The sequence below is a fragment of the Aeromonas taiwanensis genome (assembly GCF_000820165.1).
GTDB classification, from domain to species: Bacteria; Pseudomonadota; Gammaproteobacteria; order Enterobacterales; family Aeromonadaceae; genus Aeromonas; species Aeromonas taiwanensis.
Map to the genome: position 1 here is coordinate 1 of NZ_CDDD01000047.1, position 57,671 is coordinate 57,671.

Here is a 57,671-nt window from a genome sequence, read left to right on the forward strand (position 1 = left end):
ACCCCGGGTGGCGCCTCGCCCGTTCGCCGCTTGGCGCCACTCCCATCCTTTACTGGCGGCCTCGCCCCTTCCCTTCCCCGACCCCCTCGCAAGAGTTCCCCCGTCCGCCTCCGAGTGGCCGGCAGAAAAGGGCATGCCGGTTGTCTGGGAGTGGAGGTGAGAGAAATGGTGGTAAACACCCATTGTCTGATGGCATATGAGATGTTTTTTTGTACCAAACTCTGCTTGCATCCAAGTCCCGCAGCGCCCGTTCGCTGCCTACGGGGTCATTGCCTCATTCGTTACCCAGTTTCATTTCCGACACCAAAAACACAAAAATGCAACGAAGAAAACGTTATTCCTTCACGTGTTGCCTACCGTAATCCCACGAATGGTTGGCTGCGTAAAACTTTGTGTCATTTTTTTACCGTTTCAGCCCCTTACCCCCTTGCCCGGGGCCAAGAGGCTGCCTAAAATCGCGCGTCTTTTATCAACCCCACCTCTATTGTTGGAGAACACCACGTGAGCGAAAAATTGGCCAACCCTGCCCCTCTGGGTCTGATGGGTTTCGGTATGACCACCATTCTGCTGAACATCCATAACGCAGGTTTCTTCCCCATCAGCGCCATGATCCTGGCCATGGGTCTGTGCTATGGCGGTCTGGCCCAGATCATCGCCGGCATCATGGAGTACAAGCGTGGCAACACCTTCGGTGTCACCGCCTTCATCTCCTACGGCACCTTCTGGTGGAGCCTGGTGTTCCTGCTGGTAATGCCGACCATGGGTCTGGCCGAAGCCACTCCCCACGCCTACATGGGCTGGTATCTGCTGATGTGGGGCGTCTTCACCCTGTTCATGCTGGTCGGTACCGTCAACTTCCCGCGCGTGAAGCAGTTCGTGTTCGCCTCCCTGACCGTGCTGTTCTTCCTGCTGGCCGCCCGTGACTTCACCGGCAGCACCCTGATCGGCACCATCGCCGGCTTCGAAGGCATCATCTGCGGTGCCAGCGCCATCTACCTGGCCATGGCCACCGTGATCAACGAGCAGTTCGGTCGCACCGTGATGCCCATCGGCGAGCAGAAGAAAGCCGCTCCCGCCCAGCTGAAAGCCGCTGCCTGACAGGCATGCGACATCGCTTGTGAAAAAGGCACCCTCGGGTGCCTTTTGTCTATCTGTCGTCGGTGGCTAAAGCGGCTCCTGCTCCGCTGTGCCCCCCGCCAGCAGCCGGGTAGCAGGGAAGCGATCGGCGGGCTGCTGCCCATAAAAGTGGGCGAGCTGCTCGTAGACGGCGGGATAGACGGCGCGCAGGCGCAGCGGATCGGTGAAGAAGCTCTCGCTGCACACCGCGAAGAACTCGGCGGGGTGCGAGGCGGCATAGGGATCGATCTCGGTCACCTCCCCCCTGGCCAGCTGCTCGTTCATCTCGTCGAATGCCTGCTGCAACACCCGGGTCCATTGCCGTGGATCCATGCCGGCCGGCAGCGGCGGCGCCCCGTCCGCATCCCCTCCCAGCATGTCGAGCTTGTGGGCGAGCTCATGGATCACCAGATTGAAGCCATCCCAGTCCCCATCCTGCTGCAGCTCGCTCCAGGCCAGCACTAGCGGCCCCTGGGGCCAGGACTCGCCGGCGTTCTCCTCTTCAAACTCGCTCACCAGCCCGAACTCGTCCTGCACCTCCTGACGGCGGGTGACGGGCTCGGGGATGATGATCACCTCGTGGAAACCGCGATACCAATCCATCCCCAGATGCAGGATGGGCAACACCGCCTGCAGAGCCAGCACGCCTTGCTGTCGGGGACTCAGTTCGACACCAATCTGGGTGATCGTCTTACGCGAGAGGAAATGGTGCGCCAATGCGATCAGCTTTTCCTCCTCCCCGGCGGGAAGCCCCTGCAGGATGGGGACGGCCGCCAGGGCCTGCCGCCACTCCTGTTCCCCCGGGAGCGCACGCTCCATGGGGGATGCACCACCAAATACCGCTTTCAACCTGGACCAGAACACTGGGACTCCTCTTGCCAATCAGACCGCTTTCACAAAGCGTTTCGGGCGCTCGCTATAGCCTTGCGCCAGATAAAAACGGTGCGCCCCTTCGCGCTTGAGGCTGCTGGAGAGCTCCAGCTGGCAGCACCCCAGGGCCGCAGCCCGCTGCTCTGCCACCGCCAGCAGCAGGGCGCCGATCCCCTCACCCCTTGCACCCTCATCGACAACCAGCGCCGAGATCAGGCCCCAGGCTGGTGCAAGGTGCATGGGTTGCAGCCGATGCCACACCAGCACACCCTGGATGCGGCCATGAAGGCTCGCGACCAGCACCTCCCGGGCCGGCTCGGGCTCGGCCAGGCGCACGGCCACCTCGCCGTCAGGGTTCGGGTAGCCCAACTGGGCAAACAACACCGACAACGCGGCCCCATCCTCCCCCTCGGCGGGGCGAATGGTGCAGTCATTTTCCTTCGTTGTCACTCCTGGCCTCCTATTTGCATTATGCCCCCTGGGCCCCTGGACCTGAAAAAGATGCAGATGATGGGTAAGTACCGAACCTTGTCCAGTTCCATTCATCGTTTGTTAATGTCAATTCACAAATTAACAAAGAAACAACACTTTTCACTAGGAAGGGCCTGTACAAACCGATATGTTGAATCCCGCGGACCATCCAGTCGAAAGTCCTGCACTATGTGTTGAGTGACGTGTTGAGTGACCCCCTTGGTCACCACCTATTTCAATGTTAAGGGAGCGAGGCACAGACCTCGCCAAGACAGCGCAACAAAGGAGTTGTTGTACATGAATGAGATCGTCAATGCCATCAATGGCGTGATTTGGAGCCCAGCGCTCATTTACCTGTGCCTGGGGGTAGGCCTCTACTTCTCCCTGCGCAGCCGTTTCCTGCAACTGCGCCACATCAAGGAGATGGTGCGCCTGATGTTTGATGGCAAGAGCACGGATGCAGGTGTCTCCTCCTTCCAGGCCCTGGCCATGACCCTGGCCGGTCGCGTCGGTACCGGCAACATCGCCGGTGTGGCCACCGCCATCACCTTCGGCGGCCCGGGCGCCCTGTTCTGGATGTGGATGGTGGCCTTCCTCGGCGCCAGCTCCGCCTTCGTGGAGTCCACCCTGGGTCAGGTCTACAAGGAGAAGATCAACGGTGAATACCGCGGCGGCCCGGCCTTCTACATCGAGAAAGGGCTCGGCATGAAGTGGTACGCCTGGACCTTCGCCATCGCCACCATCTTCGCCTGCGGCGTGCTGCTGCCGGGCGTACAGGCGAACTCCATCGGCTCCAGCCTGCAGACCGCCTTCGAAATCGACCCGAACGTGACGGCCGCCGGTCTCGCCCTGCTGCTTGGCTTCATCATCTTTGGCGGCGTCAAGCGCATCGCCAACTTCGCCAGTACCGTCGTCCCCTTCATGGCGCTGGGTTACATCATCGTCGCCTGTGTCATCATCGCCCTGAACATCGGCCAGCTGCCGGGCGTGATCCTGCTGATCTGGAAGAGCGCCTTCGGGATGGAAGCCGGCTTCGGTGCCATTCTGGGCCTGGCCATCATGTGGGGCGTCAAGCGTGGCGTCTACTCCAACGAAGCCGCCCAGGGCACAGGCCCGCACGCCTCCTCCGCCGCCGCGGTGAGCCACCCGGCCAAGCAGGGCCTGGTGCAGGCGTTCTCCGTCTACATCGACACCCTGTTCGTCTGCTCCGCCACCGGCTTCATGCTGCTCATCACCGGCCTGTACAACGTGCAGGGTCCGGATGGTGCCGCACTCTACACCGGCATCGCCGGCGTGGCCGCAGGCCCGGGCTATGTGCAGACCGCCATGGAGAGCATGATGCCGGGCTTTGGCAACTCCTTCGTCGCCATCGCGCTGTTCTTCTTCGCGTTCACCACCATAGTGGCCTACTACTACATCGCCGAGACCAACATTGCCTACATCAACCGCAAGATCAACCGTCCCTGGCTCACCTTCCTGCTGAAACTGGCACTGATGGCTTCCACCGTTTACGGCACCGTCAAGACCGCCGATCTCGCCTGGGGTCTGGGTGACATCGGGGTCGGCCTGATGGCCTGGCTGAACATCGGCGCCATCCTGCTGCTGCAAAAGCCCGCCTTCGCCTGCCTGAAGGACTATGAAGCCCAGAAGGCCATGGGGCTGGATCCCGTGTTCCATCCGGAGAAGCTTGGCATCAAGAACGCCGACTACTGGACCGGCCGCCGCTCCGAGCAGAACCTGCAGCAGGAGCAATCCGGCCACCCGTTCGAGCCGGATCGCGAACCCACCTGATCCCCTGACAAACAAGCAGATAAAAAATGGCAGCCTCGGCTGCCATTTTTATTGCTGTTGCAGATGAGTCACCCGCTCACAGGGCGTTGCGCCTCGGCCCGAACGGCAGACGCCAGTGCAGCAGGCTGTTGAGGGTAGCCCGCCACTGATTGGGGCGCCCCAGGATCTGCTTCTGCAACCGGGTCTCCTCCTTCAGCATGGCCTCGTCACTGCGGGCCCAGGCCTGGGTGTAGAGCTGTTTGATGCCCGCCAGCGCATCCGGCGACTTGGTGATGAGGGTTCGGGCGAATGCCCGCGCCTCCTCCAGGGGATCTGCACACACCCGGCTCACCAGCCCGAGCGACTTGGCCTCGGCGGCCTCCAGCTCGCGCCCGCTCATGGCAAGCTCCATGGCGGTGTCCATCCCCATCAGGTTGCGCAGGGTGACGCTGCCGCTCATGTCAGGGATGATGCCCCACTTGATCTCCATCACCGAGAAGCGGCAATCCGGGGTGCTGAAACGAAAATCGGCACCAAGGGCGATCTGCAGCCCGCCCCCGAAGCAGACCCCCTGGGTCACGGCGATCACCGGCACCGGCAACTGGTGCCAGCCATAAGCCACCCGCTGGGCCAGATTGGTCGCCTCGTCCGCCTCGCGCTTGAGGATCTCGAGCGCCGCCACCGGCTGCCTCAGCATGGATTTCACATCCAGTCCGGCGCAGAAGGCCCGCCCCTCCCCGTGCAGGATCACGGCTCTGAGCCCCTTTTGTCGGGATACCTCATCGAGCGTCTCGTCGATGGCGCTGAACATGGCGCGATCCAGCGCATTGAGCTTGTCGCCCCGGTTCAGCATCACCTCGGCGATACCGTCCTGAAACACCCATTTGACCCTTGGTCTTTCCATCTCCTTCTCCGTCTCTTCCCTTAAACTGGTCATACCACAACGTTACCAGAGTGTTACCGGCAGGTACAGGAAGGCCTCTGGCGCTCTGCGACTAAAGTCGGCTGGCCCGGCTCCGGCGCCTTTGCCAGACTGGCCCCATGGTCACGACGGAGCCTGTCATGTCACTGTTGTTCAATTTTGCCCGCCCGCCGTTCGACTGCCTGGACGACGAGGCCCGCCAGCGTCTCGGCCGGCACCTCAGCATCTGCTACTTTCGCGCCGGCCAGACGGTGCAGAGCCCGGGGGACGAGCCCGCCGGCCTCTACCTCATCATCAAGGGGGCCGTGGAAGAGTCGGCCCCCCACCAGTCGTTTGGCGACTATGGCGAGGGGGACATGTTCGACGTCCGTGCTCAGTTCGACGGACGCTGCCGCCACCGCTTCGCCGCGCTGGAAGACACCCTCTGCCAGCTCATTCCCCGCTCCGTCTTTCTGACCCTGTGTGACGAGCACCCCGACGTCGCCCGCTACTTCACCGCCACCCTGGCCGATCGCCAGCGGGAGCAGGAGCGTCGCAGCCAGCTCGGGCAACAGAACCTGGCGGAGTTCATCCTGACGCGCATAGCGCCAGGCCACCTGCAGGCGCCCCTCATCGTCGACGGCCGCCTGTCCCTGCTGGCCGCCACCGAAGCCATGGTGGCCAAGGGCACCGACTGCCTGCTCTACCCCGCTGCCGACGGCAGCCTGAGCCTGGCGACCCGCAAGACCCTGCTCCACGCCCTCACCCTCAAGGGATTGCCGATCACCGCACCGCTGGCGGTGCTGACCCCCACTCCGCTGATAGGTCTGCCACTGGAGAGCTATCTGTTCGATGCCCTCCTGCTGATGACGCGCCACCGCATCAAGCGCCTCGTCATCTGGCAGGGACAGGAGGTGGCGGGCATCCTGCACCTGACCCAGGTACTCGGGCTCTTCTCCGCCCACTCCCACGTGCTCACCCTGCGCATCGCCCGGGCCGACTCGCCGGCGGCTCTCGAGGCGGTGGCCCGGGAGCAGCAGCAACTCGTGCGCTCCCTGTTCGCCCAGGGGATCCACACCCTCTTCCTGATGAAACTCATCGCCACCATCAACGAACAGCTGATCGCCAGGGCCTTCGCCCTGGTGATCCCCCCAGAGCAGCAGGAGCAGGTCTGCCTGTTGATGCTGGGTTCGGAGGGGCGGGGCGAGCAGATCCAGAAGACCGATCAGGACAATGCCATGATCCTGCCGGACAGCTCGGACTGGCCCACCCGGGAGGCGGATCTGGCCGCCTTCAGCGCCCTGCTGGCGCGCCTCGGCTATCCCCCCTGTCCGGGGCATGTCATGGTGAGCAACCCGGACTGGGTGAAGGAAGGGAAGCAGTGGCAGGGGCAGATCGAACTGGCCTGCGTGCGGGCCAGCGAGGAGGATCTGCTCTGGCTCGCCACCCTTGCCGATGCCCAAGCCATCGCCGGGGAGAGATCCCGGCTCGCCCCCGTCGCCCGCGCCCTGCGGGCACACCTGGCCGATAGGCCGGATCTGCTGGCGGAGATGGCACGGGCCGCCGTCGCCTTCCACGCCCCCCTCACCCTCTTTGGCCGGCTGGAGCAGGATCCCGAGGGGCTGGATCTCAAGCGGGGCGGCCTCTTCCCCCTGGTGCACGGGGTACGGGTGCTCTCCCTGGAGGCGGGGATCCTGGAGACTTCGACCACGGGGCGCATCGATGCCCTGGTCGCCCAGGGGCGCCTTAGCAACGACTATGGCGCCGATCTGGCGGAGGTCTTCCGGCTCTTCATCCGGCTGCGGCTGCGGGCTCAGCTGCAGGAGGGGGATGGACGGGTGCGCGTGGCCGGGCTCGGCCACGGTGAGCGTGATCTGCTGCGCCACGCCCTGCATCGGGTGAAGAAGTTCCAGCAATGGCTCACCTTGCACTTTCGTCTTAGGCAGTGAGGCCTCCATGGGCATCGTGAGCCGCTGGCGCCGCTACTGGTACGGGCGCGCCTTCCTGCAGGGGGAGTTCGCCCCCCTCTTCGGGCCCCCTCCCGCCGACGAGTGGGTGGCCCTGGATCTGGAGACCACCAGCCTGGATCCCGAGCGGGCCGACATCGTGGCCATCGGGGCGGTGCGCATCCAGGGGAATCGCCTGCTGACCGGGGAGGCGCTCTCATTACGGGTGCAACCGCCCCCCAGCCTGAACGCACAGTCGGTGACCATCCACGGCCTGCGCCATCAGGACCTGCAGCAGGGCATGGCGCTGGAGGCCGCGCTGCGCGAGCTCCTCGCCTTCATCGGCCCCCGCGAACTGGTGGGCTATCACATCCCCTATGATCTGCGCATCCTCAACCTCGCCTGCCAGCGAATGTGGGGGCTGAGGCTCCCCCAGGAGGGGGTGGAGGTGAGCCGGCTCTATCACGACCGGCTCTACCGGCGCTATCCCGACGCCGTCATCGACCTGCACCTGGCCGCCATCTGCCACCACCTCGGGCTGCCCCCCCTGCCCCCCCACGACGCACTGGCCGATGCCATCGCGGCCGCCCTCATCTTTGTCCGCCTGCACCAGGGCGGCCCCCTGGCTTATCCCAAAGTCTAATTGTCCGAAAATAACATTTAATTCACATTTTGCTTACATGAGCAGCCTACTGCTCGGTAGGGACACCCTTCATTCACAGCGGACACAACCGTCACGGAGAACTGCAATGGAACAGCAACACTATCTGAGGATCCAGCAAGATCCCAATTTCCAGGCGCTGGTCGCCAAGCGCCAGCGCTTTGCCTGGACCCTCTCCATCCTGATGCTGGGGCTCTACCTGGCGTTCATCCTGCTCATTGCCTTCGCCCCCGGCTGGCTCGGTACCCCCCTGAGCGAAGGCTCCAGCATTACCCGCGGCATCCCGGTCGGGATAGGTCTCATCCTGTCGGCCTTCGTGCTGACCGGTGTCTATGTGTTTCGGGCCAACGGCGAGTTTGACGAGCTGAACAACAAGATCCTCAAGGGAGTGCAATCATGAAAGGCAAGTCTCTGCTGCTGTTGACCGGTCTGGTCTCCACCCCGCTGCTGGCGGCCGATGCCATCAGTGGCGAGGTGCAACGCCAGCCCCTGAACATCTCGGCCATCGTGATGTTCGTGGCCTTCGTGGCCGCCACCCTCTTCATCACCTATTGGGCCTCCAAGCGCAACCGCTCCGCCTCCGACTACTACGCCGCCGGCGGGCGCATCACCGGCTTCCAGAATGGCCTGGCCATTGCCGGTGACTACATGTCCGCCGCCTCCTTCCTCGGCATCTCCGCCCTGGTCTACACCTCGGGTTACGATGGCCTCATCTACTCCATCGGCTTCCTGGTGGGCTGGCCCATCATCCTGTTCCTGATCGCGGAGCGGCTGCGCAACCTCGGCAAGTACACCTTCGCCGACGTGGCCTCCTACCGCCTCAAGCAGACCTCGGTGCGCAGCCTCTCCGCCAGCGGTTCCCTGGTGGTGGTGGCGCTCTACCTCATCGCCCAGATGGTGGGGGCCGGCAAGCTCATCGAGCTGCTGTTCGGCCTGCAATACCATGTTGCCGTGGTGCTGGTCGGCATCCTGATGGTGCTCTACGTGCTGTTCGGCGGCATGCTGGCCACCACCTGGGTACAGATCATCAAGGCGGTGATGCTGCTCTCCGGCGCCTCCTTCATGGCCATCATGGTGATGAAGTCAGTCAACTTCGACGTCGGTGCCCTGTTCAGCGAAGCGGTCAAGGTCCATGCCAACGGCGCGGCCATCATGAGCCCGGGTGGCCTGGTCGCCGACCCCATCTCCGCCATCTCCCTGGGTCTGGCGCTGATGTTCGGCACCGCCGGCCTGCCCCACATCCTGATGCGCTTCTTCACCGTGAGCGACGCCAAGGAAGCCCGCAAGTCTGTGTTCTATGCCACCGGCTTCATCGGCTACTTCTACATCCTGACTTTCATCATCGGCTTTGGCGCCATCCTGCTGGTCAGCACCAACCCTGACTTCAAGGACGCCACCGGCGCCCTCCTGGGCGGCACCAACATGGCGGCGGTTCACCTGGCCGATGCGGTGGGTGGCAGCCTGTTCCTGGGCTTCATCAGCGCCGTGGCCTTCGCCACCATACTGGCGGTCGTGGCAGGTCTGACCCTGGCAGGTGCCTCCGCGGTCTCTCACGACCTCTATGCCTGTGTGCTCAAGCAGGGCAAGGCCAACGAAGCCGACGAGCTGCGCGTCTCCAAGATGACTACCCTGGTCCTGGGTGTGGTGGCCATCGGCCTTGGCATCCTGTTCGAGAAGCAGAACATCGCCTTCATGGTGGGCCTGGCCTTCTCCATCGCCGCGAGCTGCAACTTCCCGGTGCTCTTCCTCTCCATGTTCTGGTCCCGCCTGACCACCCGTGGCGCCGTCTATGGCGGCTGGCTCGGCCTCATCAGCGCCGTGACCCTGATGGTGCTGGGCCCGACCGTGTGGGTGAAGGTACTGGGTCACGCCCAGGCCATCTTCCCCTACGAATACCCGGCCCTATTCTCCATGGCGCTGGCATTCATCGGGATCTGGTTCTTCTCGGTGACCGACAAGTCCCAGGCAGCCTCCGACGAGCACGCGAAGTTCTTCCCGCAGTTCGTTCGCTCCCAGACCGGGCTCGGTGCCTCCGGCGCCTCCGCTCACTAAGATCCACTCCATGCCTCCAAGCCGGCCCTGTGCCGGCTTTTTTCATGGCCGCCCCCTCGGCTCACCTCGCGAAAGGCGCCGCAGCCCAGAGGGGGCCTTGTCGTGAAACCTTCGCCCCTGCAATGGGGCCAGATCACAGTTCCTGCTAAAACTTTTGGGGGATCTGTGCCATAATGCGCGCCATTTGACAGACCAACCGGGACATTCCAGTGCTTTCAAGCAACAACATCACCATGCAGTTCGGCGCCAAGCCGCTGTTTGAGAACATCAGCGTCAAGTTTGGCGGTGGCAACCGCTACGGCCTCATCGGCGCCAACGGCTGTGGCAAGTCCACCTTCATGAAGATCCTCGGCGGCGATCTCGAACCCACCGGCGGCAATGTGAGCCTGGATGTCAACGAGCGCATCGGTAAGCTGCGCCAGGATCAGTTCGCCTACGAAGAGATGCGCGTGCTGGACGTGGTCATGATGGGCCACGTCGAGCTGTGGGCCGCCATCGCCGAACGCGACGCCATCTACGCCAACCTGGAAGCGACCGACGACGACTACATGAAGGCCGCCGAGCTGGAAGGTCTGGTCGCCGAGTACGACGGCTACACCGCCGAGTCCCGCGCAGGCGAACTGCTGCTGGGTGCCGGCATCCCCATCGAGCAGCACAACGGCCCCATGAGCGAAGTGGCGCCGGGCTGGAAACTGCGGGTGCTGCTGGCCCAGGCGCTGTTCTCCAACCCCGACATCCTGCTGCTGGACGAACCGACCAACAACCTGGACATCAACACCATTCGCTGGCTGGAGCAGGTGCTCAACGATCGCGAGAGCACCATGATCATCATCTCTCACGACCGTCACTTCCTGAACTCCGTCTGCACCCACATGGCGGATCTGGACTACGGCGAGCTGCGCGTCTACCCGGGCAACTACGACGAGTACATGACGGCCGCCACCCAGGCCCGTGAACGCCTGCTGGCCGACAACGCCAAGAAGAAGGCCCAGATCGCCGATCTGCAGTCCTTCGTCTCCCGTTTCAGCGCCAACGCCTCCAAGTCCAGCCAGGCCACATCCCGCCTCAAGCAGATCGACAAGATCAAGATTGAGGAAGTGAAGGTCTCCAGCCGGCAGAACCCCTTCATCCGCTTCGAGCAGGACAAGAAGCTCTATCGCAACATTCTGGAGATCGAAGGCGTCTCCAAGGGTTATGGCGAGGGCCCCCTGTTCAAGGGCCTCAACATGATGCTGGAAGTGGGCGAGAAGGTCGCCATTCTGGGTACCAACGGGATCGGTAAATCCACCCTGATCAAGACGCTGGTGGGTGCACTGGCACCGGATACCGGCACCATCAAGTGGTCCGAGAACGCCCAGATCGGTTACTACGCCCAGGATCACGCCGAGGACTTCGACACCGACCTCAACGTGTTCGACTGGATGGCCCAGTGGAAGCAGGAGAACGAAGACGAGCAGGCTGTACGCTCCGTGCTGGGCCGTCTGCTCTTCTCCCAGGACGACATCAAGAAGCCGGTCAAGGTGCTCTCCGGTGGTGAACAGGGCCGCATGCTGTTCGGCAAGCTGATGATGCAACGCCCCAACATCCTGATCATGGATGAGCCGACCAACCACCTGGACATGGAATCCATCGAATCCTTGAACCTGGCGCTGGAGATGTACAAGGGCACCCTGATCTTCGTCTCCCACGACCGTGAGTTCGTCTCCTCCCTGGCGACCCGCATCCTGGAGCTGACTGAAGATGGCATCCGCGACTTCGGCGGCACCTACGAGGATTACCTGCGTACCCAGGGCGTCGTCTAACCCACCCCCGCTTTCCCAGTGACAACCGGCGCCCAGGCGCCGGTTTTTTTATGTCTGTTGGCAAGCCAACCTGCCTTGGGATGCCGACCAGTAAGCCCCCTTGGTGTTACTCATCCTCGACCAGGGCTGGCAGCACGCCCCTCCTGCCGCGTGCAGATAAAAAAACGGCTCCATATAGGAGCCGTTTTCAAGGTGGACGGGCCGGTCTGACTTATTCGACTGCGGCTTCCACATCGGTGAAGTACTCAATCTTGGCTGCCTTGCGCAGCTCGTCGATGAGCGACTTGTAGTCCGCCTGTGCCTTGCCCTGGCCCAGCTGCCCTTGTAGCAGGCTCACCATCTGGGATGGCTCCTTGGTCACGTTGACCTTGTCCAGGGCCACCACCACGCGGTCTCCATTGGCTTCAGTCACCAGCTCGACGCTCGGCTTGCCATCCTTCGGATGAGGCATGCGGAAGGCCTGGGCCACCAGGTTCTGATCCATCTCCTGGGCGAAGCGGGCCACACCGTTGTGGGTCTCCACCTTCAGCCCCAGGGCGGTCAGATCGGCCTGGATGTCCTCGCCGGCATGTAGCTTGTCCAGCAGGCCCTGGGCCTTGCCCCGCGCCACTTCACTCGCCTTGTCGTGCTTGATGGCCGCGATCACCTGCTCTTTCACCTCGGCCAGTGGTTTGGCCGCTCTGGGCTGGTGACCCATGATGTGCAGCACCAGGGCCTTGCCATCGGAGAGTTCGATGACGTCGGAGTTGGTGTTGTCATCGCGCAGCTGCTCGGAGAAGGCCACGGAGAGCACCTTGGGATCATTGAGCGGCGCCGGGGCATCGGCCTGGCTGAAGTAACCGGTGGACTGCACCTTGAGGCCCATGGTCTCTGCGGTCAGATCCAGGGAGTCCGGGTTCTCGAAGCTGCTGTCGGCCATCTTCTGCTGCTCGGCAAAGAACTGCTCCTTCGCCTTGTCAGACTGCAGGCGGGCGATGGTATCGCTCATCACGTCCACGAAGGGTTTGGTCTTGGCGGGCTCGACGCCCAGCAGCTTGATGACGTGGAAGCCGAACGGGCTTTTCACCACGGTGGAGAGATCCCCGACCTTGGCCAGTGCAAAGGCTTCTTTCTCGAAAGCCGGATCCATCACCCCTTTCTCGAACCAGTCCAGCTCGCCGCCCTTCTTGGCGGAGAAGGTGTCGGAGGAGTTGGCCTTGGCCAGCGCGGCAAAGTCTTCGCCGCCCTTGGCCTTGGCCAGGAGCTCGTCAGCCTGCTTCTCGGCGGCTTTCTCATCCTTGCCGAACGGGATCAGGATGTGGGCCACCTGGCGGCGCTCGGCACGCTGGAACAGGTCCTGATGCTGGTCATAATAATCCTGGGCATCCTGCTCGGTGACCTTGATGTTCTTGCCAAGGGCAGCAGCGTCCAGCAGCAGGTAATCGACCTTGACCGTCTCGTCGTTCATGAAGCGGTTGCTGTTGGCCTTGTAGAACTGCTCAATCTCCGCATCGCTCACCTCGATCCCGTCCACATAGGCAGACGCGGCCAGGCGCACCAGACGCAGATCCCGGGTCTGGTTGTAGAGCCGGTCGAGTTGCTCGGCTTCACCCTTGAGGGCGAACTCGGAGCCCAGCACGGCGCCCATCAGTTGCTGACGCACCATGTCCTGGCGCAGGGAGTCGCGGAACATCTCCGGCGTCATACCGGCACGACGGATGAGCTGCAGGTAGCGCTCGTTGCTGAACTTGCCGTTTTCGGCGAATTCCGGCATGGCGACGATGGCCTGCTTGATCTGCTCGTCACTGACGCGCAGGCCGAGTGTGCGAGCCTTGTCATCGATCAGTGCCTGATCGATCAACCTATCCAGCACGCCACGACGGAACTGTTTCATGTAGTCGGGGTTCGCAGCCAGCTGGTTGAAGGCCTCACCCATTTGGGATTCCATGCGGGCCCGCTCGTTGCGGTAGGCATTCTCCAGTGCGGGGGCACTGATGTCATTGCCATTGACGGTGGCGGGGGCGGTACGTGCCGGGCCATTGAGGTAGCTGCCTACGCCGGCCAAGGCAAAGGAGAGGATGATCAGGCCCAAGATAACCTTGGCTACCTTGCCCTGCGCCCCTTCGCGTAGTTTATCCAACATCATGTTTGTACTTATGCTCCCGAACTCGATGGGCGTAAATAATGAAAAGGCGCACCGATTGCGATGCGCCTTGGTCAATCAGTATGAGGGAGAGCCCTCTCACTTGTCTGGTCAAAGACCAAGGACGGTGCCGATGTGATATCAGCGACCGGCTTAGTTGACCGCGTCTTTCAGGGCCTTGCCGGCTTTGAAGGCAGGAACTTTACCGGCGGCGATTTCGATGGTCGCACCAGTTTGCGGGTTACGGCCAGAACGGGCAGCACGCTCGCGCACGGCGAAAGTACCGAAGCCAACCAGAGCAACCTGGTCACCCTCTTTCAGAGCTTCGCCCACGGCGTCAATGAAAGCATCCAGCGCACGACCAGCGGCAGCTTTGGAGATATCAGCACCGTCTGCAATCTTGTCAATCAGTTGAGATTTATTCACTCTTATATTCCCCTTTTATCGAACATCGCTGCGGCGCTGATTTCCCTGGCCACAACAAGTGGAGGTTTTATAACAAGCCTCCTGATCAGTTGCAAGTGACAATCTGGCGCAAACCCGCGCCACATCACGCCTTGCGACTCATCATGAGTACCCGATCGGTGGTCAAGGCTACTTCCGTTGTCCGGCGCATGCAAGCCTTAACCACCCCCCGAATGCACCAAATTTGCGGCGCATCAACATTTACACGACAGAAACGCGTTCGAAACCCTGCGGATTCTCTTGCAACGCCAGTGCAAGCACCTCGTCAATCCAGCGAACCGGATAAATTTCAAGGTCTTGTTTGACGTTTGCCGGGATCTCTTCCAGGTCCCGCTCGTTCTCTTTCGGGATAAGCACCCGCTTGATGCCACCGCGGTGAGCCGCCAGCAGCTTCTCCTTGAGACCCCCGATGGGCAGCACTTCGCCGCGCAGGGTGATCTCGCCGGTCATGGCCACATCGGCGCGCACCGGGTTGCCGGTCAGGCTGGAGACCAGGGCGGTACACATGGCGATGCCGGCGCTCGGACCGTCTTTCGGGGTCGCCCCTTCCGGTACGTGCACGTGGATGTCGCGCTTCTCGTAGAAGTCGGCATTGATGCGCAGTTTCTCAGCACGGGCCCGCACGACCGTCATGGCCGCCTGGATGGACTCCTGCATCACGTCCCCAAGGGAACCGGTGTAGGTGAGCTTGCCCTTGCCCGGCATGTTAGTGGTCTCGATGGTGAGCAGATCGCCCCCCACCTCGGTCCACGCCAGCCCGCACACCTGACCAATCTGGTTCTGATCGGTCGCCTTGCCGTAGTCAAAGCGCTGCACCCCGAGGAACTCCTTGAGGTTCTCCTGGTTGACCTGAACATGCTTGATGCTCTTGTCCAGCAGGATGCGTTTGACTGCCTTGCGACAAATCTTGGAGATCTCGCGCTCCAAGCTGCGTACCCCCGCCTCGCGGGTGTAGTAGCGGATCACCCCGATCAGCGCCGAATCCTCGATGGTGATCTCGGAAGGCTTCAGGCCGTTGCGCTGGATCTGCTTGGCCACCAGATGCTGCTTGGCGATGTTGAGCTTCTCGTCTTCGGTGTAACCGGACAGGCGGATCACTTCCATCCGGTCCAGCAGCGGACCCGGGATGTTCATGGAGTTGGAAGTGGCCACGAACATCACGTCCGAGAGGTCATAATCCACTTCCAGATAGTGATCGTTGAAACTGCTGTTCTGCTCGGGATCCAGCACCTCCAGCAGGGCGGAGGCGGGATCGCCACGCATGTCCGAGCTCATCTTGTCGATTTCGTCGAGCAGGAACAGCGGGTTCTTCACGCCGACCTTGGCCATCTTCTGGATGAGCTTGCCGGGCATGGAACCGATGTAGGTACGGCGGTGACCGCGGATCTCCGCCTCGTCGCGCACACCACCCAACGCCATGCGCACGTACTTGCGGCCGGTCGCCTTGGCGATGGACTGACCGAGGGAGGTCTTGCCCACACCGGGAGGCCCGACCAGGCAGAGGATGGGGCCCTTGAGCTTGTTCACCCGCGCCTGCACCGCCAGATATTCGAGGATGCGATCTTTGACCTTGTCCAGGCCATAGTGATCCGCGTCCAGCACCTCTTGCGCCTTGCCCAGGTCCTTCTTGACCTTGGAGCGGGCCTTCCAGGGCACCTGCACCATCCAGTCCACGTAGCTGCGCACGACGGTCGCCTCGGCGGACATGGGGGACATCATCTTCAGCTTGGCGAGCTCGGCCTGGGCCTTCTCGCGCGCATCCTCCGGCATCCCCGCCTCTTCAATCTTGCGATTGAGGGCTTCGAATTCGTCCGGGCTGTCTTCCAGCTCACCCAGCTCTTTCTGGATGGCTTTCATCTGCTCGTTGAGGTAGTACTCCCGCTGGCTCTTCTCCATCTGTTTCTTGACCCGGGAGCGGATGCGCTTCTCGACCTGCAGCAGGTCGATCTCCGACTCCATCATGGCCATCAGAAACTCAATGCGCTCGGACACGGAGGCGATTTCCAGCACCTTCTGCTTGTCTTCGAGCTTGAGCGGCATGTGGGCAGCCATGGTATCGGCCAGGCGCGCCGCGTCATCGATCGCCGAAATCGAGGTGAGCACCTCGGGCGGGATCTTCTTGTTGAGCTTGATGTAGCCTTCGAACTGGCCGATCGCGGAGCGCACCAGCACATCCTGATCCTTCTCCTCGATGGGGGCGGATGAGATGTACTGCGCCTCGCCGACGAAGAAGTCGCGATCGTCGATCATCCGCTCAAGGCGGGCACGCTGGCCCCCTTCCACCAGCACCTTGACGGTGCCGTCCGGCAGCTTGAGCATCTGCAGAATGTTGGCCACTGTCCCGACGGAGAAGATCTCCTCCACCGTTGGCTCGTCAGTCGACGCATCCTTCTGGGCCACCAGCAGGACTTTCTTGTCCTGCTCCATGGCCGCTTCCAGACAGCGAATGGATTTTTCCCGCCCCACAAAGAGTGGAATGACCATGTGGGGGTAAACCACCACGTCACGAAGAGGCAGGACGGGAATCTCGATGCGTTCTGAACGCTCTAGGTTCATATATGTCCTCTCGGCTTGTTATACCGTTGGCAAAGCGCTTGGCTGAGTATATGGGGGCGCAAAGATGAGATTCAATCGCCTTGGCCGTAAAAAGCATGAAAGGGGCAAAAAGCCCCTTTATATGATTAAAAATCAGACAGTTACTCTGAGGCTGCAGCCTGAGTCTCGGGATTGTCGTAGATCATCAGAGGTTCGGAGTCCCCCTTGATCACCGTCTCGTCGATCACCACCTTGCTGACCCCTTTCAGGGACGGCAGATCATACATGGTGTCGAGCAGCACGGCCTCGACGATGGATCTCAGACCCCGAGCACCGGTCTTGCGCTCCATTGCCTTGCGCGCGATAGCGTTCAGGGCGTCATCACGGAACTCCAGCTCGACCTCTTCCAGGGCGAACAGTGCGGCATACTGCTTGGTCAGCGCATTCTTCGGCTCTTTCAGGATCTGGATGAGGGCAGCTTCGTCCAGCTCGGTCAGGGTCGCCACCACCGGCAGACGGCCGATGAACTCGGGGATGAGACCGTACTTGATGAGATCTTCCGGCTCCACCTTGGCAAAGTTCTCGCTTAAGGTCGCCTTGGCATTCTTGGATTTGACATCTGCGCCAAAACCGATACCAGTGCCCTTGACGGAACGCTGCTCGATCACCTTGTCCAGCCCGGCAAAGGCACCGCCACAGATGAAGAGGATCTTGGAGGTATCGACCTGCAGGAACTCCTGCTGCGGATGCTTGCGACCACCCTGGGGCGGCACGGAGGCGATGGTGCCTTCGATCAGCTTCAGCAGTGCCTGCTGCACCCCTTCCCCGGACACGTCACGGGTGATGGAGGGGTTGTCCGACTTGCGGGAGATCTTGTCGATTTCGTCGATGTAGACGATGCCGCGCTGGGCCTTCTCCACGTCGTAATCGCACTTTTGCAGCAGCTTCTGGATGATGTTCTCCACGTCCTCGCCCACGTAACCGGCTTCGGTCAGGGTGGTGGCATCGGCCATGGTGAAGGGGACATCCAGCAGACGAGCCAGGGTTTCGGCCAGCAGTGTCTTGCCGCTACCGGTCGGGCCAATCAGCAGGATGTTGGACTTGCCCAGCTCCACACCACCGGACTCGCTGCCGCTGCGCAGACGCTTGTAGTGGTTGTAGACGGCCACCGCCAGCACCTTCTTGGCGTACTCCTGCCCGATCACGTAGTCGTCCAGATGGGCACGGATTTCATGAGGGGTCGGCAGCTCGCTACCATCGCGCTTGGGAGAGATCTCGCGGATCTCCTCGCGGATGATGTCGTTGCACAGCTCGACACACTCATCACATACGTAGACGGAAGGGCCAGCGATCAGCTTGCGCACTTCATGCTGGCTTTTGCCGCAGAAAGAGCAATAAAGCAGCTTGTCGCCCTCACCCTTGCGTTTCTCTGTCATTCAGCGACCTCGTTTTATCAATAGAGGATGGATCGTCCTGTTGAGTTTACAACAGGACGGGATACCCTGCTCAGCCGCGCTGGCTCAGGATGCCGTCAACCAGACCATAGGCCACGGCCTGCTCCGCCGACATGAAGTTGTCACGGTCGGTGTCGCGCTCGATGGTGGCCATGTCCTGACCGGTATGGAATGCCAGACGGTCGTTCAGGGTATTCTTGATCTTCAGGATCTCCTGGGCATGGATCTGGATGTCAGATGCCTGCCCCTGGAAGCCGCCCAGCGGCTGGTGGATCATCACCCGGGCGTTGGGCAGGCAGAAACGCTTGCCCTTGGCGCCACCGGCCAGCAGGAAGGCCCCCATGGAGCAGGCCTGCCCCATGCAGACGGTGCTGACGTCCGGCTTGATGAACTGCATGGTGTCATAGATGGACATGCCCGCCGTCACGGCGCCACCCGGGGAGTTGATGTAGATGCTGATGTCCTGATCCGGGTTTTCGGACTCCAGGAACAGCAGTTGGGCCACCACCAGGTTCGCCATGTGATCTTCCACCTGACCGGTCAGGAAGATCACCCGCTCTTTGAGCAGACGGGAATAGATGTCGTAGGAACGCTCCCCTTTCGCGGTTTGCTCTACCACCATAGGGATGAGCGCATTGCGTGGGGATTCAGTCACATCGTTATAGTTCTTGTACATAAGGCATTGTCCCTAAAATAAAATGGCCCGAGTGGAGATCACACGAGCCATTATACTTAACAGTTTTGACCTTAAGTCAAATGATCTTAGGCAGCGGCACCGGACTTGTTGATCACTTCGTCAAAGGCAACTTCTTTCTCGGTCACTTGCGCTTTGGACAGGATCAGGTCGATGGCTTGATCTTCGATGGCCAGGTTACGAACGCCGTTCAGCATCTGTTCGTTCTGCTGGTAGTACTCGATCACTTCCTTCGGATCTTCGTAGGCCGTGGCCATGGACTCGATGATGCTGGTCACACGGGCGTCGTCAGCCTTGATCTCGTTGGTACGGATGACGTCACCCAGCAGCAGACCTACGCGAACGCGACGCTCGGCCTGAGCCTGGAACAGCTCGGCAGGCAGTTCCGGCGCGTTGCCGCCCTGGAAGCCACCGAAACGCTGCAGAGCCTGCTGACGCAGGGTGTCGATTTCCTGGGCAACGGCAGCCTTCGGCAGGTCGATCAGGTTGGCTTCAACCAGACCGTTCAGTACCTGTTCTTTCACGCTGTTTTTCAGGGCTTGAGCCAGTTCGCGCTCCATGTTCTTGCGCACTTCGGCCTTCAGCTCTTCAACGCTGCCGCTCTCGATGCCAAAACGCTTGACGAACTCTTCGGTCAGCTCGGGCAGGATCTGCTCTTCAACCTTGTGCAGCTTGGAGGCAAACTTGGCAGCCTTGCCCTTCAAGGCTTCGGCGTGGTAGTCGGCCGGGAAGGTCACGTCGATGGTGAACTCGTCGCCCGCTTTCTTGCCCAGGATGGCGTCTTCGAAGCCCGGGATCATGCGGCCAGCTCCCAGTTCCAGGGAGAAACCTTCAGCCTTGCCACCGTCGAACTCTTCACCGTCGATGGAACCGACGAAGTCCAGAGTCACGCGCATGCCATTGGCGGCAGCAGCGTCGGTTTCAGACCAGGTAGCGTGCTGCTTGCGCAGGGTGTCGATCATGTTGGCCAGATCGGCATCTTTGACGGAGGCAACCGGCTTCTCGACCTTGATGCTCTCCAGACCGGCAACTTCAAACTCCGGGTACACTTCGAACGTGGCGGTGAATTCGAAATCCTGACCTTCTTTGATCTCTTTCGGATCCATGGTCGGGGCACCGGCCGGGCTCAGTTTGTTCTCGATGATGGCCTTGATGAAGTTGTTCTGCATCATTTCATCGGCAACGCGGGCATGTGCCATGGCGCCGAACATCTTCTTGATGATGGCAACCGGAGCCTTGCCAGGACGGAAGCCGTCGATGCGACGAGTCTTGGCCAGGCCATTCAATTCTTTGCGCACGGCGGCGTCAACGGTAGCAGCCGGTACAGTGATGGTAAGACGGCGTTCCAGACCCTGGGTTGTCTCTACAGAAACTTGCATTCTTTTACCTCGTTCAACTCAGCACTGTGTGCTGACCCTTTATTGCCCCCGGGCAAGCCCGGAGTCTTCCTGTTTATAAAGACAACGACTGTCTTTGTGATGAGAAAATATGACGCGACATTATAGCGGCGTGCAGTGGTCGCGTCGAGCCGCACATCCCCCATCCGGGGCACAGACGGCACAATTTGCGCAAGACTCTCTCCTATATGGGGAAGCCTTGCACCGAGTTCAAGCATTGCATCCGCAATAATTTGCACTGGCTCACTTTTTTGTACGCCAAACCGGGCTTTTTCATTGCCATTGCCCGCCAGGCCGTCCATTCGCTGGTCTCCTGCGACCCAAATTGTCCACCAATTCGCCTGTGCCATTGCGTCCCCCGGCCCGGCTCGCTATGGTGACAGCCAATTTACGGTTCTGGAGTCCGCAACATGTCCTTTTTCCGCTTCTTGTTCAATCTGCTCTGGTTCGTCCTGGGAGGCGTCTTCATGGGACTCGCCTGGTGGCTGGCCGGTCTGCTCTGCTTCGTGTCGCTTATCGGGATCCCCTGGGGACGCGCCTGCTTCGTCATCGGCACCTTCACCTTCTTCCCGTTTGGCAAGCAGGCGGTGAGCCGCAAGGCCATGACGGGCCAGAGCGACATCGGCACCGGTACCCTGGGGCTGATTGGCAACATTCTCTGGTTTGTGCTGATCGGCGTCTGGCTCGCCATCGGCCACATCGCCTCGGCGCTGGCCTGTTTCGTCACCATCGTCGGCATCCCGTTCGGCATCCAGCACCTCAAGCTGGCCCTCATCAGCCTGGCCCCCATCGGCCAGATGATAGTGACCAACCAGGAGGCCGAATCGGGCCGCTATATCCGCTGAACAAGAATGCGCAACCGGGCGATGCCAGGGATGTGAAAAAAGGGCAGACTAGGGTCTGCCCTTTTCATTGTCACCCGTTGAGGTCTTTCATGCTGCCCAGCCACTTCTTCGCCAACCTCGCCCGCATGCGGCTCATCTACCGCTGGCCACTGATGCGCAACATCCAGCCCGAGAACATCGCCGAACACAGTTTGCAGGTGGCCATGGTGGCCCATGCTCTGGGGCTCATCAGCAACCGGCTGTTCGGTGGCCAGGTGGACGCCAACCAGGCCGCCGTCATGGCCCTCTACCACGACAGCAGCGAGGTGCTGACCGGCGATCTGCCCACCCCGGTCAAGTACTTCAATCCCGAGATTGCCCGCGAATACAAGAAGATTGAGCTGGCCGCCGAGCAGCGCCTGCTGGGCATGCTGCCGGCGGAGCTGGTGGAGGACTTTCGCCCCCTGCTCGACTCCGGCGCCCAGGACGAGGCGCTGGCCCGCCTGGTGAAGGATGCGGACACCCTCTGCGCCTACACCAAGTGTCTGGAGGAGCTGAGCGTCGGCAACCGGGAGTTCGAACCGGCACGCAAGCGTCTCGAACAGATGCTGGCATCCCGGATGAACCCCGCCATGCGCTACTTCATCGATGTCTTCGTGGCCAGCTTCTCCCTGCCCCTGGACGAGCTGAACGCCCACTGACCCCCATCAATGCGAAGGGCCCGCCGGCATTGCCGACGGGCCCTTCTTTATTTGTCACCGTGAAGGTATCCGGATCAGTGTCCCAGCTCCCGGGAAGGCACCAGACCACTCGCCCGCCACGCGGGATAGAGGGTCGCTACCAGGCTCATCAGAATGGCCGCACTGGTGACGATGACCAGATCCTGCATGTGCAGCTCGGTCGGCAGGAAGTCGATGAAATAGATGTCCGGGTTCAGGAAACGATGGCCGATCACTCCTTCGATGGCGCTCAGGATCTGGGTCAGCTTGCTGGAGAGCAGGCCGCCGAGCAGGGCGCCGAGCAGCGCCCCCGCCACCCCGTTCACCATCCCCTGAATGACGAAGGTGAGCCGGATCTGGCCCGGGCTCGCCCCCATGGTCTTGAGGATGGCGATTTCGCTGCGCTTCTCGTTCACCGCCATCACCAGGGTGGAGACGATGTTGAAGCAGGCCACCGCCACCACCATCAGCATCACCACGTACATGACGGTACGCACCATCTGGATATCCTGATACAGGTAGCCCTGACGGCTCATCCAGCTGCTGATGTAGACGTAGTGCGGGAACTGCTGGGCGGCCGCCACCGTGATGGACTGGGCCTTGAGCACGTCGTTCACCTTGAGGCTGAAGCCCTCCACGGCGCTGCCCATGCCGGTCATGGCCTGGGCGTCCGCCAGGTGCATGAAGCCCAGTACGCCATCCAGCTGACCGCCGATCTCCAGCAGCCCCACCACGGTGAGCGTCTCCCGCTTCGGATTCTTGATACCGGTGGCATCGCCGCCCTGGGGCAACAACAACGCCACCGAGTCACCAATCTTGACTCCCAGCTTGTCGGCGATGGTCTTGCCGAGAATGAGGCCATGCTCGCCTGCCTGCAACTCGCGCAGGCCGCGGCCCGTCATGTAGTTGCCCGCATCGGACAGGTTGGCTTCCAGCTCAGGCAATACGGCGCGCACCTGCGCCCCCTTGAGGGCAGAGCCGTGCTCCAGCAGGCCGTCCAGACGAATGACCGGAGCCGCGGCCACGACACCCGGCTGGGCCAGCAGGTAGTCGCGCAGCCTCGGCCAGTCAGGCAGAGGGGCCTCCATGCCGATAAGCTCCCCGTGGGGCACCACGGAGAGCACCCGGTTCTTGAGTTCCCGCTCGAACCCGTTCATGGCGGAAAGCCCCAGGATCAGCGCCATCACCCCGAGGGCGATGCCGATCAGGGAGGAGGCCGAGATAAAGGCGATGAAACCGTTGCGACGGCGGGAGCGACTGTAACGCAGGCCCAGGAACAGGGGCAGCGGCTTGAACATCAGGCGACCTCCGCCATGATGCCGCTCACCAGGGTTACCCGGCGGTGCAGCTTGGCAGCCAGGCTCAAGTCATGGGTCACCACCACGAATGCGGTGCCGAGCTCGCGATTGAGCTCGCACAGGAGTTCGTACACGGCGGTGGCGCTGGCGTGGTCCAGGTTGCCGGTGGGTTCGTCCGCCAGCACCAAGCTGGGTTCGTTGACCAGGGCACGGGCGATGGCCACCCGCTGGCGCTCACCACCGGAGAGCTCGGAAGGGCGATGATGGAGTCGGTGAGAGAGCCCCACCCGTCCCAGCATCCGGCTCGCCTTCTCGGTGGCGACGACCACCGACTCACCGGCGATCAGCAGCGGCATGGCGGCGTTCTCCAGCGCGCTGAACTCGGAGAGCAGGTGGTGGAACTGGTAGACGAACCCCAGCTCCCGGTTGCGGAACCTGGCCTGGGTGCGACTGTCCCAGCCATGGATATCCTGCCCCTTGAACAGCACGGTGCCGCTGGAGGGGTTGTCGAGCGCCCCCATCAGGTGCAGCAGGGTGGTCTTGCCCGATCCCGAGCTACCCACCACCGCCAGCATCTCCCCCGGGGCGACGGACAGGTCGATCCCCTTGAGCACCTGGGTCTCCAGATTGCCTTCCTTGTAGACATGGTTGAGGGCCTGGCAGCGCAGCAGCGCCTCACAGGACTGGGGTTGATTCATACAGGAGGCTCCACTTGCACCAGAAACTACGCCGGTAATCGCACCGGATGTCACAACAGAAGATGAATGATTCACAGCACTACTCATACCGTAATGCCTCGGCCGGTTTGACCCGGGCAGCACGGGCCGCCGGATAGAGGGTGGCACTGAAGCTCAGCAGCACGGCCCCCAGCAAGATGGTCACCACCTGGGCAGGCTCGACGGTGACCGGCAGGCCTGCGCCACCGGCCGCCATATAGAGGTTGAGCCCCACCGCGTCGAGCAGGGGGTTGAGGCCGAAGCAGAGCGCCAGCCCCGCCATAGCGCCAAACAGGGCGCCGATGACGCCACTCGACGCCCCCAGCACCATGAAGATCTTGACGATGCCGGATTCACTCATGCCCATGGTGCGCAGGATGGCCACCTCCCCCTCTTTATCGGTAACCACCATCACCAGGGCAGAGAGGATGTTGAAGGTGGCGACCGCGATGATCAGCACCAGCATCAACCCCATCATCCGCTTCTCCATGGCCACCGCCTGGAACAGCTCGCCGCGCTCGCGGCGCCAGTCCTGCCACTCCAGACCGTCGGGGAGAGCTGTCTTGATCACCTCGTCGGCGGCGAAGGGATCGTCGAGCCAGAGGCGAATGCCCCCCACCTTGTCATCGGTCAGGCGCAGCATGCGCTGGGCATCGCCCAGGGCGATGAGTGCCACCTGGCTGTCCACGTCGGCACCGACCCCGAAGATGCCGGAGACGGTGAAGAGGCGCTGAGCCGGGACCCGGCCAAACGGCGTGAAGCGGGTGCCTTCGGTCAGGATGAGACGTACCTGGTCGCCAATGGAAACCTTGAGCCGGCTCGCCACCCCCTGCCCCAACACGATGTGGTATTCACCGCGCTGCAGGCTGTCCAGGCGCCCCCCCAGCATCTGGGCGTGCAGGATGTCATCCTTGGGCCAGCGAGCAGGATCGATCCCCTGTACGTTCACCCCGGTCAGCTGGCCGGGGCTTTGCAGCATGCCTTCACTGTCGAGCATGGGGGCCGTGGCCACCACGTGGGGCAAGCGGGCCAGATCGGGCAGGCCCTCTGGCTCGGCCTCGATGCGCCCGGCCTGATTGGTCACCACCACATGGGGGATCACCCCGAGGATCCGCCCCTTGAGCTGCCCCTCGAACCCGTTCATGACCGAGATGACCACCATCAGGGCGGCGACCCCGATGGCGATGCCAAAGGTGGAAAACAGGGAGATAAAGGAGACGAAGCGGTTACTGCGTCGCGAGCCTGCGTAACGCAGGCCGATGGCCAGCGACAGTGGCTGAAAAAGTCCAGTCTTCAAGGATATCTACGTTGCCAACGAAATAAGATACCGGATAATAAAGGCAAACAGACTATGACAACAAGGGATAGCCTCCATGCAGGAACAGTTCTTCAGCGTCACCCATGCCATGCCGGTCAATGTGATCCCCATGCCGGCCGACTTTCATCTGCCGACGCTGGAAGCCCTGGAGGCCGAGTTGCCCGAGCCCTTTCGCATCGCCTCTGCCATCACCTCCATCGATCTGGTGAGCAGCCGGCTGATCCGCAACCAGAACGAGTCCATGCACGATCTGGTGGAGATCATCAACCAGCAGTCCCGCAAGATCGACATGATCATGGGCTATGTGCTGGCGGCCCAGGATCACCCCGAGCATCGCTTCCACACCCTGCGCTTTGGCGCCGGTCAACTCACCTACCTGCACCCTCGCCAGGGTCACGGGGAGCCGCCTGCACTGCACCAGATAGTGCGGCTCAAGATCTTCCTGCGGGAAGAGGCCTCGGCCGTCTACTGCTATGGGGAGGTCAAGCAGCGGGAGGCCGGGGAGCACGGCACTCACGTGGTGCTCGACTATGTGCGGATCCGCGAGGATGACCGGGAGCTGCTGGTGCGCGCCAGCCTCCATGTGCAATCGAAGCAGCTCAAGCTGCGTGCCCAGGAACGCCAACGCTAACCTCCCCCACGTCAACGCCAACTGAACGCCAACATTTAAAAGAATGCCATGATGCCAATGACACTCCCCGCCTTGCCCGCCAAAGCGGGCCAGAAGTTAACGTTCGGCCAGCTGGTCGGCAGCAGCCTGGCACTGGTTGCCGCCCGCCTCACCCGGGAGGCGGACAGACCCGTCCTGCTGGTGACTGCCGATACCCCGAGCGCCCTGCGCCTCGAACAGGAGCTCGGTTTCCTGCTGGCTGACCAGGATTGCCCCGTGCTGCTGTTCCCGGACTGGGAGACCCTGCCCTACGACAGCTTCTCCCCTCACCAGGACATCATCTCCCAGCGCCTCGAAACCCTCTATAAACTGCCGCAGATGCGCCGCGGTGTGCTCATCGTGCCCATCTCCACCCTGATGCTGCGCACGGCCCCCCAGGCCTATCTCGACAAGTACAGCCTGATGGTGAAAAGCGGCCAGCGCCTCAACCTGCAGCAGCTGCGCGGTCGCCTCGCCGAGGCGGGCTACGTGGCGGTGGAGCAGGTGCTGGAGCACGGCGAGTTCGCCGCCCGCGGCTCCCTGCTGGATCTCTTCCCCATGGGGAGCAGCCGTCCCTATCGCATCGACTTCTTCGACGACGAGGTGGACTCCATCCGCCCCTTCGACCCCGAGAGCCAACGCTCCAGCGAACCGGTCAAGAGCGTCAGCCTGTTGCCCGCCCGGGAGTTTCCCACGGATGAGGGGGCCATCGAGCTGTTTCGCGGCCAGTATCGGGAGCAGTTCGAGATCTCCCGAGCCGAGGGCTCCGTCTATCAGGAGGTGAGCAAGGGGCGCTGGCCCGCCGGCATCGAGTACTATCTGCCGCTCTTCTTCAGCCATACCGCCAGCCTGTTCGACTACCTGCCAGGCAACACCCTGCTGCTCACCGTGGGGGAGATCTACCCCGCGGCCCAGCGCTTCTGGAACGACATCGGCCAGCGCTATGAAGACAGACGCTGGGACAACACCCGGCCCCTGCTGCCCCCCCAGCAGATCTATCTGCCGGTGGAGGAGCTATTCGCCGCCCTCGGCCACTATGGCGCCGTGCGCCTGCAGGAGGCGGCTGGCGACGGTGGCGCGGGCCAGCATGATCTCCCCCTCGCCCCCCTGCCCGAACTGCAGCTCGACCACAGCAAGGAGCTACCCCTGCTGGCCCTCGACCAGTTCCTGCAAGGCTTTGCCGGGCGCACCCTGTTTGCGGTGGAGTCCGAGGGGCGGCGCGAGGGGCTCGGCGATCTGCTCGCGCGGATCGCGCTGCAACCCAGGGAGTTCCCCTCCCTCGAGGCCTTCCTCTCGAGCAACGTGCGCCACGGGATCCTGGTCTGCCCGCTCGAGCGCGGCTTCCTGCTGCAAGAGGCGGGGCAGGAGGCCCTCGCCCTCATCACCGAGAGCGAGCTGCTGGGCGGCAAGATCCGCAGCCGACGCACACGGGAGAAGAACAAGAACCTGAGCTCGGATGCGGTCATCCGAAACCTGGGCGAGCTAACCCAGGGCCAGCCGGTGGTGCACCTCGATCACGGGGTCGGCCGCTATCTGGGGCTCGAAACCATAGACGCGGGGGGCCTGCCCACCGAGTTTTTGACCCTGGAATATGCCGGTGGCGACAAGCTGTTCGTGCCGGTCACCAGCCTGCACCTGATCAGCCGCTACACAGGGTCCGACAATCCGCCCAGCCACAAGCTCGGCGGCGAGGCCTGGGTCAAGGCACGGCGCAAGGCGGCCGAGAAGGTGCGCGACGTAGCGGCCGAGCTGCTCGATGTCTACGCTCACCGCGCGGCCCGCGCCGGCTTTGCCTTCAAGCACGACCGGGAGGCCTATCGCCAGTTTGCCGCGGGCTTCCCGTTCGAGGAGACCGACGATCAGCTCAACGCCATCAACGCCGTGCTCGGCGACATGTGCCAGGCCAAGAGCATGGACCGGCTGGTGTGCGGCGACGTGGGCTTTGGCAAGACCGAAGTGGCGATGCGGGCGGCGTTTGTGGCCGTGCATGGCGGCAAGCAGGTGGCGGTGCTGGTGCCCACCACCCTCTTGGCCCAGCAGCACTATGACAACTTCCGCGACCGTTTCGCCAACTGGCCGGTGCGGGTGGAGGTGCTGAGCCGCTTCCGCTCCGCCAAGGAGCAGAGCGCGGTGATGAAGGAGATGGCCGAGGGCAAGGTGGACATCATCATCGGCACCCACAAGCTGCTCGGCTCCGATCTCACCTTCAAGGATCTGGGGCTGCTCATCGTCGACGAGGAGCACAGATTCGGGGTGCGCCAGAAGGAGAAGATCAAGGCGCTGCGGGCCGACGTGGATATCCTCACCCTCACCGCGACCCCCATTCCGCGTACCCTCAACATGGCCATGTCCGGCATGCGGGATCTCTCCATCATCGCCACCCCGCCCGCCAAGCGCCTGGCCATCAAGACCTTCGTGCGCCAGCACGAGCCGACAGTGGTGCGCGAGGCGGTGCTGCGGGAATTGAAGCGTGGCGGCCAGGTCTACTACCTGCACAACGACGTGGAGAGCATCGAGAAGTGCGCGGCGGATCTTGCCGAGCTGGTGCCGGAGGCGCGCATCGGTATCGCCCACGGCCAGATGCGCGAGCGGGAGCTCGAGCGGGTGATGTCGGACTTCTACCACCAGCGCTTCAACCTGCTGGTGTGCACCACCATCATCGAGACCGGCATCGACGTGCCGAGCGCCAACACCATCATCATGGACAGGGCGGATCACCTGGGCCTGGCCCAGCTGCACCAGCTGCGGGGCCGGGTCGGTCGCTCCCACCATCAGGCCTATGCCTACCTGCTCACCCCCCATCCCAAGCTGATGACCAAGGACGCGGCCAAGCGGCTGGAGGCCATTGCGTCGCTCGAAGATCTCGGCGCCGGCTTTGCGCTCGCCACCCACGATCTGGAGATCCGCGGCGCGGGCGAGCTGCTGGGCGACGATCAGAGCGGACAGATCGAGTCGGTGGGCTTTACCCTCTACATGGAGATGCTGGAGCAGGCGGTGGAGGCGCTCAAACATGGCAAGGAGCCGTCGCTGGAGCAGCTCATGAGCCAGCACACCGAGGTGGAGCTGCGCCTGCCCGCCTTGCTCCCGGACGACTATATCCCGGACGTCAACATGCGGCTCTCCATGTACAAGCGCATCGCCAGTGCGGCGGACGAGCAGGAGCTGCGCGAACTCAAAGTGGAGCTCATCGACCGCTTCGGCCTCTTGCCAGAGCCGACCAAGACCTTGATGGAGCTGGCTGCCTTCCGCCAGCGCGCCACCGCCCTTGGCATTCGCCGGGTGGAGATGAGCGAGCGCGGCGGTTATCTGGACTTCACCCAGGAGACCCGCGTCAACCCGGCCTATCTGGTCAGGCTCCTCTCCGAGCAGCCGCGCATCTACAAGATGGATGGGCCGACCCGGCTGCGCTTCCAGGTGCCGACCCAGGAGCGGGCCATGCGCCTCAAACTGGTGGACAGCCTGCTGGCGGATCTCGCCCGCAACAGCCAGTGAGCGGACTGCTTGCCAAAATAGAAACGGGAGCCCTGATGGCTCCCGTTTTTTTACCTGCGTTTTATCATCCGCGGATCACGCCTGGCTCGCCGGATCCTCGTGAGCGGAGAACTCCCGCATGAAGGCCTCGGCGCGCTCCACCATCTTGGTGGACCCCACGAAATAGGGGGTGCGCTGGTGCAGGGCGGTGGGCTGGATATCCATGATCCGGCCGAAACCGTCGGAGGCCTTGCCCCCCGCCTGCTCCACCAGGAAGGCCATGGGGTTGCACTCGTAGAGCAGGCGCAGCTTGCCGTTCGGGGAGTTGGTGCCGGACGGATAGATGTAGATGCCGCCCTTGAGCAGGTTGCGGTGAAAATCGGAGACCAGGGAGCCGATATAACGGGAGGTGTAGGGCCTGTGGGTCGCCTCGTCACGCTCCTGGCAATATTTCAGGTACTTCTTCACGCCATCCGGGAACTTGATGTAGTTGCCCTCGTTGATGGAGTAGATCTTGCCCTCCTCCGGGATGCGGATGTTCTCGTGGGAGAGGCAGAAGCAGCCGATGGAGGGATCGTAAGTGAAGCCGTTGACCCCGAAGCCGGTGGTATAGACCAGCATGGTGGAGGAGCCGTAGACCACGTAACCGGCGGCCACCTGGCGGTTGCCCGGCTGCAGGAAGTCTTCCAGGGTCACGCCGGCCCCCGGCTTGCTGACCCGGCGATAGATGGAGAAAATGGTTCCGACCGAGACGTTGACGTCGATGTTGGAAGAGCCGTCGAGGGGGTCGATCAGTACCACGTATTTGGAGTGGCGGGAGAGCTCGGAATCGAAGGAGACGAAGTCCTCTTCCTCCTCGGAGGCCATGCCACACACCTCGCCACGGGCTTCCAGCGCCGCCTTGAAGCGTTCATTGGCGTAGACATCCAGCTTCTGCTGCACTTCCCCCTGCACGTTTTCGGACCCGATGGAGCCGATAATGTCCGCCAGCCCCGCCTTGTTGATCTCCCGGTTCACCACCTTGGCGGCGAGGCGAATGGAGCTGAGCAAGGAGGTCAGCTCGCCAGTCGCGGTAGGATAGTCCGCCTGCTTTTTGACGATGAATTCGCCCATGGTGATCATGTTTCGCATTCTTGTTCCTTTAAGATCGTTTCCGTTGGCCGTTGAAAACGTTTGCAGATCTCGGCAAAAAAAGTGCCGATCTTCGGCAGCGTTGTTTTGTAACCTAATGTAACGCGTGTTTTTTGTTTTTGCAGCGAATTAAGGCGCTGTTTAAATCGCCAAAAAGCCCCTATGGAGCGGGCTTTTCGGGCACCAAAAGAGGTCTCGAACGACATCTCTTGGCATCTTAATTCGTGGCAAGAAGACAACCCTGCCTCACCCGATGCCGTTCACCCCCATCCGGTCCTTTTCCCGTCCCCCCTGCCGGCACCCTCTTGAGATCTCGCCATCGATCCCGCACACTGACTCGGCTTTGGAAGCAAAAAAACATAAGGATATTCAATGAAAAGGACTCTCATTGCCGGCGCGATCACCGCCCTGCTCTCCCTGCCTGCCCTGGCCGCCCAGGTGCCTGAAGGCACCCAGCTGCTGCCCAGTGCCCAGCAAACCTTCGTCCGCAACATCGGCACCGAGCCTGCCTCCATCGATCCCCAGATGGTGGAAGAGAGTGCGGGCAGCGACATCGTCAACGATCTGTTCGAGGGGCTCTATACCCTGGATGGCAACGGCAAGCTGCAGGCGGCGGGGGCACTGGGCTACGAGCTCGACGCCAGCGGCACCGTCTACACCTTCAAGCTCAGACCCGATGCAAAATGGTCTAACGGCGAGCCGGTGACGGCGGCAGACTATGTCTATGGCTGGCAGCGGGCGGCAGACCCCAAGAACGCCTCCAACTACGCCTGGTTCATCGAGCTGACCGGCGTGCTCAACGCCGGCGACGTCATCCAGGGCAAGCAGAGCCCGGATGCCCTGGGGATCAAGGCGCTGGATGATCACACCCTGCAGATCACCCTCAAGGCCCCGGTTCCCTTCTTCCTGAAGACTCTCTCCCACTACACCACCTTCCCGGCCCCCAGGGCCACCATCGAGAAGTTTGGTCATGAGTGGGTCAAGCCCGGCAACATCGTCTCCAATGGCGCCTTCGCCCTCAAGGAGTGGACCCCGAACGAGCGCCTCATCGCCGAGCGCAATCCTCACTACTGGGACAACCAGCACACCGTGCTGAACAAGGTGGTCTATCTCGAGATCGTCTCAGATACCGCGGCCTACAACCGCTATCGTGCGAGCGAGCTGCACTACACCACCTATCCTCTGGAGCAGTATCAGCAGATCAAACGCCAGAGCCCGGACGAGCTGGTCAGCGCCCCCATGCTCGCCACCTACTACTACGTGTTCAACACCCAGCGCAAACCCTTCGACGATGTCAGGGTGCGCAAGGCGCTCTCCCTGGCCATCGACCGGGACACCATCACGGAGAAGATCCTGGGACAAGGGCAACTCTCGGCCTTCAGCCTGACTCCGCCGAGCGTCGACGGCTTTGAACTCAAGCGTCCGGCCAGCGAGCTGATGAGCAAGGAGGAGCGGATAAAGCAGGCCAAGGCACTGCTCGGCGAGGCGGGTTACGGCCCGGGCAAGCCGCTCGAGGTGGACATCCTCTACAACACCAACGAGGGGCACAAGAAGATAGCGCTCGCCATCTCCTCCATGTGGAAGCACAACCTGGGGGTCAAGGCCGAGCTCAACAACATGGAGTGGAAGACCATGGTGTCGGCCCTCAACGAAGGGGACTTCGGGGTGAGCCGCTACTCCTGGAACGGGGACTACAACGATGCCTCCACCTTCCTCGACATCATGACCTCCAGCAGCAGCGCCAACAGCGGCAAGTGGTTCAACAAGGAGTACGACGCCCTCCTGGCCAAGGCCCATGACGCCAAGGATCCGGCGGAACGCAACCGGCTCTATCAGCAAGCGGAGGTGCTGATCGACGAGGAGGCCCCCATCGCACCGGTCTACTTCTACGTGAAATCCCGCCTGCTCAAGCCCAACGTCAAGGGCTACCCCTATCACAACCCGCAAGACCTGGTTTATGCCAAGGATCTCTATCTGACGGCGCAATAACCCGCGCCCCGGACAGCAAAAGACCGCCTTCGGGGCGGTCTTTTTTATCTCAATCCTCCTGACAGCTCGCCATCGCCAGCCTGGCCCGCCGGCGCACCACCACGGGCTTGACCAGCAACTGTGCCAGCAGGACCCCCATCAGGGTCATGCCGCCGCCGATGAGGTGATAGCTGGTGAGCCGCTCCCCGAGCCAGGTGATGGCGAGCGCCGCCGTCATCACCGGCAGCAGGTTCATGAAGATGGCGGTGCGGCTTGCCCCCAGCAGGGCGATACCCTGCATCCAGAGCCAGGGGGAGAGCGCCGACGTCGGGATCCCCGCATAGAGGATGAGCCAGAGGGCGCTGCCATCCGGCCAGTGCCCGTCCACCAGCAGATAGAAGGGGGTGAGAAACAGGAGGCTGCACAGCACCTGGCCATAGAGCATGGACCAGTTGTCGAGCCCCAGATCCCAGCGCTTGAGCAGCACGCTGTAGAGCGCATAGGTGGCCGCCGAGAGCAGCATGTAGACGAAGCCTATGTGGATGCCCTGGGTCAGCAGACGGCTCGGATCCCCCTGCCCCAGCAAGATGGCCAGCCCCATGAGGGAGATGACGCCCCCCAGCAGGGCGCCCCAGGTGGGACGCTCGCGCAGCAGCCAGATGCTGAGCAGCACCGTCATCAGCGGGGTCAGCCCCATCATCAGCCCAATCTCGGTCGCCCCCAGAGTCTGGGCCGCGTAATAGCCGAACGTCTGGTTGAGTACCATGCCGAGCAGGGCCAGCGCCGCCAGCTTCGAAAAACCGGCCCGCAGTTTGCCACGCACCCGCCAGGCACGGCGCGCAAGAAACGGGGTCAGCACCAGGGCCGCCACCATCCAGCGCGACCAGGCCAGGGCCGCCGGAGAGAGTACGCCGACCGCCAGCTTGCTGACGATGCCATTGCCGGCCCAGATGGCCATGCAGGAGAAGGGAAACAGAAAGGCCAGGGGCATCGCGATATCCAGAGAAAGGAGGCGGGTATTTCGCGGGAGTATAGAGAGGCAAACGGGATAAGCAAGCACTCTGATGCGGGAGCGGCGATGTTGCGGCAACCCGGATGAAGGCGGCACTGCCGGCCTTCCCCAGGCTCATCAAGCATCATGCCCGCACAGGGCGGGCATGATGGGGAAAAGGGTCAAGCCAGGGTGGCTCAGGCAGCGTCCATGTGGAGCCTCGAAATCAGTTCGTTGACCTCGAGCACCGTCTGGCGATGGGGAATGTCGGCTTGCAGCGGCATCATCAGCAAGCCCGACTGGAAGTCGAAGCGCCCCCTGCCATGGATGTAAATACGCCCCTTGAAGAAGGTTTTGACATGTTTTGCCACCATCAGTGGCAGGTACTTCTTGAATACTCTCATCGTTTGCAACCTCTTGCAGTTGTATCCGTATGACAGCAGCTTATGCGCAATAATTCCGTTAAATTTATATAAAAAACCGGAAAAATCGACTCTCTCTTCCCCAAAAAACCATCTTGTAACTTTTTATTAACTTTTAACGTATTGTATGCGGTCCTTCCAGCCAGAGCAAGGCCCCCTTGCCATCTTGCCACTCGATGCAGGCAAGACCGGAGGTGGCAAACATGGGCGCACCCGCAGCCGGGCAGAGGCTCTGCACCAGATACCCCACCAGCGGCAGATGGCTGACCATGAGGATGTTGTCGTGCTCCGCTGCCAGCGCGGTCAGGTAGCTCGCCACGAAGGCCGGATCGCCATAGGGCGTGATCTCGCCGCTCTCCTCGACCTTGCGGGCCTTGGGCAACTCGGGCGAAATGGCCTGCCAGGTCTGTCTGGCACGCAGGTAGTTGCTGTGGATCACCAGGCTCAGGGAGCCTGTGAGCTGAGGAGCCAGCCAGCATGCCATGTGGATGGACTCTTCGATGCCTTGTTCGGTCAGTGGACGCTGTTCATCAGTCTTTGCGTTCATGCCAGCCTGGCCATGACGCATGATGTAGATTTTCATTACAACCTCGCCCAGGGGGCCTGTTTAAATAGCGGGGGGATCTTACCCCGCCATGCCGGGGGAAACAATTGCGCTACCTCTCAGAAAAGGGTTTGCCTCGTGAGATAGCGGGGTCGATAATCATGTTTAAATTCAAATAAATTCACCGCGAGCCACGCCCCAATGAGCCCATATGCCAGTCCCAACGACCATCGGCGGTATCACTATCTGGAGCTGGCAAACCGGCTCAGGGTCTTGTTGATCTGCGATCCCCAGACCGACAAATCGGCCGCCTCCCTGGCCGTCAACACAGGTCACTTCGATGATCCGGTCGATCGCCAGGGCATGGCCCACTTCCTTGAGCATATGCTGTTCCTAGGTACTCGTACTTATCCCAAACCCGGCGAATATCAGCAGTTCATGAGCCGCCACGGGGGGAGCAACAACGCCTGGACCGGCACCGAGTTCACCAACTTCTTCTTCGACATCGACAACGGCTTCTTCGAAGCGGGGCTCCATCGTTTCTCCCAGTTCTTCATCTGCCCCACCTTCGATCCCAAGTGGGTGGACAAGGAGCGCAACGCGGTCGACTCCGAATATCGCCTCAAGCTGCAGGATGACGTGCGCCGCAGCTATCAGGTGCACAAGGAGACGGTCAACCCGGCCCATCCCTTCTCCAAGTTCTCGGTCGGCAACCTGGACACCCTGGCGGATCTGCCGGGGCGGGATCTGCGCTCCGACCTTATTGCTTTCTACGAAACGCACTACAGTGCGGATCGCATGGCGCTGGTCATGATTTCGCCCGCCTCCATCGACACCCAGCTGGCCTGGTGCGATCGCTTCTTCAGCACCATTCCGGATCGCCACCTCGGCCCCCCGGCCCTGTCGGCGCCCCTCTACCGGCTCGATGACCTCGGCATCCGCATCCAGATCAACCCGGTCAAGGAGACCCGCAAGCTGGCCCTGACCTTCCCGCTGCCCAGCGTGGATGCCCTGTACGACAAGAAGCCCCTCACCTTCCTGAGCCACCTCATCGGCTACGAAGGGGAAGGCAGCCTGCTCTCTCTGCTGAAAGCGAAGGGCTGGGTCAACCAGCTCGCCGCCGGCGGCGGTATCAGCGGGGCCAACTTCAAGGACTTTGGCGTGAGCTTCGGCCTGACTCCCCTCGGGCTTGACCATGTAGACGACATCATCGCCGCCCTGTTCGGCTATCTGAAACTCATCGAGCAGGATGGCGTCCAGGCCTGGCGCTATGACGAGAAGCGCAGCGTGCTGGAATCCGCCTTCCAATTCCAGGAGCGGGGCCGGGCGCTGGATACCGCCTCGGGGCTGGTGCTCAACCTGTTCAGCTATGCGCCGGACGATCTGCTCCATGGCGACTACATGATGCGCGAGTTTGACGAACCCCTGATCCGGCGCTTCCTCGCCAAGCTGACCCCCCACAATCTGAGGGTGACCATCCAGGCCCCGGAGGTGAGCACGGATCGCCTGGCCCGCTGGTATCAGACCCCGTACAGCGTCCAGACCATCACGGAGGCGGAGAAGATCCGCTGGCAGCAGAGCCAGCCTGATCCCGCCCTGCACTTGCCGGCGCCCAACCCCTTTATCAGCAGCCGTCTCGATGCCCGCCTGCCGGCACTGGCCGCCGACATGCCCGCCTGCCTCATCGACCGGCCCGGGTTCCGCCTCTGGCACCTGCACGAGCATCTGTTCGGCGTGCCCAAGGGCAGCCTCTACATCTCCATCGACAGCGAGCACGCGGTCAGGAATCCGCGCCACATCGCCATGGCACGGCTCGCGGTGGAGCTGCTCACGGACCACCTCAATGCCCTCACCTACCCGGCCGAACTCGCCGGGCTCGGCTACCAGATCTATGCCCATCAGGGAGGCTTTACCATCAACCTCAGCGGCTTTGCCGACAAGCAGCCGCTGCTGCTTGACATGATCCTCGGCAACCGCACCCTGGGGTACCCGGATCCGGCCCGCTTCGCCGAGATCAAAGAGCAGCTCATCCGCAACTGGGAGAACCAGTCCAAGACCCGGCCCATCTCCCAGCTGTTCAACCAGCTCACTAGCCTGCTGCAGCCGAACAATCCGCCGTTCGAACAGTTGCTGCGCCACCTGCGCACCGTCGAGCTCGGCGAGATGCCCGCCTTCGTCTCCCAGCTCTTTGCCGAGGTACACATTGAAACCCTGGTGCACGGGGACTGGACGGCGGCCGAGGCCCTCGAGCTCGCGTCCCTGCTGGAGCGCCACCTCGGCACCAGCAGCCAGCCCAGCGCGGAGACCCGCCGACCCCTCATCTCCATTCAGGACAGGGGCACCCTCATTCGCGAGCAGGGATGCGAGCATGAAGACTCGGCGCTCCTGGTCTACTACCAGTCACGCACCACCCGGGCGCGGGATCTCGCCTGCTTCACCCTGGCCAACCACATCATGTCCTCCACCTTCTTCCACGAGCTGCGCACCCGTCAGCAGCTCGGTTACGTGGTGGGGGCCGGCAACCTGCCCCTCAACCGCCATCCCGGCCTCATCTTCTATATCCAGTCGCCGGTGGCGGGGCCGCAGATCCTGCTGGACGCGGTGGAGGAGTTCATCGACCTCTTCCCCCTGGCCATGCTGGAGTTCACCGAGCAGCAGTGGCAAGACAGCAAGGCTGGCCTGCAGGCCCAGCTGAGCGAGCGGGACGCCAACCTGCGCAGCCGTGGCCAGCGGCTCTGGGTCAGCATCGGCAACAAGGATCTGGGCTTTGATCAGCGGGAGCGGGTGTGCGAGGAGGTGGACAGGCTCAGCCGCGCCGACCTGGTGCGCTTCATCACCCAGCTGAGATCGCGCACCTCGGATCGCCTGATCCTCTGCAGCTATGGTCTCGGCCACGAGCACGACGAGCGGATCACCGGCCAGTTCATCGACGATCCCAGGGCCTTCAGGCTCAACAGCGCCACCTTCGAGGCCTGAATCCGAGGCCTGAATCGGCTCCTTGCCCACTCTCCGTCCGGGGCCATCCGGGCAATAAAAAGCCGACCCCTGGGGGTCGGCTGGAAATACCATAAACAATTGCGACCTGAGCCGCCAAAAGTGAACATGAGCGTGAAAATCAGACACTGGGTTGATGGTCGGCCGGATGGTTCAAACCAGAGCGCATCGGTCGGCACCAGCAGTGATTGAGAAACAGCCTCATCTTAGGCACTCCCCTGATTTTCCACGTTGATCTATGTCAAAGGAGGTAAAAAAGGTCGCCTGCCCGCGACCTTTCTCCAACCTGGGGCCGGGCGTCTCCTCAACCCCGGCGGATCAGGCGATAGGCCACTTCATCGAAATAGGAGAGCTGCCCGGCGAGCACCCTGGGGTGATCCAGCTCCGCCGCCCGCCCCAGCACCTCCACGCTGAAGTCGCGCTCGAACAGGGTGCGCACCTCCATCTCTCCCACCGAGAACGGCGGCTGTAGCTGCTGCTCCGGCTGGTACTCGAGAGTCACCAGCAGAACTTGTCCCCTCGCCTCCACGAGGCGGCTCATCAGGGCGGCATACTGGCGGCGCATCGCCGTCGGCAGGGCGATGAGGGCGGCCCTGTCATAGACCAGTCGATAGCGACGGCCAAGCTCCGGGGCGGCGAAAAAATCCCCCTGATAGATGCGAAGATGATCGTGCTGGTGGCACTGATAGGGCCCCTGCTCGCTTGTCTCGGCACTCAGGTTGTTCTCGGCGAAAAACTGGGTGACGGCGAGCTCGGATAGCTCGAAGCCGTCCACCGGATGCCCCTGCTCCCGAAGCCAGAGCATGTCGCGGGACTTGCCGCACAGGGGGACCAGCACGGGTTCATCCCCCTGCTGGGCCGACCACCAGGACTGCAGCCAGCGGTTGAAATCTGCCTGATGAAAGCCAATCCGGTTCTCTTTCCACTTCTGATGCCAAAACGCCGCTTCCATCCTCTTTCTCCCGTCATCTGCAATGATGCATCACTATCACAACTTCACCGAAGCGGTGCAAGCCCCGCACCGTCCGTCCCCCACCCTTTTTGCAAGACACGCCGTGAGCGCCCTGGACGTGGCCCCGCAGTCTTGAAAGAGGTGACTCCCGGCCGGATGGTCATACCGCCACCGGCTCGGCCGCAAGCCGGGCCTGCGCAGCGTCGAGCCGCGCGGCAATACGGGCAAAGGTGGGGCGTCGGGACGGCACCTCGCAGAGGCACTCCCCGACCAGCTCGCCGAGCCCCGCCAGCGCCTCGTGCTTGTCGGTGCTGCGCACCAGCAGCTCCTCCAGCAGGCAGCCGAAGGCCCTTACCTCCAGGCGCTCCAGCCGCCCGGCCAGCGCCTCATCGGTTCTGTCGTAACAGGAGGCGGCGCCAAAATCGCCGAGCAGCACCCGGCCCTGTGCCTGCTCTTGCCCCTGCCCTTTCCCTTGCACAGAGTGCAGCAGGTTATGGGCATAGAGATCGCCGTGCAGGATGCCCCGCCCGTGCAGATGTCGTGCGGCGCTCACCACCCCCTGCGCCAGGTTGAGCAGCGTGGCCGGGGTGAAGCGCACGCCGTCCGGGTAGATGTCACGGGTGCAGGAGTCCAGACTCGGCGGCCCCGCCAGATTGACAAAATCCGGGGGGATCAGCGCCATCACCAGCGCCGGGATCCCGGAGGGGTGATCCCCAACCCGACCCACCACGCCGACCAGATGGGGATGGCGACCGGCGGCCAGCGACACCGCCAGCTCGCAGCGGGGCAGCCCATCGCTGGTCACCGCTCCCTTGAAGAGCTTGACCGCCACCGCCTCGGCTTGTGCCTGCCCCTTCAGCTCGGCGCGATGGATGACGCCAGACGCCCCCTGCCCCAGCCACTCGCCCAGGGTCAGGTCATCCCAGGGGATGTCGGCCACCGAGGCGCACTGCTCGAGCCGGCGCTCCTGCCGGTCGCTGAAGGGGTTGCCCGCGTAGGCCAGCCAGCTGAGGCGCGGCAGCGCCAGCAGCCAGTCGGGGAAGGCCTCAAACCGGTTAGCGGCGATGCGAAGCAGCTCCAAACGGTGGCAGTGAGCGAGACTCTCGGGCAGCTCGCGCAGGCGGTTGCCCGAGAGCATCAGCTTTTGGAGATCCGTGCACCGACCCAGCTCCTCGGGCAACTGCTCGATGGCATTGTCAGTCAGAATGAGCCAGCGCAGTCTGGCGGGCAGGGAGGCGGCCGAGACGGTCGCGATGCGGTTGGCCTTGAAGCCCACCATGGTGAGCGCGGGGCAGCGCCCCAGCACCTCGGGCAACTCGGTAAAGCGGTTCTCGGAGCAGAAAATGATGCGCAGTTTGCTGAACTCGGCCAGCGCGTCCGGCAACTCGCTCAGCTGGTTACCGGTGAGATCCAGCACCTCCAGGGTCTCCTTGAGGCTCAGGATCTCGGGGGGGAAAACCGCGAGGCCTTCAGCGAGTTTCAGGTGGCGTGCGCCGCACAAGGCTCCGGAGCGCAGCTGTTCCAGGGTATGCATAAATTCGTCTCTATCGGGGTGGCCGGTTCACGGCCCTCGGCACCAGCGGGCAGCGGCCCGATGGCAATAAAGGAGGGGCATTATAAGGAATGGCGGCCAGAGATCCCCTGTTTTGTTGCAGATCCCGCCAGCCAGGGTGGTGAGCTACGCCCAGGTGACGAGCACCGTCGACAATCCCAAGGCCGCCCGCGCCGTGGGGCTCGCGGTGGGCGCCAACCCCGTCGCCTTGATGATCCCCTGCCACAGGGTCATCCAGCAAAACGGCAAGCTCGGCGACTATCACTGGGGCGAGACCCGCAAACAGGCGATACACGCCTGTAAGGCGGCGAGGTATGAGTAAATTCGGCCCTTTATGGGTTACTTGATAAGGCGAAAAGGGCCCCCCTAGTCACGAGATAGCTGGCCATTGAGGGCCCTGGATAACCATCCGGCAATATTAAGTGGGGAGGTCAGATGGGTCGGGGCGAAGAGTGCCCCTTTAGTTGAATTGGAGACGGAACATGATGGCCATCCAGACCACCACTCATCGGATTGACCAAGCCCGTAGGATGCCATAAGCACCCCCCATGGCATGGATGGAGAGCGAAACAAGCGGGGTCAATCGCCGGGTTGGCTTTCGCGTTTACCAGCACTCGCACCTTCCATTATTTTCTCAAACCGGAACATCTCATCGTCATCTCCTTTGCCATCAAGATGGTGTGAGAGCTGATGAGGGTCTGGATGGTACTTGTTGTAGAAATCGACAATGTTGAAACCACATCGGTTAACGTAGAAGTGAATATTCCGTTTCTCAAAATATGGCGTCACCGTTTCCCACACTTTGGTGAGAGGAAACGCGTGTTCAATCGCATGCCAGGCTTTAAGGCCCAAGCCTTTGCTCTGTTGGCTCGTCGCGATGAAAAAGAATGACAGGGAGTTGCGACCGCTCTTCTGGTCTATCACTAGCACGGCTCCGCCAACACGTTGTTCGGCTGCCATGATCCAGTATGTAACGGCCCCCTTGGTGTGAAATGACTGTTCAATATCTTCATCAGAAGGAATGGGCTCTTCAAGTGGGTGTCCAAAGTCTGCCTCTGCCGCCACGCGAAAGGCATCCTGCAAGGCGAGCTTGAACTCGGGAAGGCTGCCAGGATCAGCCTCCAGGAGGCTTATGTTTACGTTCTCTTCTGATCCTTTCACTTAATTCATCCCCAACCGATATCCCATGAACATTGAACGACGAAAGAGTGCCCGACCTGGATTGGTAGCATGATTGAAATACCCATAGCTGTGCAACTCCCATTACCAAGCCCCCACATTTGGTTAAGGGGTAGATTTTAGCCGGTCCCCCCCCGAGTCACGGCCAAGTTACCACCCGGCAGCCTTCCGTTTGCTGTCTTTAACCCACTCAGTGTCTCTGCTTCATCGGCGACTCCAGAGAGGCCATACCCAGACGGCTATCCTAGCGAGCGTGAGAGACAAGACAAAGCGGAAGGTGGGCGTTTCCCAAGCCAGATCAATAAATGACCCCATCTTGGGGGCGCATCAGCAGCTCGCATTACCACCGCGCATCAAGATGGGGCATCGACACGGCGGGTATCCGGCTCCATTGCCCGCATGGCAACTGACCGACAGGCTTTGCTCACCCTCCCCTGCCCCGGAGAAACAACAGCCTGTCGACATATGTGGACGCGATAGATGACGCTCTGCCGATCGCCCCAGGCACTCACCACGACAACATTGGCAACAGAGCCCTCACCCCCTTCGCCAGGAGCAAAATTTTCTCGCAAACGATTGGAAAAAGAAAAGGCGCCTCAAGGGCGCCTTTTTGACAGTTTTGCGTGATCGCAGGGAGAGGGTTAACCCTTATTCCCACTCGATGGTTGCGGGCGGCTTGCCGGAGACGTCGTACACCACGCGGGAGATGCCGTTGATCTCGTTGATGATGCGGTTCGACACGTGGCCGAGGAAGTCGTACGGCAGGTGAGCCCAGTGGGCGGTCATGAAGTCGATGGTCTCGACGGCACGCAGCGCAATGACCCAGTCGTACTTGCGGCCGTCGCCCATGACGCCGACGGAGCGCACCGGCAGGAAGACGGCGAACGCCTGACTGACCTGGTTGTAGAGGTCGGCCTTGCGCAGCTCTTCGATGAAGATGGCGTCAGCCTTGCGCAGCAGATCGCAGTACTCTTTCTTCACTTCGCCAAGCACGCGCACGCCCAGACCCGGACCCGGGAAGGGGTGACGGTAGAGCATGTCGTAGGGCAGGCCGAGTTCGAGGCCGACACGGCGCACTTCGTCCTTGAACAGCTCGCGCAGCGGCTCCACCAGACCCATTTTCATCTCTTCCGGCAGGCCGCCGACGTTGTGGTGGGACTTGATGACGTGAGCCTTGCCGGTCTTGCTGGCAGCGGATTCGATGACGTCCGGGTAGATGGTGCCCTGGGCCAGCCACTTGGCGTTCTTGAGCTTCTTGGACTCGTCGTCGAACACCTCGACGAAGACGCGGCCGATGGTCTTGCGCTTGGCTTCCGGCTCGTCGATACCCGCGAGGGCGGAGAGGAAGCGCTCTTCGGCGTCGACCTTGATGATGTTCAGGCCGAAGTGATCGCCGAACATGTCCATCACCTGCTGGCCTTCGTTCAGGCGCAGCAGGCCGTTGTCGACGAAGACGCAGGTGAGGCGATCGCCGATGGCGCGGTGCACCAGCATGGCGACCACGGAGGAGTCCACGCCGCCGGAGAGGCCCAGGATCACCTCGTCGTCACCCACCTGCTCGCGGATGCGGGCAACGGCGTCGTCGATGATGGTGGCCGGGGTCCACAGGCATTCGCAGCCGCAGATGTCCTTGACGAAGTGCTCCAGCATGCGGGCACCCTGACGGGTGTGGGTCACTTCCGGGTGGAACTGCACGCCGTAGAAGCGCTTGGCCTCACACGCCATGGCGGCATGGGGGCAGGTCGCGGTCTGGGCGATGGTGGTGAAACCGGCGGGGATCTCGGTGACCTTGTCGCCGTGGCTCATCCAGACATCCAGCAGGGCATTGCCGTTGTCGGCAATGGCGTCTTCGATGTTGCGCAAGAGGGCGCTGGCCTTGCCGGACTGGCCCAGCACTTCGACCTGGGCATAGCCGAATTCACGCAGGTTGGAGGACTGCACCTTGCCGCCGAGCTGCTCGGACATGGTCTGCATGCCGTAGCAGATGCCGAACACCGGCACGCCGGCGTTGAACACGTACTCGGGGGCGCGCGGGCTGCCCGCCTCGGTGACGGATTCCGGGCCGCCGGAGAGGATGATGCCGCTCGGGTTGAACTCGCGGATCTGCTCTTCGGTTACGTCCCAGGCCCACAGCTCGCAGTAGACGCCGATCTCGCGCACACGGCGGGCGATGAGCTGGGTGTACTGGGAACCGAAGTCGAGGATGAGGATACGATGGGCGTGAATGTCTTTAGTCATTTTATTCCTGCATCAGGCTGATGTTGTCACAAAAAGCACGGGATAAAAAAAGGGTGGAAAAACGGGGCGCAGAGCCCCGTTTCATCAGCCCATCCGGTAGTTGGGGGCTTCTTTGGTAATGGTCACGTCGTGCACGTGGGACTCTTTCATCCCGGCGCCCGAGATGCGCACGAACTCGGCCTTGGTGCGCATGTCGTCGATGGTCGCGCTGCCGGTCAGGCCCATGGAGGAGCGCAGGCCGCCCATCTGCTGGTGGATGATCTCCTTGAGGCGGCCCTTGTACGGCACGCGCCCTTCGATCCCTTCCGGTACCAGCTTGTCGGCGGCGTTGTCGGTCTGGAAGTAGCGGTCGCTGGAGCCCTTGGACATGGCACCCAGGGAGCCCATGCCGCGGTAGGACTTGAAGGAGCGGCCCTGATAGAGCTCGATCTCGCCCGGCGCCTCTTCGGTACCGGCGAACATGGAGCCCACCATGACGCAGCTGGCACCCGCGGCGATGGCCTTGGCCACGTCACCGGAGAAGCGGATGCCGCCATCGGCAATCACCGGCACGCCGGTGCCTTCCAGGGCGTCGACGGCGTCGGAGATGGCGGTGATCTGGGGCACGCCCACGCCGGTCACGATACGGGTAGTACAGATGGAACCCGGGCCGATACCGACCTTGACGGCGTTGACACCCGCTTCCACCAGCGCCTTGGCACCGGCGGCGGTGGCGACGTTGCCGCCGATGATTTGCAGGTCAGGATAGGCTTCACGGGTCGCCTTGATGCGATCCAGCACGCCCTGGGAGTGGCCGTGGGAGGAGTCAATCAGCAGCACGTCCACACCGGCTTCCACCAGGGCGGCGACGCGCTCTTCGTTGCCGGCACCGGCACCGACGGCGGCACCGACACGCAGACGGCCACGCTCGTCTTTACAGGCGTTGGGCTTGCGCTCGGCTTTCTGGAAATCTTTCACGGTGATCATGCCCTTGAGCTTGAAGTCGCCGTTGACCACCAGCACCTTCTCGATGCGGTGCTTTTGCATCAGGGCCACCACCTCTTCGCGAGGGGCCCCTTCACGCACGGTCACCAGACGATCTTTCTGGGTCATGATCTGTTCGACGGTCTGGGAGAGATCGATGACGAAGCGCACGTCACGGCCGGTGATGATGCCCACCAGCTGGTTGCCGTCAGTCACCACGGGGTAACCGGCGAAACCGTTCTTGTGGCTCAGCTCCTTGATCTGGGCGATGGTCATGTCAGGGCGCACGGTAACGGGGTCGCTGACCACGCCGCTCTCGTACTTCTTGACCTTGCGCACTTCGGCAGCCTGCTGCTCGATGGACATGTTCTTGTGAATGAAGCCGATGCCGCCTTCCTGGGCCAGTGCGATAGCCAGACGGGCTTCGGTCACTGTGTCCATGGCAGCGGAGATCATCGGGATATTCAGCGTGATCGCAGACGTGAGCTTGGTACGCAGGTCGGCGGTATTGGGGAGAACAGTGGAGTGGGCTGGAACCAACAGTACATCGTCGAAGGTCAGCGCTTCTTTGGCAATCCTGAGCATGGCAATATCTCACCGTTGTGGAAGTGGGGGTGTAAAATATTGCCGACAAATTTTACTCATGCATTGGGCAGTGGTAAAGAAGTTTTTTGAATTTTTTATGGCGTAGCCCGATTTAACGCCACCAACTGGGCAAAAAACCAATAAATTCAGCCGTAACCATGCCGTTTTTCCCGACAAGATGATCTTTTTTGCCCTTGGGGTCATTTCTGCCCCGAACCCGTCACGGCAGCATTTTTTAACAACCCCTTCCCCTCAGCTTCCCTGATAGCGACCCGGCTTGTGCCAGTTCATCAGCATGGCGTTCATGGCGAGTGCGCTTAAGGTGGACCAGAGCAGCAAAGAGAGCGGCAGGGTGAGCAGGGAGAGCGCAAACACCAGCACATCAAGCACCATCTGGCTCTTTCCTGCGTTGATGCCGCTGCGCTTCTGCAACCAGAGCGTCACCACCCCCGTGCCCCCCACGGAGGCATTGTGGCGCGCCAGAGAGAGCACCCCCATGCCGAGGAAGGTCCCCCCCACCAGGGCCGAGAACAGGGGGTGGACATAGCTTACCGTCAACAGCAGCGGCACCGCCTGGGTCGCCGCCGAGAGGGCGACGTTGACGATCAGCGTCTTGACCATGAAGGCCCGCCCCATGGTGACGTAGCAAAACAGCAAAAAGGGCAGGTTGACCAGGAAGAACAGCACACCGATAGGCAGGCTGCTGACATGGGCGAGCAACAGGGCGATGCCCGCGATGCCGCCGGTGATCATCCCCGAGCACTTGAGCAAGTTAAGCCCCACGGCGATAAACATGACGCCGAGCACCATGCCGTAGACATCGTCCTTGAGGGTATGGGCCAGCCCCTTGTGTGCGGGGGGCGACATGACCATTTCACCTTCCATATGACTCCTTAACCAGGGTTGATAGTGGCATCCGTTGCCTGCAAGCAAGGGCGGTTTATCGATAATGGCGGCGGCGCGTTTGCCATGACGCCCCTGCCCCAGACCTTGCTGCCCGCAGCCCGGGGCTGCCCCCCATGACGGGCATCACCAGACACAGCAAAAAGAGCGCCAATCAACACAAGAGTCCGGGATCGCATCAAAAATCGAATTTAAATTCCACGATGAACGCTGAAAACAGGTTGATCGTACCATCTCTGGGATCGGCAACCCTGCCGAATCAGCATGTTTACCCTGATATGCCAATAACATGCCTCGGTCACACCTAATAAAACCGTTTATCCGGTAGATAATGCTGATGAGGCGCCACTTGATAGCATGAATGGTGCACATGATACGGGGGCCATGGGGGCGATACGGCGTGTTTCTTCGGGGCGGGATCCAGAGAGCAACAACCAGATGGTGCACCATATAAGTGCGAATGCACCAACATAGAGCAATTCAGGCTCGCACGCTGTCCTCGCTGACGCTGTCTGTACGCAGACTCCCCTTCCTTGTCCTGCCTCGCACCTCGACGCCATCGATCCATGCCACTTGCTCCGCCATCCATTCGCGTCCCATATCCGCCCCATAAAAAAGTCGGCCCGAAGGCCGACTCGTTGCACGCTGTGACAGGCTTCTCTCACTTGAGGTATTTGCCGTCAGCCCCCACCTTGCCCGGGCCGTTCAGCACCCAGACGCGGGCCGAGTAGGCGGGCACCGCGAAGCTCAGACTGCCGTTGCTGACGCTCTGGCTCGCGCCGGTCACGGCGTCCGTGTAGGTGCCGTTCTTCAGGCCGCTCAGGCTTATCTGCTGGGCCGCGTTGGCCGCGAGGCCCACGGCGGCGTAGCTGCCTTCGGCGCTGAGATCACGCACGAAGCTGATGCCGCTGCCCCACTCGTTCACCTGGCTCATGGGCGCCTTTTGCAGGGCGGGCACCGCCTTGCGGATCTGGTTCAGGCGCTTGATGTGCTGATAGAGCGGGTGGCTCGGGGTCGCCGGGTTGTCCAGCACGTCCCCGTAGTAGGCGCGGCCGGTCTGATCCACCGTCATGGTGGCCCCGTCGATGTCCTGGGGCTTGCCGGCCTGGAACATCACCTCCTCCCCGTAGTAGAGGGTCGGAATGCCCCGCGCCGTCCAGAGCAGGTTGTAGGTCATGGCCGCATTGCCCTCTTCCCCGCCGTAGCGGTACTTGAAGTCGTTGTCCGGCCCCACGTCGTGATTCTGGAAGAAGGTGATGAGCTTGGTGGCATCCCCGTAGACCCAGTCCATGGCGAAGATCCCCCCTACCCCGCCAAAGTTCCCCCGGGTCACGTTGTCACGGAAGGTGGAGAAGAGGGAGAAGTCCAGCACCGAGAGGCCGGAATCGCCCCCTGCACGGGGATCCGCCGGGTTCGCCGTGGTGCGGGTATACCACCAGGGACGGATCACCGCCGAGGCGTTGTCATTGGCCAGCTCCGAGCCCCAGCCGGTGCCCTTGACCAGGTTTTCTCCAAACACGAACAGCCCCGGCTTGTGGGCCTGCCAGTCGTGGACATAGGTCAGCAGCTCGTCGCGCTCGATGTGCTTCAAGGTATCGATGCGAATCGCATCCACCCCCATGTCGAGGTACTGGTGGATGGCGCCGTTGAGGTAGTCCTTGACGTTCTGGTTGCCGGTGGCGAGATCGATGCAATCCCCCGCCATGTGCTTGCGCTGCAGGGCGAGCGGACTCTCCCAGTCCCCGCCGGACATGAAGCCGTCCAGGTGATACCAGGCGGGATCCAGGGTCTGGGCGTCGATGCCGAAGAAGCGGTTGGGGTTGTAGCCTGCACTCGGCACGGTGGCGCCTGTCTTGGGGTCCACCAGGGGCTGGGTGCCCGCCGGATCGGACTGGCAGCGGGCCTTGTACCAGTCGGGAGCCGCCGGGTTGTCGTCGTCACAGCGGTTCGCGCTGGCGTAGTCCCCAAGGTTGCCTTGATAGGGGCCGTTGTTGATGAGCCCCTGGCTCGAGCCCGCAGGCACGTAGTACTTGATGGGCAGGCGATCGATCCAGGTCTTGCCGCGCAGGCCGTACTGGCTGGAGTGGTTGATCACCACGTCCTGGATCACCTTGATCCCCTTGGCGTGGGCCGCCTGGATGAACTCCCGGTAGCCCGCCCCCGGCGACTCCAGACGGGGATCGACCCGGTAGAAGTCGTAGGCGTGGTAGCCGTGGTAGTCGAGGCCGGAGCGGTTCTCCACCGGCGGCGTCACCCAGATGGCGGTGAAGCCGAGATCCTTGATGTAGTCGAGCTTTGCGATCAAGCCCTTGAAGTCGCCGCGCCACTGGGGATCCCCGGCCTTGTAGCGATCCCGGTTGTAGTAGTTGTTGCCGGCATCGCCGTCATAGAAGCGGGTGGTCAGCAGGAAATAGATGCTCTCGGCGCGAAAATCGCCGCTCGCCACCCCCTGTTCGCCGATGACGTACTCGAAGCGCTGCTCCCGCTGGTTGCCGCTCTCGTCCACCGCCAGGGTGCGGATCACCAGATCGGTGCCGCTGCCCTTGTCGTTCGCCAGCAGGGGCTGGCCTGCATAGCGGGCCGACGCCGTGGTAGGCTGGCTGCCGTCCGTGGTGAAATGCACGGCGGGGGCGGCGTCCTGATCGTCGCTCACCCCGAGCACCACGGACTGGGCATCCAGATAGCTCCCCGGCGCCGGGGTAGCCGTCACCGTGGGGGCCTGCACATCTGCCCCCGCCAGGGTCTCGAGTTCAACGACCTTGCGCTGGCTGTCAAAGCAGATGCGATAGCGGGTGTTGGCGCTGACCAGGTAATCCTGGGCCGGATAGGCCTCGGTCCAGTCCCCCTTGTGGTCAATCTTGAAGCGGGGGTTGCTGCTGCCAAACGCCTGATCGGTGCAGAAGGTGGTGCCATCCTCGGTTGTCATGGGGGTGAGACCCCAGTTGTTGGGGGTACCGCGGAAGTACCAGCTGTCGCCGGTCTGCCCGGCGGCCACCACCACGCTCACGCTGCTGCTGCCCTTGGCGCCCTGATCGTCGGTGACCGTGAGGCCATAGGTGAAGGTGCCGGTCTGCGCCGTGTTGACGACCATGCTCTCCGTGCTCTCGCCGCTGCTCCACAGGTAGCCGACGATCTGGCCGTCGGGATCCGTGGAGTCACTGCCGCTCAGGGTGAGCGCCGCGCCCTGGGCCACGTTCACCGTGCCCCCCGGGGTGATGACCGCGAGCGGCGGCTGGTTGTCATCCCCAAGCGGCACGATGCTGTAGGCCTGGGTCTGGTCGTTGACCTGGATGCGCACCGTGCCGGTTCCGCTCCACAAGATGTCGCCGCCACTTTGCTCCAGCACGCCATCGCCGTTGCTGTCCCCGAAGTTGACGACCCAGTCGCCAGCCTGATCAAACTTCAGGCGCTGGTTGGCCACGCCATCCATGTAGGCCTCGGCCTGCCACAGGTGATCCCCGACCAGGGTCATGGGGAGGCTGGCCCAGCCGTTGAAGGTGCCGCGCACATTGAGCTGCGGCAGCGTGCTGACAAATCCCGAGGCCTCGCAACTGGCGACCGCCGTCGCACTCAGCGCCTGGGTCGTGGCGTTGATGCGGATCTGGTACGCCGTGTTGGCATTGACCACATAGTCGGCCGCCGGGTAGCTCTGCTGCCAGTTGCCGTACCTGTCTATCTTGAAGCGCGGTCCGCCACTGGCGTCGCCGCTCACGAAGCGCTGGCAGGTTTCAAAATTGACGCCGTCGGTCGACGCCATGGCGGTCGCCGCCCATCCATTCGCGGTGCCCCGGAAGAACCACTCCGCCGCCATCCCGGGCGGCGTGATCAGGGTCCCCAACAATCCGGCCACGAGTATCCATCTAGCCATTGATAGTCCTTTGTTTTTCATTGTGTTGTGTGTGATGCCGGTGTGCCCCGGCATTCCCCCATCCGCGACGTCCCACCTTCAGATGAGCCCGACCAGTCTAGAAGTCGCCGTGGTCGATTCGTGGCCATTAAGATGCGAAATGTGACCGCCATCGACCAGGAAATAAGCTGTATGTGATTGATAGCGCTTTCATTTCTGGGCATGGGGTCGAACGTCAAAGGATAGAGAGACGCCGCCCGTGGCGGTCGTATCGGGGGGTAGGATCAGCGCTCTGCACGGCGCCGTTGCCATCGGGAGCGCTTGCCGCCATGATGCAGGGCCGCCCTTGCCATCCCGGGCACCGGGCGGTTCATTCAAGGAGAGACGATGAGACCATCGGATTATGGGAGGCTGCTGGCGCTCGCCGCCATCTGGGGCGCCAGCTTCCTGTTCATGCGCATCGCGGCGCCGGCCTTCGGCTCCATCAACACCACCTTCCTGCGGGTCTTCTTCGCCCTCATCGGGCTCGCCACCATGCTCCTGCTGCTGCGCACCCCCATGCAGTTTCACGGCAAGCTGAAAGCCATCATGGTGCTCGGCATCATCAACTCCGGCGTGCCTTTCCTGATGTACGCCGTGGCGGCCCTCTGGCTGCCCGCCGGCTACTCGGCCATCCTCAACGCCACCACGCCGCTGATGGGGGCCCTCATTGGCTTCTCCTTCTTTCACGAGGCGCTGACCTTGCGCAAGTGGGCCGGGGTCATGCTGGGGCTGGTGGGCATCGGGCTCATCACCACCACGGGGGAGGTCGACCTGAGCGGTCAGCTCGCCATCGGGGTGCTGGCCTGCCTCATCGCCACCGCCTGCTACGGCTGCGCCGGCTTCCTGACGAGGCGCTGGATCACCGAGCGGGGCGGACTGGACGCCAAGCTGGTGGCCTTCGGCAGCCAGATCGGGGCCGTCCTCTTCCTGCTCCCCTTCTTCGGCTACAGCCTGACGAGCGGGCCCGCCGTCGACTGGGCCCAGCCTGGGGTCTGGGCCAGCGTGCTGGCGGTCGGGCTCCTCTGCACCGCCTTCGCCTATCTGCTCTATTTCAGGCTGATCGCCGACATCGGGCCCCTGCGCTCCCTCACGGTCACCTTCCTCATCCCGCCGTTCGGCATCCTCTGGGGCTATCTGGTGCTTGGCGAAACCCTCACCGGCGGCTTCGTGCTCGGCGGCGCCGTGGTCTGCCTCGCGGTCTGGCTGGTGACCAGCCACGCCAAGCCGGCCAGGGCGCAGGCGTAGGGCAAAGCCTCATCTGTCGGGCCCCATGGCTCGGCAGATGGGCACAACTGGGGTAAGATGGCCCCCATCGTTTCTCCCGCCCCGGCGGACACCACAGCAGGGCCAGCCTTGAATCAGCTCAACCAATCCAGCCAGAACAAGCAGCAGATCTTTACCGTCACCCGCCTCAACAGCGCCGTGCGCATGATCCTGGAGCAGGATCTGGGGCTGGTGTGGCTGACCGGGGAGCTCTCGAACCTCGCGATGCCAAGCTCGGGCCACTGGTACTTCTCCTTGAAGGACATGTCGGCCCAGGTGCGCTGCGCCATGTTCAAGGGCAACAACCGCCGGGTGCCGTTCCGCCCCCAGGACGGCATGCAGGTGCTGGTGCAGGCGCGAGTCTCCCTCTATGAGCCCCGGGGCGACTACCAGCTCATCATCGAGTCGATGCAACCCGCCGGGGACGGCATGCTGGCCCTGCGTTTCGAGGAGCTCAAGCGCCGCCTCGGGGCCGAGGGGCTGTTCGACGAGGGAGCCAAGCGTCCCCTGCCCCGCGAGCCCCGCGCCGTGGGCCTCGTCACCTCGGCCACCGGTGCCGCCCTGCACGACATGCTGACCGTCTTGCGCCGCCGCGCCCCGGACTTGCCCGTCTTCATCTACCCGACCCAGGTACAGGGCAGCGCCGCCACCGCCCAGATCGTCTCGGCGATCATGCTTGCCAACCGGCGCGCCGAGGTGGATGTGCTCATCGTCGGGCGCGGCGGCGGATCGCTCGAAGATCTCTGGTGCTTCAACGAGGAGGCGGTGGCCCGGGCCATCCACGACTCCGCCATCCCCGTGGTGAGCGCCGTGGGTCACGAGGTGGACGTCACCATCAGCGACTTTGCCGCCGACTTGCGCGCCCCCACCCCCTCCGCCGCCGCCGAGCTGGTGGCGCCGGACAGGAGTGCCCGCGCCCAGCGCCTCGTGCACCTGCACCAGCGGCTCACCCAGGCCATGAGCCGTCACCAGACCGCCGCCCGCCACGGCTTCGCCCTGCTGCAAAAGCGGCTCGACCACCAGGATCCCAAACGCCGTCTGGAGCAGCAGTCCCAGCGCCTCGACGAGCTGTCCGCCCGCCTGCAGCAACTGCTGGCAAGCCGCCTGCATCAGGGGGAGCGACGCCTGGCCAACCTTGAGCTGCGCCTGCAGGCCAAAAGCCCCGAGAAACTGCTGGCCGCCGGCAAGCGCCGCCATCAGCTCGCGGAGGAGCGGCTCCACGCCCTGATCGCCCGGCGCCAGGATGTGGCCGGGCACCGCCTCGCCATGCTGAGCGCACGCCTCGACGGAGTCAGCCCGCTGGCCACCCTGGGACGCGGCTACGCCATCGTACGCACCCCGACCGGCGAGGTGATCAGCCGCGCCGCTCAGGTGAACGTCGGCCAGCCCCTGGTCACCACCCTGGCCGAGGGCCAGCTGCGGGTGCGCGTGGAAGAGGTGCACAACCAGTAACGAAAGGGGGGCCGTCAAGCGGCCCCCCTTTCTTTCCCTCCTCGTCTGGCCCCTGCCAGCTACCCCCGCGAACGATGCAGAGTCCCGCCCGGATGAACGGCGGGGGTCGCCGCCTCTCCTCCCAATGGGTTTGACTGCAGATATTCGAACAAGCCAGCTTGCAGATTGACGTTCCAGAAGCGCCCCGCCAGGGTGAGCTCAAGGCGCTCCTGACCGAGCTCTGCCAGCCCGTGCGCCTGCCAGCGCTCGAACAGCGGCAGCAGATGGGCCCGTAGCGGCGCAGGCAGGCACGTCAGATCCAGCCAGCCCGCGTCCAGGCCTCCCCGCAGCAGACCGTCCATGCGCCCATCGGGGTTCGGCCTCATCACCATGCCGGGGGGGCGCTTCCCTTCGGCCAGCGCCTCGTGCCAGGCGGCCAGATCCCGCCCCTGCATCAGGCCGTGGCCGTGAATGTTGCCCCCCGCCCCCGCCCCGAAGGGGAGGATCTCGGCGCCGCACTTCGCCATCTGGTTGTAGCGGCTGCGCTCGGCGGGGGTGCGCCGCCAGTGGCTGCAGGAGAGGCGCTGCCAGCCTCCCGCCTCCAGCGTTTGGGCGCCCTGGGCATACATGGCGGCCCGCTGCGGGCCATCGGCGGCCCAGCCGGACTGCCCCTTCTCCCCGGCGCGGGCCAGGTTGGTGCCCGCCATGGCGATGAGCTGGTAGAGATCCACCCCGTGCACGCCGCTCGCCATCACGTCCGCAACGTCCTGGCGCCACACGAAGTCGTCCTGGCCGGGCAGACCGAAGATGAGATCCGCCACGATGACGGCCTCGTCGTGGCGGGTCAACGCCTCCAGCCGGGCCAGCAGGGTTTCCCTGTCATCGAAGCGGGCCGCCTGCTGGCGCACGCGGGTATCAAAGCTCTGCACCCCGAACGAGAAGCGGTTGAAGCCCCCCGCCAGCGCGGTCTCCCACTTGGCGTCATCGAAACCGTTGAGGCGCCCCTCCAGGGTCAGCTCCACATCCGAAGTCAGGGGGAAGCGGCCAATGGCATTGGCCAGCAGAGCCAGATCGTCCGCCGCCATGTCGGTGGGCGTGCCCCCGCCCACATAGACGGCGGAGAAGGGCTGGCTCTGTACCAAGGGTGTCTTGGCCGCCCTGGTCAGCTGCTCGCAGAGGGCCGCCATATAGCGGCTCATGCGCGCCGGATTGGCGCCATTTTCGAAGAAGTTGCAGAAGCTGCAGCGCTTGCGGCAAAACGGGATGTGGATGTAGAGCGCCCGCGCCTCGGCCTCGCTCGGCTGCTGCCACCAGGCCTGCCAGCCCGCCTCGTCGAGCATCAGGGGCCCGGCACCGCCGCGGCTGGCGTGGGCTGAGGTCTTGGCGGTGAAGGCGAATGCGAGGGGATCCGGGGTCGCAAGACCCGTCATGGTCGGGGTAAACAGGGGGGTCATCGCTGTGGCTACCATCTGCAAATAATGCAAATGATAACCAATATCAACAAAGAAACCCTTGTGCTGGATCAAGTTCGGGACCTGGGTGCTCAGCCAGGATCCTCAGGAGCGGAGGAGGTTCAACGCCCTCGGGCGGGTGCGGAAGCAGTGGGATGAATAGAAGAAAGGGAAGGAAAATGCTGGAGGAGGAGAGCCACTCCCCGGCAGGAGAGTGGTATCACACACGCAGTCGGACATCAGAGACAGCCTCGTCATGCCGACGCAGGGACAAAATGGCTCAGCCGTTGTCGATGACGATGGCGACCCGGCGATTCTCCGCTCGTCCGGCGGCGGTGCCGTTGTCGGCGATGGGCGCCGCTTCACCCCGGCCGCGGATGTCCAGGTTCGCAGGTGGCATGCCCACCGACATCAGGACATCGGCCACGGAGCGGGCCCGTTTGAGCGAGAGCTGCTCGTTGTAGCTCGCCTCCCCGTTGGAGTCGGTGTGGCCGTCCACCCTGGCCCGGTTCAGACCGACGCCGATGAGGGTCTTGCCAAGACGCTCCACCACCAGGCGGGTCTGGGGAGTGAGGGCCCCGACATTGTTGGCAAACAGCACCTTGTTGGAGATATCCAGGGTCCAGCCCTCATCGGTCAGCTGAAATCCCTGCTCCCTGAGGGTGGCGATCTGCTCCGCCGTGAGCCCCTGGGGCGCACTCTGACACCCGGCCAGCACTCCCAGCAGCAGCGCAACAAGCCCGATTTTTAGCGCCTTCAAAATGATCATTGTTATGGTCCTTTCACTATGTCCGGTTCAACTTCACGTGGTTCTCCTGTGTGCTTCTTCCTCCTTACGTTGTCGTTTGGCTTGATACATGGCGTCGTCGGCGAACTGCAACAGGGCCTCCGCCGTCTCCCCCTGCTCGGGGTAGAGGGCGGCGCCGATGCTGATGCCCACCCCGAGGTGGCGGCCGTCGCTCAATACCACAGGGGTGCTCATCCCCTGCTGGATCCGCGTCATCACCTCGTGCACCTCGTGCTCGTCCCGGATCGGGGCGAGCAGGATGACAAACTCGTCGCCCCCGAGGCGGCACACCAGATCCAGCGGTCTGAGCTGGTGCTGCACCCGCCGCGCCAGAGCGATCAACACCTCGTCGCCTACCCCGTGGCCCAGGGTGTCGTTGATCTGCTTGAAGCGATCACAGTCGAGGTAGAGCAGGGCGAAGCGCTCCTGATCCCCCTGGATGGCCTGCCCCAGCCGCGCCTCGAACAGAGCCCGGTTGGGCAGGCCGGTGAGGGCGTCGTGGGTGGCCCGGTGCAGCAGGCTGGCATTTTCCCGCTTCTGGTGGGCTTGCCAGGCCTCCAGCTCGTCGAGCAGGGTGTTGAAGTCCTCCCCGAGCGCGTGTAGCTCGGCGATGTTGGCCGCCGGCACCCGCTGCTTGAGGGCGCGCTGGCGACTGACACTGTAGGCGACCTCGGCCAGGGCCTTGAGGGGCGCCGTGATGGAGCGCTGCATGCGGCGCGCCACGTGGAGAGCCCCGAGGATGCTGAGCAACAGGCACACCAGGGTCGCCAGCAGGGTCTGCAGCAGGAAGCGCAGCAGATATTGTCCGTGCCCCACCAGGTGCACCCGGGCTATCTCCCGGCTCTCCCGCACCATGGCCACTTCCACCGGCCCCGGCAGGATCAGGCGGGCCAGATGCTGCTCCAGGGTGGTCCAGGGGGTGGTGATGGCGCGGCGCCAGCTTGCCAGCACCTGGCCGTCTGGCAGCACTATGCTGGCGCTCGCGATATCCTCCCGGGAGGTGATGGTCTCCAGGGCATCTTTCGCCGCCTCCTCGTCATCGAACACCACGGCGGCCTCTGAGGTGTAGCTGATGGCGCGGGCCACCAGCTCGAGGTTGTGATCCGCATAGAGGCGCAGCGCCAGCAGCGCCGTGATGGTCAGGAACAGGCCCGCCATGCAGACGGCGGTCAGGGAGATCATCATGTGGGTGCGGCCCAGGCTCTGTCGCAGGGTGAGCCTGGGGCTTGCGGGTGCAGTCGTCATCGTGCGCCCTCGTCAGCCTTGGCGAGCTTCAGCACGGCCGGGTGCACCCGCACGCCGCTGCGGGCGAGCGCATCCAGGTTGACCCGAAAGCGGACCCGATCCGTGTCCGGCTGAAGGCAGAAGACAGCGTCGGCGATGCACTCCCTGCTCTGTTCGCTGATGCTGAGGATGGCGTGCCCCTGCAGTCGCTCGAACAGGGGGAGACGCTGCTCCGGGGCCAGCACCCCCAGATAGATCACATCGCAGCGCCGGACCAGCGCCTCCTCGTCGAGCCCGTAGCGATGCACCTCCACCGGGCGACCGTTGGCCTGCCGCACGATGGCAAAGAGGGCGCCGGCATATTCCGTCGGGGCTGCGATGCAGAGCCGAAGCGTTGCAGGCTCCTTGGGCCAGCGGGTGTAGCTGAGGATGTCGAGCACGGTCTGGCGCACTAGCTCGCTGCGAAGCTCGGCCGAGGTCGCCGCCACGGCCGCATTGGCCAGCACCAGCGTGCAGCCCAGTGGCAACAGCCACACAAAAATCCGGATGAAAGACAACAACTGCATGATGTCCGCACTTATGTTTACGTCGACAATGGGGTGGGCCGACGCCCATGAAGGGATTGCCTGAAGGGAGTCGTACCGAGCTTATCAGCCCGAAGGGGTTGCCCCATCCGCCCGCACGCAGGGTGCGTCACGGGGTGTCGCAGTGCCGCCCGGGGTGCGCGTCAGCGCACGCCACGGGCAGCTCAGCCGCTACTTCTTGCCAATCCCGTACTCGCGCAGCTTGTTGGCGATGGCGGTATGGGAGACGCCGAGCCGCTTGGCCAGCTGGCGGGTGGAGGGGAAGGCCGGATAGAGGCGCTCCAGCAGGCGGCTCTCGAAGCGCTTCACCGCCTCGTCGAGCCCCCCTTCGAACCACTCGTCGATAAGGGGCATGGCATCGGCCGCCACCGGCAGATCCACGTGCTCGGGGCCGAGCTCGTCCCCTTCCAGCAGCGTCATGGCCCGGTAGAGGCAGTTGCGCAGCTGGCGCACATTGCCCGGCCAGCGGTAGGCGGTGAGGTACTCGGCCATGTTGCGGGTAAAGCGCGGCTTGGGGCGCTGCAACTCGCTGGCGAAGCGGGCGACGAACTGCTGGGCCAGGGCCATGATGTCCGCCTTGCGCTCGCGCAGTGGCGGCAGCGCCAGGCTGAGCACGTTGAGGCGATAGTAGAGGTCTTCCCGGAACTTGCCCTCGTGCACCAGATCCAGCAACTGCTTCTGGGTGGTGCAGATGAAGCGCACGTTAACCCTCACCTCCTGCTCGTCGCCGACCCGGCGAAAGACCCCGTCCTGCAGCACCCGCAGGAACTTGGTCTGCAGATGAGGGGACATGTCGCCGATCTCGTCCAGCATCAGGGTGCCGCCGCTCGCCAGCTCCAGCACCCCGCGCTTGCCCTCGGTGTTGTTGCCAAAGGCGCCGGGGGCATAGCCGAACAACTCGCTCTCCGCCACGTTGTCCGGCATGGCCGCGCAGTTGAGGGCCATGAAGGGGTGGCTGGAGCGCAGGCTGGCGCCGTGGCAGGCGCGGGCCAGCAGCTCCTTGCCGGTGCCGGTCTCGCCGACGATGAGCAGCGGCGCATCCTGCATCGCGAGCTTCGCCGCCTGGGCCAGCACCTCCTTCATCTTCTGGCTCTCGGCCTGCAGGTGTTCAAAGCCCCCCACCTCCACCGCGTGCAGAGCGCTGAAGTGCATGCCGACCCGGCGGGCGGACTTGAGCACCACCACGGCGCCAGCCAGGGCCTGCCTGCCCTTCTCCTCGGCCACGAACAGCGGCATCAGATCGCCGAGGTACTCCTCGCCGCCGAGGCTGAGCTTGCAGGTCTGGGGCTTGATCTCGCTCGCCTCCAGCCAGCGGGCGAAGGAGAACCCCTTGACCAGGGAGCCGAGCGCCACGCCACGCACCTCTTCC

45 protein-coding genes and 1 pseudogene (1 of these 46 running past the window's edge) are annotated in these 57,671 nt (G+C 62.9%); 16 read left to right on the forward strand and 30 right to left on the reverse strand.

The annotated features are described in order from the left end of the window. Positions 1-501 precede the first annotated feature (501 nt). Positions 502-1,098 carry an acetate uptake transporter gene (locus BN1136_RS07810; RefSeq protein WP_043760958.1) on the forward strand — a complete coding sequence of 199 codons (597 nt, stop codon included), beginning with the start codon at positions 502-504 and terminating at the stop codon, positions 1,096-1,098. A gap of 66 nt (positions 1,099-1,164) precedes the next feature. Here the strand turns inward: BN1136_RS07810 and BN1136_RS07815 are convergent, their stop codons facing one another. Both BN1136_RS07815 and BN1136_RS07820 read right to left on the reverse strand, forming a co-directional pair. Further along, positions 1,165-1,980: a M90 family metallopeptidase gene (locus BN1136_RS07815; RefSeq protein WP_043760959.1), complete on the reverse strand. Its 816-nt coding sequence runs from the start codon at positions 1,978-1,980 to the stop codon at positions 1,165-1,167. An 18-nt stretch (positions 1,981-1,998) separates the two neighbouring features. Next, positions 1,999-2,436, reverse strand: a complete 438-nt coding sequence (locus BN1136_RS07820) for a GNAT family N-acetyltransferase (RefSeq protein ID WP_043760960.1) — start codon at positions 2,434-2,436, stop codon at positions 1,999-2,001. A gap of 318 nt (positions 2,437-2,754) precedes the next feature. Here BN1136_RS07820 and BN1136_RS07825 point away from each other — a divergent pair, with 318 nt between their 5' ends. Further along, the gene (locus BN1136_RS07825) at positions 2,755-4,248 is read left to right on the forward strand and encodes an alanine/glycine:cation symporter family protein (RefSeq protein WP_043760961.1); all 1,494 of its coding nucleotides are present in this window, start codon (positions 2,755-2,757) and stop codon (positions 4,246-4,248) included. A 76-nt stretch (positions 4,249-4,324) separates the two neighbouring features. On the opposite strand, the gene BN1136_RS07830 is transcribed toward BN1136_RS07825, so the two are convergent. Next, the gene (locus BN1136_RS07830; RefSeq protein ID WP_043760962.1) at positions 4,325-5,131 is read right to left on the reverse strand and encodes a crotonase/enoyl-CoA hydratase family protein; all 807 of its coding nucleotides are present in this window, start codon (positions 5,129-5,131) and stop codon (positions 4,325-4,327) included. A gap of 158 nt (positions 5,132-5,289) precedes the next feature. Here BN1136_RS07830 and BN1136_RS07835 point away from each other — a divergent pair, with 158 nt between their 5' ends. The 5 genes from BN1136_RS07835 (at position 5,290) to BN1136_RS07855 (ending at position 11,589) form a co-directional block, all read left to right on the forward strand. Continuing rightward, positions 5,290-7,077, forward strand: coding sequence for a putative nucleotidyltransferase substrate binding domain-containing protein (locus tag BN1136_RS07835; protein WP_043760963.1), 1,788 nt, complete (start codon positions 5,290-5,292; stop codon positions 7,075-7,077). A gap of 13 nt (positions 7,078-7,090) precedes the next feature. Then, on the forward strand, positions 7,091-7,717 hold the full coding sequence (locus tag BN1136_RS07840; RefSeq protein WP_043761107.1) for a 3'-5' exonuclease: 627 nt from the start codon (positions 7,091-7,093) through the stop codon (positions 7,715-7,717). A gap of 106 nt (positions 7,718-7,823) precedes the next feature. Further along, the gene (locus BN1136_RS07845) at positions 7,824-8,135 is read left to right on the forward strand and encodes a DUF485 domain-containing protein (RefSeq protein WP_043760964.1); all 312 of its coding nucleotides are present in this window, start codon (positions 7,824-7,826) and stop codon (positions 8,133-8,135) included. After that, positions 8,132-9,787: a cation acetate symporter gene (locus tag BN1136_RS07850; RefSeq protein WP_043760965.1), complete on the forward strand. Its 1,656-nt coding sequence runs from the start codon at positions 8,132-8,134 to the stop codon at positions 9,785-9,787. The genes BN1136_RS07845 and BN1136_RS07850 overlap by 4 nt, the downstream gene beginning before the upstream one ends. Before the next feature lie 209 nt (positions 9,788-9,996). Further along, positions 9,997-11,589, forward strand: a complete 1,593-nt coding sequence (locus tag BN1136_RS07855; RefSeq protein ID WP_043760966.1) for an ABC-F family ATPase — start codon at positions 9,997-9,999, stop codon at positions 11,587-11,589. A gap of 211 nt (positions 11,590-11,800) precedes the next feature. On the opposite strand, the gene ppiD is transcribed toward BN1136_RS07855, so the two are convergent. The 7 genes from ppiD to BN1136_RS07890 all read right to left on the reverse strand — a co-directional run bounded on the left by ppiD (position 11,801) and on the right by BN1136_RS07890 (position 20,558). Further along, entirely contained in the window at positions 11,801-13,714 is a 1,914-nt protein-coding gene (ppiD, locus tag BN1136_RS07860) for a peptidylprolyl isomerase (protein ID WP_043760967.1), read from the reverse strand. A 150-nt stretch (positions 13,715-13,864) separates the two neighbouring features. Beyond that, the gene (gene hupB, locus BN1136_RS19785) at positions 13,865-14,137 is read right to left on the reverse strand and encodes a nucleoid-associated protein HU-beta (RefSeq protein WP_005315375.1); all 273 of its coding nucleotides are present in this window, start codon (positions 14,135-14,137) and stop codon (positions 13,865-13,867) included. Between the two features lie 240 nt (positions 14,138-14,377). Further along, on the reverse strand, positions 14,378-16,732 hold the full coding sequence (gene lon / locus BN1136_RS07870; RefSeq protein ID WP_043760969.1) for an endopeptidase La: 2,355 nt from the start codon (positions 16,730-16,732) through the stop codon (positions 14,378-14,380). Positions 16,733-16,872: 140 nt separating this feature from the next. Next, positions 16,873-18,147: an ATP-dependent protease ATP-binding subunit ClpX gene (clpX, locus tag BN1136_RS07875; RefSeq protein WP_043760970.1), complete on the reverse strand. Its 1,275-nt coding sequence runs from the start codon at positions 18,145-18,147 to the stop codon at positions 16,873-16,875. Positions 18,148-18,217: 70 nt separating this feature from the next. After that, positions 18,218-18,841, reverse strand: coding sequence for an ATP-dependent Clp endopeptidase proteolytic subunit ClpP (gene clpP, locus BN1136_RS07880; RefSeq protein ID WP_005324106.1), 624 nt, complete (start codon positions 18,839-18,841; stop codon positions 18,218-18,220). Between the two features lie 86 nt (positions 18,842-18,927). After that, positions 18,928-20,238 carry a trigger factor gene (tig, locus tag BN1136_RS07885; RefSeq protein WP_043760971.1) on the reverse strand — a complete coding sequence of 437 codons (1,311 nt, stop codon included), beginning with the start codon at positions 20,236-20,238 and terminating at the stop codon, positions 18,928-18,930. Further along, positions 20,223-20,558, reverse strand: a complete 336-nt coding sequence (locus BN1136_RS07890; protein ID WP_231557848.1) for a hypothetical protein — start codon at positions 20,556-20,558, stop codon at positions 20,223-20,225. Before BN1136_RS07890 ends, tig begins: the two co-directional genes overlap by 16 nt. Positions 20,559-20,666: 108 nt before the next feature. On the opposite strand from BN1136_RS07890, the gene BN1136_RS07895 reads away from it, so the two are divergent. Together BN1136_RS07895 and yfbR are read left to right on the forward strand one after the other, a co-directional pair. After that, positions 20,667-21,101 carry a YccF domain-containing protein gene (locus BN1136_RS07895; RefSeq protein WP_043760972.1) on the forward strand — a complete coding sequence of 145 codons (435 nt, stop codon included), beginning with the start codon at positions 20,667-20,669 and terminating at the stop codon, positions 21,099-21,101. An 89-nt stretch (positions 21,102-21,190) separates the two neighbouring features. After that, positions 21,191-21,781, forward strand: coding sequence for a 5'-deoxynucleotidase (yfbR, locus tag BN1136_RS07900; RefSeq protein WP_043760973.1), 591 nt, complete (start codon positions 21,191-21,193; stop codon positions 21,779-21,781). Between the two features lie 74 nt (positions 21,782-21,855). Here yfbR and lolE read toward each other — a convergent pair whose 3' ends face one another. The 3 genes from lolE to BN1136_RS07915 all read right to left on the reverse strand — a co-directional run bounded on the left by lolE (position 21,856) and on the right by BN1136_RS07915 (position 25,110). Then, positions 21,856-23,097: a lipoprotein-releasing ABC transporter permease subunit LolE gene (gene lolE / locus BN1136_RS07905; protein ID WP_043760974.1), complete on the reverse strand. Its 1,242-nt coding sequence runs from the start codon at positions 23,095-23,097 to the stop codon at positions 21,856-21,858. Then, on the reverse strand, positions 23,097-23,795 hold the full coding sequence (lolD, locus tag BN1136_RS07910) for a lipoprotein-releasing ABC transporter ATP-binding protein LolD (protein ID WP_043760975.1): 699 nt from the start codon (positions 23,793-23,795) through the stop codon (positions 23,097-23,099). Before lolD ends, lolE begins: the two co-directional genes overlap by 1 nt. A gap of 79 nt (positions 23,796-23,874) precedes the next feature. Then, a complete protein-coding gene (locus BN1136_RS07915) occupies positions 23,875-25,110 on the reverse strand; it encodes a lipoprotein-releasing ABC transporter permease subunit (RefSeq protein WP_043760976.1) in 1,236 nt (411 codons plus the stop codon). A gap of 76 nt (positions 25,111-25,186) precedes the next feature. Between BN1136_RS07915 and BN1136_RS07920 the strand changes: the two genes are divergently transcribed. Both BN1136_RS07920 and mfd read left to right on the forward strand, forming a co-directional pair. Then, a complete protein-coding gene (locus tag BN1136_RS07920; RefSeq protein WP_043760977.1) occupies positions 25,187-25,762 on the forward strand; it encodes a hypothetical protein in 576 nt (191 codons plus the stop codon). Positions 25,763-25,810: 48 nt separating this feature from the next. Next, on the forward strand, positions 25,811-29,272 hold the full coding sequence (gene mfd / locus BN1136_RS07925; RefSeq protein WP_043760978.1) for a transcription-repair coupling factor: 3,462 nt from the start codon (positions 25,811-25,813) through the stop codon (positions 29,270-29,272). A gap of 75 nt (positions 29,273-29,347) precedes the next feature. On the opposite strand, the gene fbp is transcribed toward mfd, so the two are convergent. After that, positions 29,348-30,382, reverse strand: coding sequence for a class 1 fructose-bisphosphatase (gene fbp, locus BN1136_RS07930; RefSeq protein ID WP_043760979.1), 1,035 nt, complete (start codon positions 30,380-30,382; stop codon positions 29,348-29,350). Then, the gene (locus BN1136_RS20175) at positions 30,370-30,588 is read right to left on the reverse strand and encodes a hypothetical protein (RefSeq protein ID WP_152552621.1); all 219 of its coding nucleotides are present in this window, start codon (positions 30,586-30,588) and stop codon (positions 30,370-30,372) included. The genes fbp and BN1136_RS20175 overlap by 13 nt, the downstream gene beginning before the upstream one ends. Before the next feature lie 166 nt (positions 30,589-30,754). On the opposite strand from BN1136_RS20175, the gene BN1136_RS07935 reads away from it, so the two are divergent. Next, complete coding sequence (locus tag BN1136_RS07935) at positions 30,755-32,371, forward strand: peptide ABC transporter substrate-binding protein (protein WP_043760980.1); 1,617 nt, start codon at positions 30,755-30,757, stop codon at positions 32,369-32,371. 49 nt (positions 32,372-32,420) lie between these two features. Here the strand turns inward: BN1136_RS07935 and BN1136_RS07940 are convergent, their stop codons facing one another. From BN1136_RS07940 to sixA, 3 genes are all read right to left on the reverse strand, one after another. Continuing rightward, on the reverse strand, positions 32,421-33,341 hold the full coding sequence (locus BN1136_RS07940) for a DMT family transporter (RefSeq protein ID WP_043760981.1): 921 nt from the start codon (positions 33,339-33,341) through the stop codon (positions 32,421-32,423). Positions 33,342-33,538: 197 nt separating this feature from the next. After that, complete coding sequence (locus tag BN1136_RS07945; protein WP_005324080.1) at positions 33,539-33,745, reverse strand: DUF1107 domain-containing protein; 207 nt, start codon at positions 33,743-33,745, stop codon at positions 33,539-33,541. Between the two features lie 133 nt (positions 33,746-33,878). Beyond that, positions 33,879-34,346, reverse strand: coding sequence for a phosphohistidine phosphatase SixA (gene sixA, locus BN1136_RS07950; protein WP_043760982.1), 468 nt, complete (start codon positions 34,344-34,346; stop codon positions 33,879-33,881). A 162-nt stretch (positions 34,347-34,508) separates the two neighbouring features. Between sixA and BN1136_RS07955 the strand changes: the two genes are divergently transcribed. After that, complete coding sequence (locus BN1136_RS07955; protein ID WP_043760983.1) at positions 34,509-37,283, forward strand: insulinase family protein; 2,775 nt, start codon at positions 34,509-34,511, stop codon at positions 37,281-37,283. Between the two features lie 322 nt (positions 37,284-37,605). On the opposite strand, the gene BN1136_RS07960 is transcribed toward BN1136_RS07955, so the two are convergent. Together BN1136_RS07960 and BN1136_RS07965 are read right to left on the reverse strand one after the other, a co-directional pair. Further along, positions 37,606-38,253 carry a thiopurine S-methyltransferase gene (locus BN1136_RS07960; protein ID WP_043760984.1) on the reverse strand — a complete coding sequence of 216 codons (648 nt, stop codon included), beginning with the start codon at positions 38,251-38,253 and terminating at the stop codon, positions 37,606-37,608. 160 nt (positions 38,254-38,413) lie between these two features. After that, a complete protein-coding gene (locus BN1136_RS07965; protein ID WP_043808326.1) occupies positions 38,414-39,787 on the reverse strand; it encodes a leucine-rich repeat-containing protein kinase family protein in 1,374 nt (457 codons plus the stop codon). A gap of 112 nt (positions 39,788-39,899) precedes the next feature. On the opposite strand from BN1136_RS07965, the pseudogene BN1136_RS07970 reads away from it, so the two are divergent. Then, positions 39,900-40,127: pseudogene (locus tag BN1136_RS07970) on the forward strand (methylated-DNA--[protein]-cysteine S-methyltransferase); the annotation flags it as partial. Positions 40,128-40,384: 257 nt separating this feature from the next. On the opposite strand, the gene BN1136_RS07975 reads toward BN1136_RS07970, so the two are convergent. The 5 genes from BN1136_RS07975 to BN1136_RS07995 all read right to left on the reverse strand — a co-directional run bounded on the left by BN1136_RS07975 (position 40,385) and on the right by BN1136_RS07995 (position 49,541). Beyond that, on the reverse strand, positions 40,385-40,966 hold the full coding sequence (locus tag BN1136_RS07975; RefSeq protein WP_043760986.1) for a GNAT family N-acetyltransferase: 582 nt from the start codon (positions 40,964-40,966) through the stop codon (positions 40,385-40,387). A gap of 666 nt (positions 40,967-41,632) precedes the next feature. Next, positions 41,633-43,222, reverse strand: coding sequence for a glutamine-hydrolyzing GMP synthase (gene guaA / locus BN1136_RS07980; RefSeq protein ID WP_043760987.1), 1,590 nt, complete (start codon positions 43,220-43,222; stop codon positions 41,633-41,635). Positions 43,223-43,306: 84 nt separating this feature from the next. After that, the gene (gene guaB, locus BN1136_RS07985; RefSeq protein ID WP_010674549.1) at positions 43,307-44,770 is read right to left on the reverse strand and encodes an IMP dehydrogenase; all 1,464 of its coding nucleotides are present in this window, start codon (positions 44,768-44,770) and stop codon (positions 43,307-43,309) included. 252 nt (positions 44,771-45,022) lie between these two features. Further along, entirely contained in the window at positions 45,023-45,637 is a 615-nt protein-coding gene (locus tag BN1136_RS07990) for a YitT family protein (protein WP_231557849.1), read from the reverse strand. A gap of 697 nt (positions 45,638-46,334) precedes the next feature. Beyond that, positions 46,335-49,541, reverse strand: coding sequence for an alpha-amylase family glycosyl hydrolase (locus tag BN1136_RS07995; RefSeq protein WP_231557850.1), 3,207 nt, complete (start codon positions 49,539-49,541; stop codon positions 46,335-46,337). A gap of 366 nt (positions 49,542-49,907) precedes the next feature. Here BN1136_RS07995 and BN1136_RS08000 point away from each other — a divergent pair, with 366 nt between their 5' ends. Together BN1136_RS08000 and xseA are read left to right on the forward strand one after the other, a co-directional pair. Next, positions 49,908-50,807 carry a DMT family transporter gene (locus tag BN1136_RS08000; RefSeq protein WP_043760989.1) on the forward strand — a complete coding sequence of 300 codons (900 nt, stop codon included), beginning with the start codon at positions 49,908-49,910 and terminating at the stop codon, positions 50,805-50,807. Between the two features lie 108 nt (positions 50,808-50,915). After that, complete coding sequence (gene xseA / locus BN1136_RS08005; protein ID WP_043760990.1) at positions 50,916-52,277, forward strand: exodeoxyribonuclease VII large subunit; 1,362 nt, start codon at positions 50,916-50,918, stop codon at positions 52,275-52,277. Between the two features lie 59 nt (positions 52,278-52,336). Here xseA and hutW read toward each other — a convergent pair whose 3' ends face one another. From hutW to tyrR, 5 genes are all read right to left on the reverse strand, one after another. Next, positions 52,337-53,710, reverse strand: coding sequence for a heme anaerobic degradation radical SAM methyltransferase ChuW/HutW (hutW, locus tag BN1136_RS08010; RefSeq protein ID WP_043760991.1), 1,374 nt, complete (start codon positions 53,708-53,710; stop codon positions 52,337-52,339). A gap of 277 nt (positions 53,711-53,987) precedes the next feature. After that, a complete protein-coding gene (locus tag BN1136_RS08015) occupies positions 53,988-54,476 on the reverse strand; it encodes an outer membrane lipoprotein YfiB (protein ID WP_043760992.1) in 489 nt (162 codons plus the stop codon). A gap of 33 nt (positions 54,477-54,509) precedes the next feature. Then, positions 54,510-55,739, reverse strand: a complete 1,230-nt coding sequence (locus BN1136_RS08020; protein WP_043760993.1) for a diguanylate cyclase DgcN/YfiN — start codon at positions 55,737-55,739, stop codon at positions 54,510-54,512. After that, positions 55,736-56,284: a regulatory sequestration protein YfiR gene (locus tag BN1136_RS08025; RefSeq protein WP_043760994.1), complete on the reverse strand. Its 549-nt coding sequence runs from the start codon at positions 56,282-56,284 to the stop codon at positions 55,736-55,738. The genes BN1136_RS08020 and BN1136_RS08025 overlap by 4 nt, the downstream gene beginning before the upstream one ends. A 189-nt stretch (positions 56,285-56,473) precedes the next feature. After that, positions 56,474-57,671, reverse strand: partial view of a transcriptional regulator TyrR gene (gene tyrR, locus BN1136_RS08030; RefSeq protein ID WP_043760995.1) — the 3' portion only. 350 nt of this gene lie beyond the right edge of the window; 1,198 of the gene's 1,548 nt are visible here — the last part of the coding sequence; the start codon falls outside the window, past its right edge — the gene reads right to left on this strand; its stop codon occupies positions 56,474-56,476.

Excerpts from the sequence above, each read along its gene's own strand:
- BN1136_RS07960 (WP_043760984.1), bottom strand. The coding sequence starts at position 38,253 with ATGGAAGCGGCGTTTTGGCATCAGAAGTGGAAAGAGAACCGGATTGGC.
- BN1136_RS07955 (WP_043760983.1), top strand. The coding sequence starts at position 34,509 with ATGAGCCCATATGCCAGTCCCAACGACCATCGGCGGTATCACTATCTG.
- BN1136_RS07945 (WP_005324080.1), bottom strand. The coding sequence starts at position 33,745 with ATGAGAGTATTCAAGAAGTACCTGCCACTGATGGTGGCAAAACATGTC.
- sixA (WP_043760982.1), bottom strand. The coding sequence starts at position 34,346 with ATGAAAATCTACATCATGCGTCATGGCCAGGCTGGCATGAACGCAAAG.
- BN1136_RS20175 (WP_152552621.1), bottom strand. The coding sequence starts at position 30,588 with ATGTCGTTCGAGACCTCTTTTGGTGCCCGAAAAGCCCGCTCCATAGGG.
- BN1136_RS08015 (WP_043760992.1), bottom strand. The coding sequence starts at position 54,476 with ATGATCATTTTGAAGGCGCTAAAAATCGGGCTTGTTGCGCTGCTGCTG.
- guaA (WP_043760987.1), bottom strand. The coding sequence starts at position 43,222 with ATGACTAAAGACATTCACGCCCATCGTATCCTCATCCTCGACTTCGGT.
- BN1136_RS08000 (WP_043760989.1), top strand. The coding sequence starts at position 49,908 with ATGAGACCATCGGATTATGGGAGGCTGCTGGCGCTCGCCGCCATCTGG.
- BN1136_RS07935 (WP_043760980.1), top strand. The coding sequence starts at position 30,755 with ATGAAAAGGACTCTCATTGCCGGCGCGATCACCGCCCTGCTCTCCCTG.
- lolE (WP_043760974.1), bottom strand. The coding sequence starts at position 23,097 with ATGTTCAAGCCGCTGCCCCTGTTCCTGGGCCTGCGTTACAGTCGCTCC.
- BN1136_RS07845 (WP_043760964.1), top strand. The coding sequence starts at position 7,824 with ATGGAACAGCAACACTATCTGAGGATCCAGCAAGATCCCAATTTCCAG.
- BN1136_RS07825 (WP_043760961.1), top strand. The coding sequence starts at position 2,755 with ATGAATGAGATCGTCAATGCCATCAATGGCGTGATTTGGAGCCCAGCG.
- BN1136_RS07895 (WP_043760972.1), top strand. The coding sequence starts at position 20,667 with ATGTCCTTTTTCCGCTTCTTGTTCAATCTGCTCTGGTTCGTCCTGGGA.
- clpX (WP_043760970.1), bottom strand. The coding sequence starts at position 18,147 with ATGACAGAGAAACGCAAGGGTGAGGGCGACAAGCTGCTTTATTGCTCT.
- clpP (WP_005324106.1), bottom strand. The coding sequence starts at position 18,841 with ATGTACAAGAACTATAACGATGTGACTGAATCCCCACGCAATGCGCTC.
- lolD (WP_043760975.1), bottom strand. The coding sequence starts at position 23,795 with ATGAATCAACCCCAGTCCTGTGAGGCGCTGCTGCGCTGCCAGGCCCTC.
- guaB (WP_010674549.1), bottom strand. The coding sequence starts at position 44,770 with ATGCTCAGGATTGCCAAAGAAGCGCTGACCTTCGACGATGTACTGTTG.
- BN1136_RS08020 (WP_043760993.1), bottom strand. The coding sequence starts at position 55,739 with ATGACGACTGCACCCGCAAGCCCCAGGCTCACCCTGCGACAGAGCCTG.
- BN1136_RS07990 (WP_231557849.1), bottom strand. The coding sequence starts at position 45,637 with ATGTCGCCCCCCGCACACAAGGGGCTGGCCCATACCCTCAAGGACGAT.
- ppiD (WP_043760967.1), bottom strand. The coding sequence starts at position 13,714 with ATGATGTTGGATAAACTACGCGAAGGGGCGCAGGGCAAGGTAGCCAAG.
- BN1136_RS07835 (WP_043760963.1), top strand. The coding sequence starts at position 5,290 with ATGTCACTGTTGTTCAATTTTGCCCGCCCGCCGTTCGACTGCCTGGAC.
- hutW (WP_043760991.1), bottom strand. The coding sequence starts at position 53,710 with ATGACCCCCCTGTTTACCCCGACCATGACGGGTCTTGCGACCCCGGAT.
- BN1136_RS07995 (WP_231557850.1), bottom strand. The coding sequence starts at position 49,541 with ATGGCTAGATGGATACTCGTGGCCGGATTGTTGGGGACCCTGATCACG.
- BN1136_RS07940 (WP_043760981.1), bottom strand. The coding sequence starts at position 33,341 with ATGCCCCTGGCCTTTCTGTTTCCCTTCTCCTGCATGGCCATCTGGGCC.
- BN1136_RS07920 (WP_043760977.1), top strand. The coding sequence starts at position 25,187 with ATGCAGGAACAGTTCTTCAGCGTCACCCATGCCATGCCGGTCAATGTG.
- BN1136_RS07850 (WP_043760965.1), top strand. The coding sequence starts at position 8,132 with ATGAAAGGCAAGTCTCTGCTGCTGTTGACCGGTCTGGTCTCCACCCCG.
- mfd (WP_043760978.1), top strand. The coding sequence starts at position 25,811 with ATGATGCCAATGACACTCCCCGCCTTGCCCGCCAAAGCGGGCCAGAAG.
- BN1136_RS07890 (WP_231557848.1), bottom strand. The coding sequence starts at position 20,558 with ATGGACGGCCTGGCGGGCAATGGCAATGAAAAAGCCCGGTTTGGCGTA.
- BN1136_RS07830 (WP_043760962.1), bottom strand. The coding sequence starts at position 5,131 with ATGGAAAGACCAAGGGTCAAATGGGTGTTTCAGGACGGTATCGCCGAG.
- tig (WP_043760971.1), bottom strand. The coding sequence starts at position 20,238 with ATGCAAGTTTCTGTAGAGACAACCCAGGGTCTGGAACGCCGTCTTACC.
- fbp (WP_043760979.1), bottom strand. The coding sequence starts at position 30,382 with ATGCGAAACATGATCACCATGGGCGAATTCATCGTCAAAAAGCAGGCG.
- lon (WP_043760969.1), bottom strand. The coding sequence starts at position 16,732 with ATGAACCTAGAGCGTTCAGAACGCATCGAGATTCCCGTCCTGCCTCTT.
- BN1136_RS08025 (WP_043760994.1), bottom strand. The coding sequence starts at position 56,284 with ATGCAGTTGTTGTCTTTCATCCGGATTTTTGTGTGGCTGTTGCCACTG.
- yfbR (WP_043760973.1), top strand. The coding sequence starts at position 21,191 with ATGCTGCCCAGCCACTTCTTCGCCAACCTCGCCCGCATGCGGCTCATC.
- BN1136_RS07965 (WP_043808326.1), bottom strand. The coding sequence starts at position 39,787 with ATGCATACCCTGGAACAGCTGCGCTCCGGAGCCTTGTGCGGCGCACGC.